A 56,138-nucleotide genomic window follows, 5' to 3' on the forward strand; every position below is an offset into this window, starting at 1 on the left:
GTTTCATGTCGCAGGTTTCCTCACCACCGCGGTAGTGATAGGACATCGGGCCCGGGTCCATGGTCTGGAAAGGGCCAAACAGGGGCTCGTAGCGGGCCATGGCCGCGGACAGGTCGCTGACCACGAAACCGACCTGGTCGCAGGGCGGTAACTTCAGCTGTGTTCTCAGGTCCTCTGGCATCGGCTCTGGGTCTCTGCTGGTTATCGTTCCCGCATGCTAACAGGCCGGCGCGCAGTTTCACTGGCTGGTCAGGCCATATTTGCTGGCGCAACTGGCACGCCTGGCCTAGTCGCTGCAGCTGCGTTCCGCCGCCGGTGTATTCAGCAGTTGTTCCAGCAGTATTGGCCGGTCTGTCATGATCGCGTCGACGCCGAGCTCCATCATGCGCAGCATTTCCTCGCAGGTATTGATAGTCCATACCTGCACGGCCAGGTTGGCGTTGTGCGCGTCGGTGACGAAGTCCTCGGTGACTACTTCGAGGAAAAAGCCCGGCGGCAGCTGCGCCGGGTTGATCTGGCTGGTGTCCGGGGGAACCTGGAAAGCCACGTGTTCTGGCACCGGCGGGATGACGCCGTCACCCAGGGCGCCCAGTACCAGCAGCGAACCCTGGTCCAGTGGTATGGATGTGTGCACACAGGGCGCCACGGCCTTGAAGTTGTTGGCCGCCTCATCGACAAAGGAGGCGGCGATGATGTCATCGCGACGACCATAGCGTTGCAGCAGCGCCGCCATCTGCTGTTCATAGTCACCCCTGCCATCCAGGTCCGGTTTCAGCTCCACATTGATCAGTTCGTGGGGAAACCGCTGCAGTGCTTCCTCAAGGGTGGGAATCTGGAAGTCACTGGCGCTGTAGCCGGGCGGTGGCGGTCTGTCGCCGGTGGCAATGCCGCGATAGACGTAGTCTGCCTCGGGCCTGTCGTGCGGCGTGCCTGCACCGGGCACGAACCAGTACGCCGCGTCCAGCGCTTTCAGCTCGGCCAGGGTAAGGTCGACCACGTTGCCGGTGCCATTGGTGGTGCGATCTACATCCAGGTCGTGGAGGATCACCAGCTCGTTGTCGCGGGTCTGGTAGACGTCCATCTCCAGTACATCGGCGCCGGCCAGGGCGACCTCGGCATAGGCGAACAGGGTGTTCTCCGGGAAGTCGATTACGCCGCCGCGGTGGGCGTAGTTCAGTGGGTCGGCGCCGTTGACCCGCCAGGGATTGGCGTCCACTTCAAACGCTGCATCGCAGGCGCTGTCGTCGTTGGCGATGGTGCCGGTGACGGTGTCCGCGGTGGCCGTGACATTACCCGTGGCGGAAAAAGCGAGTGCCAGGGTCTCCGCCGGTTCCTCCTCGGCGTCGCCCAGCACGTCGACCTCGATGAAGGTCTCCAGCGAGCCCGCGGCGATGGTCACGTCGCCGACGGTATCCAGGTAGTCCTCGCCCGCGGTGGCGGTCACTGCCGATGTCTCGAAACTGATGCTGACATCGCGGGGTTGCGGCACGTCGAGTATGGCGCGAAAACGCAGCGTGGGCATTTCCCCCGGTGCCCCCTCGGGTACGGCCAGCGGAATCACACTGAGAGTGGATGGCGGTACCGGCGGCCGGTCGCTGCTGTCGGAGCAGCCTGCGAGCAGGGTCGAGGTGGCGATCAGGGCAACAATGGTTGAGCGTGTGGACAAGGGCGTGGTTCCCATCGGGCAGGTAACAGGAGCCACAGCCTAGCACTGCAGGCGCGGTGGGGCGAGTGTGCGTTGGGCGCGCCGGTCAGTCGCTGAAGTCAGCGGCGCTTTTCTTCGCCATCTCTTCCAGGAACCACCCCGGGAACTGGCTGACGAATTTGTTCATGTCCCAGTAGTCGTGCCAGCGATACACCAGGCCGTCCTTCATTTCGTGCATGGTGGCAAAGGTGTGTTCACAGGTCTCACCCGTGTTGAAGGTCCACTTCTCCGTGTGGTCCAGGAACACCACGTCACCTTCCGCAGCCATGTGATGGGTGGTCTGCTCCTGTTTTTCCAGGTGGTCCCATGCGATCGACAGCCGCTTGACGACATTCTCGGGTCCGTGCGCCCCGGGGTCGTCGCTGGGCATGTCGCGGTAGTGAATCTCCGGGTGCAGGCAGGCTTTCAGTGTCTCCCAGTCCCCTTCCGACAGCGCCTGCCAGAGTTTTGCCACGGTTACTTTATGGTTGCTCACAGCCTGTTCCTTGTAAATGCGATGCGGTAGCAGTGTCGCAGAATTGCAGTCGCTTTCACAACTACTCGCCGCGTCAGCGCGAGCTGCCAAATACCTGGGTCCAGTAGGTCCCGTAGGTGCTGCCGCTGTCAACGAAGCGGGCGGCGCCGAGATTGCTGAAGTTGGCATTCATCATGTTGGCGCAGTGCCCGTCGCTGTCAATCCAGCCCTGCATGACCGTACTCACGGAAGGATAGCCTGCGGCGATATTTTCGCCCCAGGTCCACCAGCTGTACCCGGCGCGGGTGGCGCGGTCGCCCGCCGACGAGCCATCTGAACCGGTATGGCTGAAGAAATTGTTGTTGGCCATATCGCGGGAATGGTTGAAGGCGGCAGTCTCCAGTTGGCAGTTCCAGGACAGGGCCCCGACTGCCGGGAAGGTGCCGCGCGCGCCGCAGGTGCGGGATTGCGAGCGGAAAGCGTTGACTGCGTCCAGCATGGCCTGGGCATCCGGCGAGGACATGCAGGCGGGAGGTGGGCTGGGGGTGTTGTCGACCGGGTCACAGGCGTCGCCCAGACCGTCGTTGTCGCCGTCTTCCTGGCCCTGGTTGGCGGCGCTGGGGCAGTTATCCGAGCTGTCCTCGATACCGTCTTCATCGCTGTCAGTAAATCCGTCGCAGGCGTCACCCAGGCCATCGCCGTCGGCATCGGACTGGGTCGGGTTATAGCCGCTGGGGCAGTTGTCGCCACTGCGTGTGGCATAGCCCTGGGGCTGGACGACGTCGAATACGCTGTCACTGGCATCCCCGTAGCCGTCATTGTCCGTATCACGGAAGTACTCCCGCTCGGTAAAGCCCTCGTCAACACTGCCATCGCAGTCGTTGTCCACACTGTCGAAGGTTTCCTCAGCGTCGGGATTGATGGCCGCGTTATTGTCGTCACAGTCACCATCGGTAGCGGCATAACCGTCCGGCGCCTGCAATGAGCGTGTGCTATCGGTGGTTAAGCCGAAGCCATCGCCATCCACGTCGCGATACCAGGTCGAACCGCCTTCGTCGACGTCACCGTCACAGTCGTTGTCGCGACCATCGGCGAGTTCATTGGCGTCGGGAAAGTCCCTGGCGCTGCCGTCGTTGCAATCGAGCTGGTTGGTCACGTAGCCCTTGGGTTTGCGTTTCTCCAGCCTGCTGGAGTCAGGGTCGCCAAAGCCGTCGCCATCGCGGTCGGCGAAGAAGCGTATATCGACGAAACCCTCGTCGATCATGCCGTTGCAATTGTTGTCCTTGCCGTCTTCACGCTCTTTCGCAAAGGGGCGAATATCCGCGTCGTAGTCGTCGCAGTCCTGTTTGTTGATCACGAAGCCTCGCGGCTGGTCGGCAGAAGTGCGCCTCTGGTTGGCCGCGCCGTAGTTGTCGCCGTCGCGATCCCGGTACCAGGTGCGCACCGTGGATACAGGTTCGAAAACGGCGGACAGGCCGATGTCGCCATCGTGGTGGCTGAGCTGCTCAGGCAGGGGGAACATGCGCGCCTCGCAGACTGCGGTGGGCGCAAGCATGCACAGGCCTTCCCAGCGAACGAAGCGAAAGCTGTCAGCGGGCACGGCGGTAAAGGTCTCGCTGACTTCCTCATCAATGGAATACGCGCAGCTTGCTTGTGCGCAGTCATACTGGCCGGAGGCGGATTCGATATGGCCGGTGCTGTCGGTGGTAACCACCAACCGGCAGCTGGCCAGCAAGGTAAACGACAGGCAGCCTAAAGCTGCCCGCGTAAAGGTCCATCGGTGGGAAGAAGATTTGTTCCAGCTCATAACGCGCTCTCGTGCTTTTTACTGCTCGTATCAGCTGTATTGAAGGGCAGGCCCGGGACTGCCTCCATAAAAAACTGGTGAATTCTCCAGAAAATCCAGGAGCAGGGCGGCGGCCTGCAGGAAAAGTCTAAAAAGCCCGGAAAAAACTTGCGGCCCGGGTCCCGATAGACCTAGTTTTGAAAAAAAGCGTGGTTTCTCGCGGTGTGGTTCGCATAGCCCTGCATGGCTGCCTATAAGTTTTTGATCTATAAAATAATTGATATAGCTGCAATTGTTCTAATAGTGATGGCAGCCGCAGCCTAGGCTTTAACTGGAGCCGATTCCAGGATCGGCCTCCAACAACCAGATAAGGAATAGACTCGACCAATATGTCCGATCGGCAGCAACAAGGTGGCCCTGAACCCGTGGCCAGCGAACAGCAGGTTGATATGGCTGCAGCCACTTGTGACCGGGGCCAGGCCAGGGAGAACCTGGAGGCCTTTATCAATGGTTATCGAGAGGCGTTCCTGCTAACCGGTCCCGCGGGGGTCGGTAAAACCAGTCTGCTGGCTGAGATGCTGGCCGGGTTGGGTTCCGATGTCCCCCTGGTAATGCTTGACGGCGAGACGCTCCCAGAAGATGGCCTGGTTAGCGAGGTGTGCCGTCAACTGGGTGTCGAAAGTGAATCCGACGACTGGGATATCATCCTTGGTGCATTGAGCAATCGCCTGCAGGGGCATGATCATGCTTTCCTGGTAATCGACAATGCGCATGCACTGCCCGCAAGCGCGCTGGAAGAGCTGCACCTGCTGTCCTACCTGCGTTGTGGTCGCGGCCCGGAGCTACAGTTTGTGCTTGCTGGTCGACACAGCCTGCTGCAGGCGGTAGCCGATAGCCCTCTGCAGCGCTTACGGTTACTGAACTTCCAGCGCTGCGCGCTAATCGATGCAGAGCGCAAACTCTACGTGGTAGAGAACCAGGAAGGCGCAAGCCCGCCAGCGGACTCACCCCAGGCCGGTGAGGTATCGCTGGCAGAAAAGGTCCGCGCGCTGAAGCAGAGCCAGCCACAGCCTGAAGGCGACTCCAGCACACAGTCGGCGTCGAACGGCAAGTCTGACAAGAAGCAGGAATCGACTCTCTCGAGTGCGGGCGACGAGGCAGCAGTTGCTGTTGGCGCAGTTACCGTGGCGAGCCTTGATAGTGAAGGAACGTCTTCCGGCCCCACGCGCCGCGTGGCCTGGCTTGCATTGCCGGTAGTACTGCTGCTGGCCTGGTGGCTGGCAAGGGAACCGGTTGGTGAGCCAGCTGAAGCCGATTTGTCTGGGGAGGCCGATATCGAAGTCATGGCCGGGAACACTCCCGGTGCTGTACAGGAGACCCTGGCAAACGCAGTGCCGAAGACTGTAACTGCGGACGACCCGGTCGCTGTGGAGGCCCCTGAATCCATCGATACCGCGCAGGAAACCGGCTCCGCAGCCGATGAGTTGGCCGATACCGGTTCCGGAGATGTGGCGACCACAGCCCCCGTAGCTGTTGTAAGCGCAGTCGAAGACCCTGCAACCGCGGCGATCTTGCAACAGCCGGTTGATGCAACTGGCGTCGAGGTAGGTGAACCGGCCCTGGTGTTACCAGTGCAGCAAAACGAAATGCCAGTGAACCCGGTGGAGGCCCAACTCAACGCAGCGGCCGAGGCACTGCGCAAGGACTTCCTGTCGACGCCCCGGGAGCAGAGTGCATGGCAATACTACAACGCAGTATTGAGCCTGGACCCGGGCAATGCAGAGGCACTTGACGGGATACAGCAGATTGCCAATCGCTATGTCGCCCTCACTCACCTGGCCATTGATCGTGGCAGGTATTCGTCGGCGCAGACCTATATCGATCGTGGTTTGACAGTTGTACCCGGGCATCCGGGCTTATCCATGCTGCAGGGGGAGCTCGACACGGCGGTGCAGCGCCGCGCACAGGCCGAGCGAGCCCGGGAGCTTCAGCAGGCGTCTGCCCCTGCGGCTCTGGTCGAGGAGCCTGTGCCGGCCGAAGAGTCCGCCGAAGAGCCCGCTGGTGTGATCGGGTTTCTGCGCAAGGTGTTTTCGGGCGACAACGCAGGCAGCGAGGAAGAGCCTTGATCGAAAGGCTTTGAGCTGCGAGGCCTGCGGGGGTGCTGTGCTGGCGAGCCACCGGATAATCACTATACTGCAGCTTGGCAGCGCCGCGGAATCCAACGCCGCGCGATGGTGCTGTTCCATGCCGGTGTGGCTGAATTTTTGCTGCATCGCTCAATAAGGAGACAACAAGCAGTATGAGAAATCTATGCTATCGAATGGCCGGGATCACTGTCCTGGCGGCAGTCACCGCCAGCGCGCCGGCATTGGCTGATACCACCAGTGCGACCTGCGAGTTCTATCACAAGGGTGACAAGAAAAGTGAGGCCAGTGGCCCTTGCCAGTTTTCCCAGCGCCAGGGCTATGTCGATATCAGGCTGCGCAACGGCAGCCAATACAATCTCTCTCCGCACGGGGAGGCAAACCATTTCCGCGACCAGAAAGGCCACAAGGTCAAGCGCCGCAACGATGGCGACACCCAGGTGTATAAATGGGAAGAACGGGCGATTCACGTGCATTTCCACGGCGGTTCACATTCGGGACATGATTACCACTCGGGCCATCACAGCAACGGCAATACCCCGCAGGACCTGAAGGACCTGGTAGGTGCCAGGGGTGGCATGGCAGAAGACCAGCTTCGCAATCGCGGCTATGTGCTGGCGAACAGTTCGAAGTCCGGCAAGGACGTTTACAGCAACTGGCGCCACAGGCATGGCGGCCAGTGCGTGAGCATTCATACCGTTGACGGACACTACCGTTCCATTGTGTATGCACCGCAGTTTGACTGCGAGTAAGTCCGGTTGATGAGACCGGGGCCCGGTGCCGAATCACCGGGCCATGCCATCAGCCGTAGAGCCTGTCATGGTGACGCGCGAGTTCGGTGAGCACCGCGTCACGATCCTGCGATGACACGTTGATATGCCCGCGCTTGCGCCTGGGCGCGGGGCTTTTGTTGTAGTCGTGCAGGTGTGCGTCAGCGGATAACGCGGTCAGCAGTTCAGGGTGATCGTAATCCCCCAACAGGTTGATCATACCGTAGTGCTGATTGCCGCTGGTTGCGCCAAGGGGCAGGCCCAGGATAGCGCGCAGGTGGTTCTCAAACTGGCTGGTCACATCGCCATTCATGGTCCAGTGCCCGCTGTTGTGCACCCGGGGCGCCAGCTCATTTACCAGCAGGCTGTCAGCGGTGACGAAACATTCCATCGCCATCACGCCCACATAGTTCATGGTTTCCAGCAGCGTGCGAATATTTTGCGCGCCCGTCTGCGCGATACGCTCTTCGAGCCCGTCAGCTGGCGCCACCGAGGTAATCAGAATGCCCTCGTGGTGACGGTTTTCTGTGGGCGGATAGACCTTCACATCGCCGTTGGGCGAGCGCGCGGCGATAAGGGAAATTTCACGTTCGAAGGCAATTCGCGACTCGACCAGCCAGGCCCCGGGGGGATTCTGTTCGGTGAACGCCTGCAGTTGTTGTTCGTCCAAGATATGCCACTGCTGCTTGCCATCGTAGCCCTCGGTGGGGTTCTTCACCACCACGGGCAGGCCCAATTGGGTTGCGGCAGCGGGCACATCCTGTGCAGATTGAGCAATGCGGTAGGGTGCGGAGGCGATGCCGGCACTATCGAGCAGCCTTTTTTCACCGAAGCGGTCACCGCAGGCGGCCACGGCGTCCGGATTGGGATATACCGCGCAGAATTCGGTGAGCCCGCGCAGTAGCTCCAGGTCGACGCGCTCGCGTTCGACGGTGACCACATCGGGCTCGCCCAGCGCGTGGAACACCTCCCCGGGTGTCTGCCCTGCGCAGTGCGATACCACCGGGCCCAGGCCTTCGACACAGGCTGTGCCTTCACCGGCGCTGGCCAGGAAAGCAAAGTCCACCCGCATGGCCCAGCCGGACAATGCCATCATGCGGGCCAGTTGTCCGCAGCCGATAATGCCGACTCGCATCAGCAAACCTCCCGCGGTACACCATCGGTGACGGACTCGCGCCAGTGCGCCAGTCGCTGTCTCAGTTCCGGGTCGCCCAGGGCGAGGATCTGCGCGGCCAGCAGGCCGGCGTTGTAGGCGCCGCTGCTGCCGATGGCCTGGGTTGCCACAGCCACACCGGCGGGCATCTGGGCAATGGAGAGCAGGCTGTCCATGCCATTAAGCGCCTTGCTTTGCACCGGCACGGCGACAACCGGCAGCAAGGTCATGGCCGCTGCCATCCCAGGCAGGTGAGCGGCGCCACCAGCCCCGGCGATAATAACCTGCAGGCCGCGTTCACTTGCGGAACTGGCATATTCGTAAAGTCGCGAGGGGGTTCGATGCGCTGACACGACCTGAGTCTCGTAATCAATGCCGAGTTCCACCAGCAGTTCGGTGGCCCGCTCCATGGTCGGCCAGTCGGACTGGGAACCCATGATAATGCCCACGAGGGCTTTGCTTGCGGTGTCGGTGTTGCTCACGTCAATGTCTCCTGTCAGGGGGCGAGCCCACGGTTATCGGCCAGATTACCCAGCGTGTCCTGGCGTTCGACGTAATGCGCACAAGACTGAACTGTCGGGTTTCGGGGTAAGTGATGGCTAACAGCGTACCGGGCCAAATCGCGATTCTACCTGATTGCGATGCGGATGATAATCCGCTTTCCGCGCCGGTCCGGGGATCAGTTGTGCGGCTTTTAACGTGGTAATATTCCGGCCCCTATCATCCGTCAGCAGTGCCTGCGCGTACCTGTATCCAATCTCATGCTGACAAACACGGTGACCCCGAAATGCGCATTCGCATGGCTTCGCTAGTTCCAATTCTTACCATCCTGTCGCTGGGCATGGCCCAGGCCGGTGCCGAAGAGCTCGACTTTGATATCGAACTCGAAATCGGTTCCACCTGGCAGGAAAAAAACAAAGTCCAGATCCCCAATGACCGGGACGGAGATCGCTTTCTGCTGACTGACATTGCCGGCTCAGGCCCCTGGGCCAGTGCGCGAATCAATGCCAACTGGAATATTGCCGGCCCCCACGGCGTGCGCCTGGTACTGGCACCGTTTTCCTATGAGGAGCGGGGTAGTCTCGACAGCGATGTGCGCTTCGACGGCAAGACCTTCGAGGGTGGCGAAAACCTCAAGGCGAGCTACCGTTTCAACTCCTGGCGACTGGGTTACCGCTACCAGTACTACGATACCAATGGCTGGAAACTCTGGGTGGGGGCGACGGCAAAGGTGCGCGACGCGGAGATAGAGCTGCGCCAGAATGGCGTCCGTGCCAGCGACGACAATATTGGTGTGGTGCCCTTGCTGTACCTCGCCGGCGAGTACCGCTTCGCCGAGCGCTGGCTGTTCCAGTTTGACTTCGACGGCCTGGCGGGCGGACCGGGACGCGCTATTGATCTCGCGCTCAAGCTCGGCTACGAGGTCAATGACCGCTGGCAAATCAGCGCCGGCTACCGCGGGCTGGAAGGCGGCGCCGACACTGATGACGTCTACAATTTTGCCTGGTTCAATACCGCCCTGGTGTCAGCCCGCTACCGTTTCTGAGGCTGCGGGTTTGAGCCCGCACTACTGCGCCTGCGCCTGCCATGGCGGTGAACTGAAGGCGTTGCGCTCATCCTCACCGCCGGGTGGCATAACGTCGTGCCGATTTTCATCTGCGAAGTAGCTCCAGAATGGTGCTACCAGGCCTTCGTCCAGTAATTGCAAAGCACCTTTGTTCTCCTGCTCGCGCAATAGCGCGACATAGGCGTCAACAGGCTCCGGGCCAAACTGCTGGTAAATCAGTCGACCACCGTATTTTGCGTGTAGTGCCGCGTTTATTTTCCAGTTGCGAATCAGGGCGTTGGCCATACCGTAGCGCATGGCGGCAAGCTCGCCGCGCTCGCGGGGGCTCAGCTCGCTGCCGTCGGTGTAGTCATCACCCAGCGCCGCGCGCTGTTCCCGCTCCATGATTTCCAGCAGCGCTTCGACCTCAGCGTCGCTGGCATCTATGCCCTGTTCGCGGGCAAATATATTCATTGCCTGCGCAAGTACGGTCGCGCGCACCGTATCTACGTTGTCACTGGCGATACTCAAGCCTGCGATACGTGCGCTAACGCCTTCCCCCGTGAGCGGCCTGAATTCCAATATGGAGGCATCCGCCGCGGTGGCCAGGTAAAGGTGGCCATCGCGGGTGACATAGCTGCGCACCCAGGACAGCTGTTGCAGGAAGCGCTCGCTCACCGAAGGCGGTGGGCACTTTGCGCGCGTGCCCGCGATCTCGGTGAAGCGCAGGCGCGGTGGCAGCAGGGGCTGCAGTGATGTCGTGGCCCGGTTGCACCCGGCCTCCACGGCCACGCTGCCATCGTCGTTGAACACCATTTTGTAGCGGCCCTTGTCATTGGCCGCGGGGGCGAACCGGCTGTCGTCCATCGACTGCACAGCCACCAGCTCCCAACCGGTGGCGGCCAGGTCCAGTGCCGGCTCGGCCGCGTGCGCCAGCAGTGGCGATATCGCCAGCGCGAGCAGTGAGGCAAGTCGAGAGAGGTGCTGCGTCAAGTGAAAACAGGGTGTTTGCATGGTGGCGCCTGTTGAAAACAAGAGTATTACGCGATGTCCGCATGCTAACCGATTTTCCCCGGGCCGGCATCAGCATCAGGGCCGCACATTGCAAGCAAGCCGACAGTTATTGCGGCGATGGCCTGCTATTGTTGTTGAGCGCTTCGACAAAGCATTGTGGCGTCTACTACTATTAAGGCAATAATCATAACTAACAGGATTCTGTGCGATGGAATATGCCGGTCTAATTGGTGCGGTGGCACTGCTCATCTGGCTGGCTTTGCGCGGCATCGACATCATTTTCGCGGCCCTGCTGTGCTCCCTGCTGGTCATTGTCACCAATGGCTTGCCACTGGCAGAGGGGCTGACCGACTATTTTTCCTTTGGTCCCCTCGGGGCATTCACTTTTGCCGGCAAGTTTTTCCTGCTGTTCGCCGCCGGTGCCATGTTCGGGCGGGTGATGGGCGAGAGCCACGCCGCCGCCAGCATCGCCCTGGGGCTGGTGCGCAAACTGGGCGCCCATCGCGCGCTGTGGATTACCACGCTGGCCTGCGGCCTGCTGACTTATGGCGGCGTGGTCGTGTTCGTGGTGATTTTCGCCATGTATCCGCTGGGACTGAAACTGCTGCAGGAAGCCAATATTCCCAAGCGCCTGTTCTGCGCTGCGCTGGCCCTGGGTTCGGGTACGTTCACGCTGACAGCGCTTCCCGGTACGCCGTCCATACACAACGTCATCGCATCGGTGGCCCTGGGTACCGATCTGTTTGCCGGGTTCTGGATAGGCATTGGCGGCGGCCTGCTGATGTTCTTTGGTGGTATCTGGTACCTGGAGCGCCAGCGTGTGCTGGCGGCGGAACGCGGGGAAGGTTTTGTGCCGGGCCCGCGCGACCAGATCGTGGACGTGGACGAGGCCGACTACCCGCACTGGATCATTGCCTGCCTGCCGCTGGCCGTGGTGCTGCTGACCATCATCCTGCCGCGCGTATTGCTACAGTGGGTGTCGCCCGAACAACTGGCAAATGGTACACCGCCCATGCAACTGCTGGCCTTCGCCACCTCACAACCGGTGGTGTGGCCTAGCGTTGCCCTGCTCAGCGGCACTTTCCTGTCCACATTGCTGTTCCCTGCTATCCGTCACAACGCCCTGCAGGTCGTGGGCTCGGGGGCGCAGGACTCGATCATGCCCCTGATCAATACCGCAGCCGTCATCGGCTTTGGTGGCGTGGTCACCCAGACAGCGGTGTTTGCGCAGTCCACGCAGTGGGTCCTGGAGTCGTCACTGCCGCCGCTGGTATCCATGTTTTTCTCCGTGAGCCTGGTGTCGGCGATTACCGGATCGGCCTCGGGTGGCCTGCAGATATTCATGCAGACCATGGCGCCGGCCTATCTTGAGCTGGGTATTGAACCGCAGGTGCTGCATCGCATTGCTACCATGGCCAGCGGCGGTTTCGACTCACTGCCACACTGCGGGGCGATTGTGGCAATGCTGACGATTACCCAGTTGACACACAAGCAGGCGTACCGTGATGTGGGCATGATCACCGTGGTGATCCCTGTCGTCTCCACGCTGTTGTTAATGGCTGCGGTATCATTGTTATCGTGAGCTGCGGCACGGCTTTTACAGCTTGTATATTCTTCCATAAACCAGGGGGTGACCATGATCCCGGAAAAGATTGAAGTCAACGTTGCCGGAGGGCTGGACGTGGCACTGCCACGTATGGTGCGCGTGCGCCAGAAGTTTGCCTGCCAGGAAATAGACAGTGTTAGCGCCGCAGTGGCGGAACAGTTTGCCGATCCCGCCATCACCGACCAGATTAAACCGGGTATGCGCATCGCCGTGGGCTGTGGCTCACGCGGCATTGCCAATGTTGCCGAGTGCGCGCGCGCGGTTGTAGACAAGCTCAAGGAATTGGGTGCGGAACCGTTTATTTTTCCCGCCATGGGCAGTCACGGCTCGGCGTCCGCCGAGGGCCAGGTGAAGGTGCTCGATAGTCTGGGTATCAACGAGCAGACCATGGGATGTGCGATTCACTCGAGTATGGATGTAGTGGAGTTGGGGCAGCTCGATAACGGGATGCCGGTCTACTTTGACCGGCATGCCGCCGAAGCCGACGCGGTGATGCTGGTGTGCCGGGTCAAGGCGCATACCAATTTCCGCGCACCGATTGAGTCCGGCATCGTGAAGATGCTGGTGATCGGCATGGGCAAGATACGCGGTGCCTCAGCCACGCACTGGTATGGATTCGAGTCGTTCGGGGAGCTGCTGCCGCAGGCGGCCGAATTTATCATGCAGAAGATCAACTTCCTGGCCGGGGTGGCCATGGTGGAAAACGCGGAGGACCGCACTGCATTGGTAGAGGTGGTGCCCGGTACAAGGGTGATGCAGCGCGAACCCGAGCTGTTGCGTATGGCCCGGGATTGGATGCCGCGCCTGCAATTCGACGATATCGACGTGCTGGTTGTCGACCGTATCGGTAAAAACATTACCGGCGCGGGCATGGACCCGAACATCACCGGGCGCAACGCGCGGGACACGGATTGGGATGCGGGCATCCAGATCAGGAAGATCGCGGTGCTGGGCCTGACGCCGGAGACGGATGGCAATGCCACCGGTGTCGGAGCGGCAGATGTTATCACCATGCGTCTCTATCGGGATTTTGATCCCGCCAAGACCTACGCCAATGTGATTGCTGCCACCCTGCTCGACGGCGCCTGCATCCCGATGATTATGAATACGGACCAGGAAGCGGTGCAACTGGCGCTCAAGACCCTGCCGCGAACGCTGCCGGAAGAAGCGACCCTGGTGCATATCGCCAACACACTGGAAATATCGGAAATCGATGTGTCCGAGAACCTGTTGCCCTACGTGCGTGCCAACCCTGAAAAATTCGAGGTAGTGGGCGATGCGGCACCGCTGGCGTTTGATGCCGAGGGCAATCTCACCCCCATGCCCAGCCATGGCGCGCGTGGAGATGAATAAGCCGGCCGCCAGCGGTACGCCCGTGATCACGTCTACCGCGGAACCCGCGCAGCGCCTCAGGCAGTTATTGGCGAAAATGCCGACTCGCGTGATCGCTTGCAGTGGCGGCATCGACAGCATGCTGCTGGCCACCCTTGCCGGCCGCCTGGAGCAGGGCCAGACCCTGGTGGTACACGCGCTTAGCCCGGCGGTGCCCGCGGAGGCCACCGCGCGGCTGCGACACTGGGCGGCCAGGGAGGGGTGGCGCCTGCGCACGTTGGAGTCAGGCGAATTTGACAGCGAGGACTACCTCAGTAATCCGGTCAACCGCTGCTACTACTGTAAGCACAATCTGTATGACAGCCTTACCCGTGTAGCCCGGGCGGCGGATACCGGGGCCAGTGTGTGCAGCGGCGCCAATACTGACGACCTCGGCGAGTACCGCCCCGGCCTGCAGGCTGCGGAGCTGTTCCATGTGCGACACCCCTACATTGAGGCCGGCGTCGACAAGGCCACGATTCGCGCACTGGCCCGGGAACTGGCATTGCCGTTCGCCGAAATCCCGGCCTCCCCCTGCCTCGCCAGCCGCCTGTACACCGGCACGCGAGTTACCGCAGAGCGCCTGCGCGCCGTTGAAGCGGCAGAGGCGCTGATTCGCAGCACCGCGGGTATCGAGGTGGTGCGCTGTCGCGTGCGCGAGCAGGCGATGATCGTCGAGGTCAGCGCCTGCGACCGGGACAAGATTACCGTAGACGTGCTGGACGCGCTGCAACAGCTCATGCGCCGGAACAATTTCCCGCTGCTGACAGTAGAGCTGGATGCGGAGCCTTATCGCCCGGGCCGGGCTTTCGTGGGTGCTGCTTGATGGTGAAATACGATTATGCGCGACGGCAGCGCCTGGGTATGCCCGAGGCCGTGCTCTGCAGCGGCAAGGATATTGGGTCACTACAGCATATTTTCGCTGAACTGGCTGCCAGGCCCGACCATCCCGTGTTGTTTACCCGGCTGCAGCCGGAGCAGTTGGCGGCGCTGGACGAGGCGCACAGGGAAGGACTGGATTACGACCCGCTGTCCGCCACCGCAATACTGCACGGTCCCCTGCCGGCGAGGCCGGGCAGCGTGGCCGTGGTTACTGCGGGTACGGCTGACCTGGCTGTCGCCCATGAGGTGTCGAGAACGCTCTACTTCAGCGGCCTCGACCACACCCTGGTTGTGGATGTGGGTGTCGCCGGGCTGTGGCGGCTCACTGAGCGCATCGACGAGATCGCGCGGCACGATGTGATCATCGTGGTGGCCGGGATGGATGCCGCGCTGGCTTCGGTAATGGGCGGGCTGGTGGGCAAATGCGTGGTCGCTGTGCCCACATCCGTGGGCTACGGCGTCGCCGCAGGCGGCGAGACCGCACTCAATGCCATGCTGGCAAGTTGTGGCCAGGGCATTGTCGTGACCAATATCGATAATGGCTTCGGCGCTGCCTGTGCCGCGGTGCGTATTCTCAACAGCCTTGGAGCCACCGGGGAGCATGCGGACGGTGACTGATCGTGCACTGGTGATACGCACGCCATCGGGGCTCAGTGGCGACATGCTGGTGACGGGCCTGGCGCGATTGGCCGCGGTGAGTGCGGACGAACTGGAACAGCTGGTTGTTAGCATCGGTTTACCGGCTTTGCACCGCGTGTTGAAGATAGAGCGTTGCAGTGTGCACGGTATTTCCGGTTGGCGGGCGCAGATTGCGCTTCCACCCGAACACCACCACCGCTCCCTCGCGGATATTGGCGAGATCATTGGCGCCAGTGCGATGACGTCGGCGGCGAAAGCGCTGGCCCTGGAGGCGTTCACGGTGCTGGGTCGGGCTGAATCAGCGATACACGACATACCGCTGGAAGCCGTGCATTTCCATGAGGTCGGTGCTCTCGACAGCATCCTCGACACCTGCCTTGCCGCCGCCCTGTTGACCCGGCTGGCGCCGAGAGCGCTTTACTGCAGCCCGCTGCCGCTGTGTGATGGTGTGATCAGGTGCGATCACGGTGTGCTTGCCAGTCCGGCGCCGGCGGTACAGGAGATGTTGCGCGACATTCCGGTTTACGGCATCGATTCCAGTGGCGAAACCGTTACCCCGACGGCGATAGCGTTTTTGCGCGCTGCCGGTACGGTGTTTGGCGGCTGGCCACAGGCCACGATAGTGGACGTGGCACGCGCCTATGGCGGCAGGATTCTCCCCGGTGTGCCCAATGGCGCCATGTTTTTCCTGGTGGCGGACGCGAGCTGAACACGGCGGGCCTCAGGTGGCGGGGAGATCCCCGAACAGGCCGTAGTGCACACAACCCTCGATGACACCGCTGGTGTAATTCCCGTTGAGCCCGTGAAAATCGCCCCTGGCGAAATAGGCCCTCAGTCCGGGATTGTGTTCCAGCTCGCGGCGCACACCCTCGCGCAACTGGGCATCGGCATTGCGTACCAGCACGCCCGAGAAGTGCGCTGTGAGCGCATCGAGGTCATTCCCGCTGTCGCCACAAAACACCACATCCTCAAGCGCTATACCTGCTTGCCCGGCGAGGTATTCGAGAGCCGTGCGCTTGGTTGCGCTGCGGGGCAGGATATCCAGCAGGCCCAGCCCGCTGGCCGAATCAAAACTGTATATCACGGTCTCGTCGAAACAAGCTGCGAGCCGTTGCCTGATGGCGTTGAGCAGTGCCTCCCGCCCGTCGTGGGCCAGGTGATAACTCTGCTTGAACGCGGACTGGTGTTGCGCCGCCTGGCGTTCAAGGCCGGGTACAACTGACAGGGCGCCCGCCACGCCCGCCGCATCCCAGCGGGGGCTCTTGCTTTGCAGTGCCTGCTCCCAGCCGTGGTCCCGGCGCCAGCTGTCGCCAACACGATGCCGTATGGTCGTGCCCACGTCACTGCACAGCACATCGGGGTAGCGGATACCGTACTCCGAGATCGCCTGTTCGGTCAGTTCCAGGTTGCGTCCAGTCACGTACACTAGGCAGACATCTGTCTCTTCCACCAGGCGGTTGAAAAGGGGGATCGCCTGTGGATCCGCCTGCCAGCTTCCGTTAGGCAGCAAGGTGCGATCGAGATCGGTGGCCAGAATGCGCATCGCTGCTATCTGCTTCAGACGCTGGCTACCAGCCAGTAAAAACTGTGCGGTGGTATTACCAGCTGTTGGTTGAACAGTGCGGGTGACTCGCCGCTGGCGGCGTCTTTCAGGGGTGCCATGGAGAAGCGCTCCCGGTTGCCGAGCATCGCGAGATCGAACTGCTGGGGGTGGTCGTCGAAGTTTGCCACGACCAGCACGGATTCTTCCGGCGACTCGAAGCTGGTGCGGATAAATACGAACAGATGTTCATTGCCCACATCCAGCAGTTCCCGGTTGTTGAAATCGGAAAAAGCCGGCAGCGTCTTGCGTACCGCTATCAGGTGACGGATGCCGTCGAAGATGCGTTGTTCAACCGAACCGCGCTGGCGACGCTTCCCGGTTTTGTCCCAGTCGTAAACAGGCCGGTGTATCCAGCGGCTGTCGCGGCTGCGCGCGACATCGCCGACGTAGTCGTAATTGTTCAACGTGCCCAGTTCATCGCCGTAGTACAGCAGCGGAATTCCGCCGAAAGACATGATCAGGCTATGTAACAGCAGTATCTGGTTGATGCTGCCCTGGATCACCGCTTCGTCATCTGCGGCCAGGGCTGATTCCAGCCCTACCAGAGATGCCAGGGTGCCGGAAATCCGTACATCGCCGGTTTTGTTATTGCGGCCGAAAGGTTGCCCGCGGGCCGGCGAGTCATCGTACTCCCCGGTGTAGTAATCGACCAGGAAGCGGCGGTGGGCCCGGGGATCGTAGCCCACGGCGGCGATGTCAACGTCATCGAAGCCGAGGCCGATATCGTCGTGGCAGCGGATATAGTTGAGCCAGGTGGCCCGGTCGAGTTTCTCCGGCAGGCTGCGGATGCCCTGGTTCAGCAGGCGTGTATTCTTGGTAGCGATAGCGTCCCAGAGCAAGGCCATAAAAGTGGCGTTGTAGGCGATTTCACATTCCTTGGCTATCACCGCGTCCTCGCCAAAGTACTTGGTGATCTCCACCGGCGCCACAATCGCCTCGGCGATAAACAGTACGCCCGGTGCGGTCACCTGGCAGCAGTCCTTGAGCAGTTGCAACAGCAGGTGTGCTTCCTGCTCGTTCTGGCAGGTGGTGCCGATCTTCTTCCACAGGAAGGCGACGGCGTCCAGGCGCAACACGTCAGCGCCCTGGTTGGCCCAGAACAGTATGATATCCAGCATCTCTATGAATACGGCGGGATTGCTGTAATTCAGGTCCCACTGGTAGTCATTGAATACGGTCATCACCCACTTGCCCATCGTCTCGTCGTAGGTGAAATTGCCCGGGGCGTTCTCCGGGAAAATCTCCGGCATGGTCTCCTCGAACATATCGGGGACTTCGCGATTGTCGAAGACGTAATAGTAATCCTGGTAAGCGGTGTCCCCGGCGCGCGCCTTTTGCGCCCAGGCGTGTTCGTTGGAGGTGTGATTGAGCACCACATCCAGGGTCAGCAGCAGTTCGCGCTTGCGCATGTGCCCGGCCAATGCCCGCAAGTCCGCCAGGGTGCCCGCGCGATCATCGATATCGCGAAAGTTGTTCACTGCGTAGCCGCCATCACTGGCACCGCGCGGGCACTCCATGATGGGCAAAATGTGCACGAGGTTGACGCCCAGCTCCTGCAGGTAGGTCATTTTTTCGCGCAGGCCCTGCAGGTCCCCGGCGAAACCGTCCAGGTACAGTGCCATGCCCACCCATTGCTGGCTCAGGAACCAGTTGTGGTCCGCCTCGCGAGCCTGGTCGATTTGCTTCAGTTCCTGGTCGCGCGCGATGTACTGCCGGGCCATGGTGTTGACCAGTTCAACCAGTTGCTCTTCCACATCTTCGCGGTCGCCATAGAGGCGATTGAACAAGTTATAGATGGCATAGAAGTTGGCGCCAAGGCGAGTGTAGAAGTGCCGCAGGTCATGTTGCTGCAGCGACGCTTCCATCTGGTCAAGCGTGCGGTTAAGCAGTGAATGTGATTGCTGTTCGTACATCTCAGTTGGCCTCGCCCCATTCGCGCAGCAATTGCAGGTAGGTGTCGCAGTTGGCCAGGGTGGCGCCGCGATTGGCCACGATTTTGCCGGCGAACTGCTGTGCCCGTGCCAGCGTGGCCTGCATGTCCCAGCCGGCCACCAGGCCCGCCAGCATGACTGCAGCAAAGGCGTCCCCGGCACCCACTGTATCCACTACCTCGATCCCGGGGCTGCAGGGGGCGTGCAGATGGCTGCCGTCGGCGCTCAACAGTTCGGCCCCGTCGGCGCCGCGGGTGACAATAAGTCCATGTAGATTGAAGCGTTGCAGGCATAACCGCGCAGCGTTCGCAGTTGATTCGCCCTGGAGTGCAGACAGTTCATCCGTATTGAGTTTGACCCAGTGAGCACCCTGCAACAGTGACTCCAGTTGCTCCGGCTGCCACCAGGGCGGGCGCAGGTTGACGTCGACGAATACCAGCGCGGGCCGGCTGGCCCTCAGCGCTGCCAATGCGTGTGCTGACTGCGGCGAGCGCGCTGCCAGGCTACCGTGGTAGAGCACATCGCAGGGAGCCCCCGGCGCCGGTTCGAGTGCGTCCCAGGCACAGTTCTCATCAATCTGGTAGTGGGGCTCTCCGGCGACGATATCTACCGTGACGCGTCCGGTGGGGCGTTGCGGATCGTGTTGCACCGCAGTGGTGTCCATACCCCAGCGGGACATGGTGTGCAGCACCTTCTCTCCCTCGGGATCGGCGCCAATGCGACTGACCAGAAGCGGTGCAAAGCCCAGGCCCTGCAGGTGCCAGGCGACATTGAACGGAGCCCCGCCCATTACCGTTTCCCCGCCGGGGAAATGGTCAAACAGCACTTCGCCAAAGACGCAGACGCTTTTCTCCCGGGGCGTGTTCATGGCGTTATCGGGCATCCTCTGTGGTGATCAATCATCTGCGGGCACTGCGCAGGCGCCAAAAAAATCATAGTAGTCCAGGGCTTCCAGTATGCCGGCGCCATGGGTACGGCCGGCAAAGTAAATATTGTCCTCTTCCGGCAGCAGCGACAGTTCCTCCTGGTGCCGGTTTGCCACCACCACGGCCAGGGTATTGCCGCGCATCATGTCTTCGTCTGCGCCCGAGCCACCTGCCACCAGTATATTGCCGAGAGGAATATCCAGGCGCTGGGACACATAGCGCAACGCCAGGCCCTTGGAGGCCCGGAATGGCAGGATGTCAAAAAACTGGCCGAATGAGAGTGTTGTGCTGGCGGTGATGTCAGCCTGGCGCAACAGGGTGTTGATGTCCTCTACCGGCGGCGCCTGCGCCGGGTCGTAATAGTAGGAAACCTTGAAGGCGGTCTGCTCGCGTTTATCCTGCAGGCGCAGCCCGGGCACGGTGGCCAGCGTTTGCCGGATGCGACGCGGCGACCACTGGTAATCGATGTGGTCAGCCCAGAAATCATCCTCCAGCAGGCTTTGGCCGTAGTGTATGCGTGTACCAAGGCTGCTTATAAGTACGTCGGGATACGGAATGCCGTGTTTGCGCATCAACGCCAGCGCGGTATCGAGACGGCGTCCGGTAGCGATGGCGAAAGATACGCTTTTGCGGTGCTCGCGCAGTGTATCGATGAACTGTTGCAGGGATTGCTCATCGCCGATCAGGTTCTGGTCCAGGTCGCTGACGATCATCCGGTCACGGTAGCGCAGTGAGCGCGGCAGCGACTGCTCGCGTGGCAGCGGCGTGTATTTGCCGGACAGTTGCGCCACCCGGTCTAGGTAGGCGGTCGCGTGCGCATCCCATGAATAGTGTTCGCGTACACCGCTCATGCCGTTTCTCGAAGCCTGCTCCCAGGCCGCGTTATCGGTCAGCAGGCCGAGCAGGGCCCCGGTTATCTGCTCTTTGTCCAGCGGGTCCACCAGTTCGCCACAGCGGCAGTTGCGGATGATGTCGACCGGGCCGCCGTTCTCTGTTGCCACCACTGGCAGGCCACTGGCTGCGGCCTCCAGCAGGGTCAGGCCGAACGGTTCCGTCAGGGCGGGGTTGATAAAGACCCCCCTGCCGCTGGCAACCATGCGGTAGATATCGGGCACTTCGTCGGCTCGGTGCTGCTTCGGCACCGCCACTCTCCCGTACAGGTCATAGGTGTCGATAAACAGCAGGATGTTGGTGAGCACGTTTTGTGCACCATCGTCCATATCGCGGATATCCTCGCGATTGCCGGCCACGATCAGCAGGTTTGCCGCCGCCTGTAACTGGTCGGACTCGCCGTAGGCCTCAATTAACGTGAGGATGTTCTTGCGCTCGTCCGGACGGGACAGTGCCAGGATCAGCGGCTTGTCGGGGTAGCTGAGGAACTTTTCAATCTGCTGCCGGAACGGGACCTGCTCGCCGTCCTGATAGGGACGGAACTGGTCGAGGTCGGTGCCCGGGGGAATAACCGCCATGCGCCCCGGATCATAGTAGTTGTACAGGGCATATTGCTGTTCGATCTCATTGTGGGTGCTGGTCACGACCAGATCCGCATTGGCCAGTACATCTTCCTCGGCATCGATGCGCCGCTCGATGTTGTAGGTGCTTTCGATCTCTTCACGCGAGAAGCCACGGGCCAGCAGGCGCTTGCGTTTGTCTCGGCCAAGGGAGTGGCCGGTGTGAATCAGGGGTATGCCCAGCAGGCTGGACAGGCGCACGCCGACGTAGCCGGCGTCGGCATAGTGACTGTGGATCAGGCTTGGCTGACGGGTCTGGTCGGCGATAAAGGCGGCGAGGTTGTCGGTGAAGCTATCCAGGTGCTCCCACAGTTGTTCCTTGGCAATGTATTCTTCGGGGCCGCAATCGACGCGCACGATGCGTGCGCCGTTGCCCAGCGTTTCTTCACGTTCGGCGTAGTCGCTACTGACTGTGGGGTCCACGATTCGACGCGTTACCAGGTCCACGCGCTCGACGCTGTCCTGTGCGGCCAGCGCGCGCGCCAGATCAACCACGTACTTGGTCTGGCCGCCGGTGTCGGCATCCCGCCCGAGTTCGAGGTCACCGCCGCGGATCAGTCCGTGTACGCTGATCAGGCAGATATAGAGCCTGTTTGAGTGTTGCTTGCCCTTTGAAATACGCCTCTTCCCCAATCACTGACGATTGGTGCAAGAGTTTACCAAATTACTTGCTGCTTCTCAGGCGATGGGTGGCTTTGCTGCTACAAGGCTCAGGTCTTGGCGCTGCCGCGCGTGTCGTATTGCTTGCGCGCGCCCAGCACGGGCTGGCCGCTGATGCCGGACTCGACCACGTCGATCTTGTTCCCGGATTTGAGAAACATTTTGGTCTGTTCGGCGATGGATTCCGATGTTTCCACTGCAGCGGGTTGTTTGCGCGTCGCTGCTGCGCGCATTGGTTTCTTGGCCATGATGGTTCCCGATAAAGATAATTATGGTTTAAGCGAGGGCGTGAAGCCCTCGCGGATAGTGCTGGCGGCTATCAGTGCACGTGGCCGTGGGCGATTTCTTCTTCGCTGGCGGCGCGCACATCAACTACCTGGACAGCAAAGTTCAACTGCTCTCCGGCGAGGGGGTGATTGGCATCAATGGTGATTTCGTCACCGGCCACGCTCTTGACCACGATACGGCGCGACTGGCCCTGTGGGTCCTGGGCTTCGAAGGCCATCCCGGGTTCTATCTCATCAACGCCCTGGAAGGCAGCGCGGGGTACGACCTGTACCAGTTCCGGCTGCACTTCACCGTACGCGTCTTCGGGGGCAATGCTGACGTTCAGTTCTGCGCCGGCAGTTTTGCCCACCAGGGCGCTTTCCAGCCCGGGGATGATGTTGTTGGCACCGTGAAGATAGGCCAGCGGCTCGGCGCCATCAGAGCTGTCGAGGACATCGCCGGCGTCGTTGGTGAGGGTGTAGTGGATGGAGGCAACAACGTTGTCGCCGATCAATAAGCTCATGTTTTTTCCTGTTACTGGCGGCGACATGGGGTGTTTACCGTGCGCCGGACTGAATTTATGAGTCCCTCTTGCGAGGAACGCTTATTGGAAACAGTTATTTATGCACTACAGGAAGAGGGTCAGGAAAGACTGAACGTCAAGCGGAACACAAACAGGGTATCTACCAAGACCCTCCAGTATAAAGCACGCAGGCATCAAGTCAATCGACGGCACTTTGCGGACGCAGCGGAGCTTCAGCCCGCGCGACGGCGCTGGCACTCCCATTCGGCGTGGGCAACTGACCAGCGGGAGCAGCGCCACCGGTGCACCTGGCGCCTGTCGCGGTAACACATTGGCCCTTTATGGCGTGATTTTCTGCCGCAATACGCCATTGCGGTGACCGCCTCCAGTGGTGACAATCGTATCCTGGCCATAACAGCTTGCGAGGCGCTGACGATGGGCGTGAACAACGTGGTACATGTGATCGATCCTGACCAGGCCATGAGCCGGCCGCTGGCAGCCTTGCTGGGTGCATACGGTATCAGTGTCAAGCGACATGCGGATGAGGCCGGGTTTCGGGTCGCGGCCAGCGAGCCAGGCTTCGGCGGCGGCTGCCTGATGCTGGAACTGGATGTCACCAGCGACGACCACCTGCACCGCCTGCGTACCCTGAGACAGGATTTCCCCGAACTGCCGATTATCGTGATGGGGGAGAGTACGCGCGACGGTCTGGGCGCGCGGGCACGGGGCGCGGGCGCCACCGACCTGATCGAGCGTCCACTGGCGGCCGCCTACCTGTTCAGCCGCCTGGCGCAATTGTTACCGGGTTCCGGCAATCTGCCAGCGGTAGAGCCGTCGGTGATGGAGGTCGATGGCGCGGCGCCGGTCACGCTGCGCATGGCGCACCCCGAAGATGCGGACATGGAGCAGGCCTTCATGACCTCGCTATCAGAGAAGTCGCGTTATATGCGGTTTTTTTCCGGCCTGAGCAAACTCCCGGAGCACGTACTCAAGGAATTCACCACGCCGCGCTATCCGATCAGCTACGCCGTGATCGCCACGGTGCCCGATGTTGATGGCGACAAGCAAATCGGGGTCGCCCGCTGGGCACCCACGGGTACCGAGGGGGTGGCCGAGTTTGCGGTGGTGGTGGCGGACGAATACCAGGGCCGGGGCATCGCCAGCCGCTTGATGCGTATCCTGATTACGGCCGCCGCGGTAGGCGGCCTGGAACGCCTGGAAGGGCTCATCCTCACCGAGAACGCGCCCATGCTGGCGATGGTGAAAAAAATGGGCTTCACGCGCTGCCCCAACCACGATGCCGGCCCCGGCGTCGCCCTTTACGTCAAGCACCTGCGCAATACCGGGGATCTCTCCGCCTGAGGTTCGATGCGGCCTGATCTCCGGGTGGCTGCCGGCAGGGTTCAGGGCGCCGAATTCTGGGTCTTGTAAAGCCGCCGGGCCGCTGCCCAGATGTCGTCCACCATGTCCCAACCGGCGGCATTGGTCTCTTCGTAGTGGCCTTCTGGTTCGCCCAGCTCGCGCCCCAGGCCCTGTCCGTAGCGGCAGATGGTAGCCACCGCCTCGGCGTCGTCACCCAGGGCAGTCAGTGCGGCCGGGTCATCGGTGATGGCCTGGCAGGTGGCCCCGGAGATGTATTCCGGTGATTCGATCACCCCGCGGGCGGCCAGGTCGGCGCAGCTGGCACCCCCGGTCAGTACCAGGTCAAGGCAGCGCAGGCGGTAATCCGCCACCGGCACGTAGTAGCCTATCTGGTCCGTGCCCAGACCCACGGTGAGAGTCAGCGATTCATCGGCCAGGGACAACAGGTGGCCCGGCAGTACGTAGTCCGCACCCACGGCATGGAGGTGGGGCTCTCGGTAGTATTTCTCCGCCGGTGCGCTGGCGAAGTCGTCGGGCAGGCCGTGTACCAGTTCCGGCGGCAACTCGCCCGGCATCCACAGAATGCCGACATCACCGAAATCGAGGTGGGCCAGCTGGCTGCGAATGACATCCCCGGCGGAGATCTGGCTGCCCAGCACCGGCGTGATGAAGGGGTCGTCCTCCAGTGCGCCACCGCTATCGCTACAGTTATCTGCCGAGAGTGGCTGGTCAGTGCAATTGTAGAGGGGTATGTCCTGCCAGCCGATATCCCCGTCCGCGATCAACAGCCTGAAGCCGATATTGGTGAGCCGGGTGAAGAAAGGTTCAATATGCACCCGCAGCTGCGACACCTCTACCGCTTGTGCCGCGTCCAGTAGCCCGCTTACCGCGTTGGCGAGCTCGGTACCGATCGATTCAGTCTTGGCGAAACTGCGACACAGGTAGGTGGGCCGGTCGTCGCATTCGGTGAGCGGCGCCGCGCCCTCGGGCACGCTGCGGCCATCGCCAACCGGGTGTTCGTCAGTGACCACCCAGGTGGGAGAGGCGCCCGGGCCGACCTGGTTGCCCAGGGGGCCATTGAAGAACAGGGTTTCACCGCCGCGCTGCGCCGCGATGCGCTCGCGCAGTACGCCCGGGAAGTCAGCGGTCAGGTAGCGGCCCTCCGCGGTACAGTCACCGCCCTCCCAGCCCTTCGCGGCGCAGGCCTGCTCCAGGCCCGCGGCATCCGCCGGCGGATGCCAGCCCAGGGTGGATTCCGGGTGACTGGTCCATTGCACCAGGGTGGCAATGGCCTCGCCGCTCTCGAGAGCGTCCACCGCGATCACGTTGAGGCGGGGGTCGCGGATAATCGGGTCGCGGACGTCATCGACGCCGTAGCCGTGCTCACCGCTTGCGGTGCGCAGTTGCGCCGCCTGCATACTCGCTACCGCATCCTCGGCGGCGAAAGCGATCTGGTCAGCGAGCAGGGAGAACCAGTCATCGTTGATGCTGAACGCGGTATCGGGGCCGTGGTGGTTGTGCGTGGCGGAAACCAGCACCGGCGCCTCCTGCCACTCAGGCGGTATCCTGCTGCGCACCCGGTTGACGATCTCGCTGATGTCCGGCGAGAAAAAGGAGTAGGTATCCGCCATGATCATGATGACGCGTTCGCCGTCACGGGACAGGGCCAGCGCCGTGGCGCGGATATCGTCATGCACCCAGGCGGAATCGGAGCGCCCGTTGCCCACATCGACCCGGCCCTGGTCCCAGGCCTCGATGAAAACGCCGGGGTTGTCGGGGTCCAGGGCCTCGCGGGCGGGCCAGCCGGGGGCGTCGGAGAGATAGGCGCGGCCCCCGGCGACGGTGGGTAGCAGGCTGTAACTGGCCGCTCCGGCCAGCAGGCTGGGTGCCGGCTCAGGCGGGGGCAGCGGCTGGCGGTCGGAACTGTCGCTGCAGCCAGCCAGGGCCAGTGCGAAAATTGCCAGGGCAAACGGTTTCCAGGGGCGAACGATCCTCATGGTGCACAACTCCTTGTGTTTATTATTGTCAGCGCCGCCGCCAGCGGCCCGTGGCGCCTGATCAGTGTAGTGAGGGCAGGTAAAAGCGTCAAAGCTCATCTCCCGCGGCACAGTGACCGTATACTGAGGGTATGAATACCGGGCACGATAATCTGCACGCATTGCGATCCTTCCTCGATGACTGCGAACGCATCGTGGTGCTTACCGGTGCCGGTATCAGTCTGGCGGGCGGGATACCGACCTATCGCGACCAGGACGGGGTCTGGCGCCACAGCGAGCCGATCAAGCACCAGGAGTTCCTGCGCGAGCCGCGTCGCCGCCAGCGTTACTGGGCCCGGTCGATGCGTGGCTGGCCCGCGGTGCGCGACGCGACACCAACCGCGGCGCACAGTGCCCTGGCGCAACTTGAGCGCTCGGGCCGCGTGGATCTACTGATCACCCAGAACGTGGATCGCCTGCACCAGCGTGCCGGCAGTGAGCGGGTGGTGGACCTGCACGGACGCCTTGACCGGGTGCAGTGCCTTGACTGCGGTGCCATGACCAGCCGCGATGCGGTGCAGGAGCAGTTGCTGCATCACAACGGGCAACTGCCCGTTGCGGCGTCGGCACGGCCCGATGGCGACGCCGACCTGCCGGAGCACCTGGAGCGTGACTTCGTGGTGCCGCTTTGCCCGCAGTGTGCGGGAACGGTGATGCCCGATGTCGTGTTCTTTGGCGGCACGGTGCCCAGGCCGCGAGTGGAATACTGCATGCAGGCGCTGGAGCGGGCAGACGGCTTGCTGGTGGTAGGCAGCTCATTGCAGGTGTTCTCCGGGTTTCGCTTTTGTCGACGCGCCAGCGAGTCAGGCGTGCCTATCGCCATCCTCAATCCCGGCAAGACACGAGCCGATGCCCTGGCCGGGCTGAAACTGGATGCAGATTGCCAGTCGCTGTTGCAGGCGGTGGTGTAGGGCCGCTGGCGTCTGAGGGTGATTCCCGGGCCGGGCAGGGTGCCTGCCCGGGTGTTGCGCGGGTGCGATCAGTTTTGCCGGTGCCGGCAAACCTCGGTGTAGCCGCTGCGATAGTCGGGGTAGCGCAGCGCGTAGCCGGTGCTCCGCAACAGCGCATTGCGGCAGCGTTTATGTCCGCTCACGCGAACGTCACCGGCCTGTTGTGCGGGGTTTACAACGCAGCCCAATGTTGCCGCGATCCAGCTTTCCACTTCGTGCGCCGGGGCCGGGTCATCATCGATGCCGTTGTAGGCCGCCGCCAGCTCCGTGCCTGCCAGTGATAGCTGCAGCAGGTGAACGAGGAAGCCGGCGCAATCGTCCCGGTGAATGCGGTTGGTGTAGCGTACCGGCTGTGCCGGGGCGATCTGGCCGCGTGCGATCTTGCTCATCAGCCTGCCATGCGGGTCGCCATAGATGCCGCCAAAGCGGATTACCGATGTCGGCACCGGAGAGGACAGGAAGGCCTGTTCTGCAGCGATGATCGCCTGCGCGCGCGCATCGGAGGTCGACAGGGGAGACGATTCGTCAACCCAGCCGCCTTCTGATTCCGCGTAGACGCGGGTGCTGGATACCATCAGCAGGTGTTTCGGGCGGTGCTCGCCCAGACCCCGCAGCACGTTGTCGGCGGCGTCGGCAAAGCCGCGCTGGTAACCCTCGAGATCCATGCTGGTTGGTGTGAAACTGGTGACGACAAAGTCCGGGCGCAGCTGCCCGGCGAAATCGAGGCTGCCAGCCTGGCTGTAGTCAGCGGCCACCCAGTTGATGTTCTCATGACCGGCGGGGGGATGGCGGCGTACGCCGGTAATGTCCCACTCGGTGCGGTCAAGGAGAGCACTTACGCGTTGGCCCAGGTCACCACAACCGACTATCAGCAGTGAATGGTGGCTCATGGGCTCTCCGGGTCAGGGTAGTGTGCGCGGTGGCAGGTCGGGCTTGGCATAGGCCATGCGCTTGAACGGGTCGGCCTGATGATAACTGTCGAGGCCGGTCAGTGCTACCGTGCCGGCCGCGGCGAGATCCAGTGAGCCATCCTCGTTCTGGCAATGCTCGGGAATTTCTGCCTGCATGACCTCACCGATAATCAGGTGGGTGCCGTTGATGGCCAGCTGCTGGTGCTCGCGCAGGGCCATCGCCAGCTTGATGTGCGCCTCGGCTACCAGTGGGGCACTGCACCCGTCCCACCAGCAGGGCGTAAGCCCGGTAGCGGAAAACTCACTGATTTCTTTCGGGTAGCGCGCCGCCGTCTGGTGCGCGGCCTCCACCATGTCGGCGTGCACGTGATTGATACTGTACTCCCCGCTGCGCAGCAGGTTGTGCAGGGTATGGCGCTCTTCCCCGCCCGGACGGATTATCAGGGCCAGCAGCGGCGGGTTCGAACCCAGGTGGACCACGGAACTCATGATTGCCAGGTTGCAGTGACCATCGTCATCGGCGGTGCCAACCAGGTTCGCGGACTTGAAGCCGGACAATGAATTCACCAGCGCAGCCCGTTCGCGAGTGGGCATGTCGGCCAGGTTGGCGTTAGTCAGGTGCATCACATGAATCCTTGTCGTTGCTGCAGGGTGACGGGTACAGGCGCCGGTAGCGCCAGCGTGCCCACGCAGTGTAAACCATACTGGCCAGCGGGCCGATCAGCGGCCAGCGCAGCCACCGCCACCAGGCGCCGTAGCGGGTGTACTGCCAGGCGGCAACGTTGGCATCAAGCCCGGTCAGCAGGCTGCCGTCGGGCAGTTGCAGGTGCAGGGTGCGCAGCAGCGTGTCCCGATCCGGCAGGTCGGCACCGGCAGGTAGCGCGTGAATATCCTGCAGCCGTAGCCGCGTGTCCTTGATTTCCTCAAGGCGCTGCATTTCCTTCAGGCATAACGGACAGCGGCCGTCATAGAAGAGAGTTGCGTGGGAAGCGGGCTGCATGGCTGAATAATTCACGGTGTAGGTACGCCGCTGGCCTGCTGTTGGATTCCCCGCGTGTGTTGGCGAGAAAGCGCTGGTATTCCCGGGTTACTTGGTTAAGCTCCTGCTGTTGACGTTTGTCCGGGCGGCGTGCGGAGCAGTTTCGAGCCCTCGCGACCCGGAACAGGAGAGAGTGATACCGTGCCCGAGACCAGGAAAATTGCCTTACTCATTGATTGTGACAACGTGCGCCACACCGCGATCGAAGGCGTGCTGGAGGAACTGGCCAAGCATGGCACGGTGAATGTGCGCCATGCACACGGCGACTGGAACAACCCGTCGCTTTCCGGCTGGGCTGAAAAACTGCATCCCCATGCGATCAGGCCCATGCAGCAATTCGCCTACACCAAAGGCAAGAATGCGACCGATTCCGCCATGATCATTGATGCCATGGACCTGCTCTACAGCGGTAATGTCGACGCGTTTGCGCTGATGACCAGCGACAGTGATTTCACACCACTGGTGTTACGAATTCTGGAGAGCGGTTTTCCTGTCTATGGCTTCGGCGAGAAGAAAACCCCGCGTCCCTTCGTGGACTCCTGTTCACCCTTCATCTATATAGAGAACCTGGTCGTCGAGGACACGGCAGATAGCGGCGCAAGCTCGGTGCCGGCGCGAAAGACCAAGTCCAGGCTCAGGCAGGACAGTGCCCTGGTGAAGCTGCTCAGAACCGCTGTCAGCCAGGCGGCAGACGACGACGGCTGGGCCAACATGGGCCAGGTGGCCAGTTACATTGCCAACAACAACAGTTCTTTTTCGTCCGTGAACTACGGTTATCGCCGAATCAGTGACCTGATCAAGGCCACCGAGCTGTTTGATATCGAGTTGCGCAATGGCACGGCCATGTATGTCAGTGATCCCCGGGGTTGAGGTCGGGTCAGTTGGCTGAGCGGCTGTGGCCATCCAGCAGTCGGCGAAATTGATCGGGGACGGGTACAACCCGTTTGTTGCCGTAGTCGAAGAACAGCAGCGTGGTCGCCACCCGCGCCATCTCGCTGTCGCTGCTCAGGTTGGTGATCCGGTAAAGCAGTTCAAGGCTCTTGGTTTCGATATTGTCCACCGCCAGCTCGACCCTGAGCCTGTCACCGTATTCCGCTTCGGCCAGGTACTGCACTTCAGCATGGGCCATGATCAGGCCGGCGTCTTCAAAGGCGGTGGCTTCGGCGTAACCCAGCTGCTTGATGAAACGCAGTTGTGCTTCCATGGCGATAGGCAGCACGCGATCGGCGCCCAGGTGGTTGGCCGAGTTCACGTCCGTGTACAGCACATCGTATTCTGTTGCGAACAGGAAGCTATCCGGCAGGGTGATCGACTTGCGCGTCATCTGGCTTGCTCGCGCTGTCAGCTTGCGGACGGGGCGCTGAAGCGGGACTCCAGGTAGGCGATGATGTCTCCTGATTCGTACATCCACTCGACCTCACCGCCGTCATTCTGGATACGCAGGCAGGGTACTTTGAGGTTGCCGCCACCGGCCAGCAACTGCTCTTTCGCTGAGGGCTCGCGCTTCACGTCCCGGGTATCAATGGTCAGCGACAAGCGTTTCATTGCCCGCCTCACCTTGACGCAGAAAGGGCAGGCCTCGTAGTGGTACAGCGTCAGCGAGCTGCTCAGTGCGTCGACGCTCGCCTGCTGCTCCGGCGAGCGCACCATGCCCTTTGGTGTGAACAGCCAGTTAAAGAACAAGATGATCTTACCGAGTATGAAGCGGATAATTGCCATAAACTGTCTCTGAAGTGGTCGTTTGCCGTCGCCAGCACTGCGTGCAGGCGCAGCGGGTGCGCCAAGGTGGTGTCGCGGGGTGCACAGGATAGCCCCATCGGCATAAATAACAAGGTCCGCCGTTGGCGCATTGCCGGCACGCCCCGGCGGCCTGATCCGATATGCTGGGCCTGCCGTAGCTTTTCCGTACCCCTACATATTATCTGGAGGATATATGTTTCGTTCTGTTGCTGTTGCCGGCGTGCTCTGCCTGGCAGCCCCCGCTTTCGCCGATTGCCCGGATTACCTGGACCACGACATGCGCAAGTTGCATTCCAGGGAACAGGTGAACTTCTGCCAACTGCAGGATGGTAAACCCATGTTGATCGTCAACACCGCCAGCCACTGTGGTTACACGTCACAGTTCAAGGGCCTCGAGGCACTGAACCAGGCCTATCGCGATCGCGGCCTGGTGGTGGTGGGTTTTGCCAGTAACGACTTCCGCCAGGAAGCGAAGGACGAAGAGAAGGCCGCCGAGGTCTGCTACGTCAATTATGGTGTTACTTTCACCATGATCGCCCCGAGCGCGGTGCGCGGCGACGATGCCAATCCAGTATTTGCCGAACTGGCGAAGCAGGCAGGCAAGCCCAGCTGGAACTTCAACAAGTACCTGGTCGATGGCGATGGCAGGGTGGTGGAGCAATTCGGCAGCAACACCAGTCCGGATGACAAGGCCCTGGTGGCGGCAATAGAAAGCGTTCTGTGACGGTTATATCCATCCGGGCAGATAAAAAAAACGGGAGGTGGCTGTAGCCACCTCCCGCCAGTACAGCTGGTTACAGCTAGATGCTGTGACGCAGGTCGAAACGATCCAGTTGCATTACCTTAACCCAGGCGGCAACGAAGTCATTCACGAAGCGCTCCTGCGCATTGTCATACGCGTAAGCCTCGGCGATGGCACGCAACTCCGAGTTGGAACCAAAGATCAGGTCTACCGGTGTCGCTGTGTACTTGACGGCACCTGACCGGGCATCCACACCCTGGTAAACACCTTCTGCATCGGCTTTCTGCCAGCGCGTGGACATGTCCAGCAGGTTCACGAAGAAGTCATTGTTCAGGGTTCCCGGCTTATCGGTGAAAACACCGTGCTGGCTGCCGCCACTGTTTGCATCCAGCGACCGCAGGCCACCGATGAGAACCGTCATTTCCGGTACGGTCAGTGCCAGCTGGTCCGCTTTGTCCACCAGCATCTCGGTGGGTGAGCGGTAGCTTCCGGATACATCGAAGTAGTTGCGGAAGGCATCAGCCCTGGGCTCCAGCAGTGTGAACGATGCCACATCCGTTTGCGCCTGGGTGGCGTCGCCACGGCCAGGTGTAAACGGTACATCGACCTTGACGCCGGCGTCCGCGGCCGCTTTCTCAATCGCCGCGGCACCACCGAGGACAATCATGTCAGCCAGGGAGATCTTGCTGCGGCTGGCTCCCGAGTTGAAATCGCGCTGCACTTCACGCAGCGTTTTCAGCACGCGGGCCAGTTCCTGCGGATTGTTTGCCGTCCAGTCCTTCTGCGGAACCAGGGCCACGCGGGCGCCATTCGCGCCACCACGCATGTCGCTGGCGCGGAAGCTGGACGCGGATGCCCATGCTGTACGCACCAGTTCCGGCACGGTCAGGTCCGTCTTGAGGATGGCCTTCTTCAGCTTCTTCACGTCGCCCTTGTCGACCAGCTTGTGGTCCCAGGCCGGGATCGGGTCCTGCCAGATCAGCGCTTCTTCCGGTGCGGTATCACCGATGTAGCGAGCTCTCGGCCCCATGTCGCGGTGGGTCAGCTTGTACCAGGCCTTGGCGAAGGCCAGGCGGTACTCTTCCGGGTTCGCCAGGAAGCGCTCGGCGATCGCACGGTAGGACGGGTCGGCCTTCAGTGCCAGGTCGGCAGTGGTCATAACCGGCGGGTTGAACTTGCCTTCCACGTGGGCATCGGGCACAGAGTTATGCAGTGACTCATCCTCCGGAATCCAGATGATGGCGCCAGCCGGGCTGCGGGTCTGCTTCCACTCGTTGTTCAGCAGGTTGGACAGGTACAGGGTGGTCCACTGGGTCGGCGCCTGGGTCCAGGCCCCTTCCAGCCCGCTGGTCACGGTGTCTTCGGAGTGACCCTTGCCGCACTTGTTCTTCCAGCCCAGGCCCTGCTCTTCGATGGGGGCCGCACCGGGCTCGGGGCCGACACAGTCGGCGGGCTTGTGCGCGCCGTGCATCTTGCCGAAGGTATGGCCGCCGGCAATCAGGGCCACGGTTTCTTCGTCATTCATGGCCATGCGGCCGAAGGCGACGCGGATGTTGCGGGCCGAGCCCACGGGGTCAGGTTTGCCCATGGGCCCTTCCGGGTTCACGTAGATCAGCCCCATGTGGGTGGCGCCGAGCGGGCGCTGCAGCTTGCCGTCCTTCTCCTGGCGATCGCTGGCCAGCATCTCCACCTCAGGACCCCAGTACACCATGTCCGGCTCCCAGTCATCGGCGCGGCCGAAGGCGAAACCGTAGGTCTCGAAGCCCATGTTTTCCATGCCGATGGTGCCAGCCAGCAGCATCAGGTCAGCCCAGGACAGGTTCTCGCCATACTTCTGCTTGACCGGCCACAGCAGGCGCCGGGCCTTGTCCAGGTTGCCGTTGTCCGGCCAGCTGTTGAGGGGGTCGAAGCGCATCTGGCCACCGTCACCGCCACCGCGACCGTCCAGGGTGCGGTAGGTGCCGGCGCTGTGCCAGGACAGGCGGATAAACAGCGGGCCATAGTTGCCCCAGTCCGCCGGCCACCAGTCCTGGGAGTCGGTGAGCACGGCTTCGACGTCGGCTTTCACCTGCTTCAGGTCCAGCTTGCTGACCGCCTCGGCATAGTCGAAGTCGTCACCGAGTGGGCTGGAGCGTCGGTCGTGGTCGCGCAATGGCGAGAGGTCGAGTTGCTCGGGCCACCAGAACTGGTTGCTCTTGGCCTGATTCGGGGCCACGGTACCCATGCCCATCGCTCCGGCGGGTTTGCTCATGGTTTTCGCTGCTTCGGCCAGTGTGGCGCCGGGGGCCAGTGCCAGTGCCAGCGCGCCGGTTACCGCAGCGGCCATCATTGTCTTGCGTGCTTTCATGTGTTTCTCCCTGGTTCGCTGCTGCTCCGGCAGCCAGCGAGTTTATTAGATACGGGCCGACCACAAACCGGCCGGAATATTGACTATAGAAGCGGCCAGACGATAGCTGAAGTCATTTAAAACAATAGGGGCAATAGTTTTTCTCAAACATTGGCGCTGGCTACCGCAACTGCAGAGCTGTCAGGCGTCTTCAGAGCGGGCCTGGACCACCAGGTCTTCGCCGGATAGTTGCACCGTGATGATCATGGGCCGGCAGCAGACCTCACAGTCTTCGATGTATTCCTGCGCCCCCGGCGAGATATCGACCAGCACGGTGACCGGTTCGCCGCAACAGGGGCAGTAGAGCGCAGACTCATCGAGGACGTCGCTCATCATTGCGTCGCCTCACCGGCTTCGCCCAGGGCCTGGCGCAAGCGCTGGTGTTCCGCCTCGTCGATGGGGAAATTGTGCATCATGGCGACTGCAGCCAGCTTGAACAGCACGCTGGGTGCGCCATAGAGAATGGCCAGGGCGCGCACGTCCTCCGGCGTATTGGCCGTGGTCGCATCGAAACCGATGCTATCCAGTAGCGGGAAAATAAGCCCCACCGCCAGGGCAAAGGCCAGTTTCGAGGCGGTACCCCAAAGGGCGAAGAACAGCCCGGGGCGCCGCTGCCCGTTTTCGTGGGCATCCCACTCGATCAGGTCACCGTTGATGGCGCTGGGTAACGCCAGGTCGGCACCGATCATCAGCCCGGTGCCGACGACAATGGCGATATACCAGCCAATGTCGCCCGCGCCGAGAAACGGCGCTCCGGCGAAGAACAGGCAGGCCAGGATCACCGCCGCACACCAGGTGCGGTGTTTGCCAAAGCGCCGCGCCAGGCGCACCCAGACGGGAACAGATATGGCGCTGCACACGAAATACAGGAACAGCACGGGCCCCGCCATCGCGGGCGCCTCCAGCACGTGCGTCACGAACAGCAGGAACAGCGTGGCCGGGATCGCGTTGGCGACGCCGTTGAGGAGGAAGGCCAGCAACAGGCGCCGGAACGGGGAGGGCTGCGACAGCAGGCGCAGGGCGCCGCGCAAATTGTTGCCCTCCGGGGTCACGGTTGCGCGGTCCGGTACCCAGCGCATGGCGATAGGTACGGTGACCAGCAGGCCGATGATGACGAGGATAGCGATGGCCGTGAGCGAGGACTGCAGGGCCGCGTTATCGCTGTTGTCGATCAACAGCAGTGCCGCCATGGTGCCGGCCAGTCCGAACACCACCCTTGAACCGGCCACGCGACTGCGCTGGTGGTAGTTGCTGGACAGTTCGGCGCCCCAGGCATTCATCGGCACCAGTGCCATGGTGCCGGCGATGTAGATGCCCATCGCACCCAGCAGCAGGTAGGCGTTGCTGACGTTGTCACCCGGATTGAATAACAGCCACACCGAGGCGGCGACCAGTGGTGCGCTGCCCGCCACCCATATCTTGCGGCGTCCCCAGCTTGCCGGCGTGTGATCGGATAGATAGCCGACGAGGGGGTCGGTAACCATGTCCCAGAGTCGCGCCAGCAGCAATATGCCACCCACCGCTGTGAGGCTCAGTCCCAGTGCCTGCGCGTAGTAGGTCGGCACGATAACCTGCAGGGCGATGAATCCCGCCGCCATGGGAAAGGCCAGGCTGCCGTAGGCGGCGAGCATCCTGTTGGGGACGGGCTGGTCTGTTGTCGGCGTCTTGCTGGCGGCCATATTCGCATCATGGGGCTGGGAATGTAGGCAAGTATACGCAGTTGTGCGGAGCACAGGTCACACAGCGCGGCCGGCGCCGGTCATGGCGCTGCCGTGGAGGGGTGAGCGGCCGCCCGCGCTGGCGGTGCGCGCCGCTGCAGATTGGTGTCAGGCAGTGCCGGTGAGTGGCGCTGCCAGGGTGCCCGCGTGAGCGTCCTGTGGCTGCAGTTCCTGCAGTGCCTGCGCTCGAATCTGGGCGGCCAGTTTGCCCGGCAGTTGCAGCGTTGTGGACAGTTCCTCGAGGTAGGCGCGCTCGCGGGGGTCGTCCTCGTCGATGGCCAGGCAGGAGGCCATAAACACTTCCGCCTTGTGTTCCAGTCCCTCTACGCCCGCGCACACATCGGCTGCGGAAAGGGGGCGACGCAGCAGGTCGAACACCAGGGCCTTGATTTCAGCTGATGCGTTCATCCGGTCCATGGCACTGAAGATACGCTCCTGCTCGGCGCTGTCGATATGGCCATCGGCCTTGGCCGCGGCAATCATCGCGGTGATGATTTTCACTTCCAGGGTCGCGTTGCTCGCGTCCGGTGTGGTCACCGGGGGCGGTGCCGGCTGTGCTGCCGGCGCTGCAGCCACGCTTGCAGGGCTCGCTGCCGTGGCGGACGCCGGCGCCTGCTTCCAGTTCTGCAAGGCGCGGTAGGCGAGACCGCCCGCCACCGCCGCACCACCGTAGCCGGCAGCCTTGCCGGCAAACTTGCGCGCCTTTTTGTTGCCCAGCAGCAGGGCCACGATACCGCCCGCGGCTGCGCCGCCAACCAGTCCGCCGGGAATCTTGTCCGCCAGCGAGGAGGGTGCGCCCGCAGCCGGCTGCTGTGCTGCTGCGCCCTGATCGCCAGTGCCCAGGAACTGTCCGAGCAGGTTCTGAATATTGTTCATCTCACTGACTCCTTGCGGCAGTGCCGCGCTATTCCTGGCTACCGAACGCACCGAGCAGGTGCAGCAGGCTGGTAAACAGGTTGAAAATGGATACGTACAGCGTCACCGTGGCCATGATGTAGTTGGTTTCGCCACCGTGAATAATGTTGCTGGTCTCATACAGGATGAGCCCGGACATCAGCAGCACGAACATGGCAGATACGCTGAGTGACAGAGCCGGTATCTGGAAGAAGATTGCGCCCAGTCCCGCCAGGAATGCGACCAGGATGCCCACCATCAGGAAGCCACCCATGAAGCTGAAATCCTTGCGGCTGGCCAGCGCATAGCCGGACAGTGCAAGGAAAATAATGCCGGTACCAGCCAGCGCAGTCATTACTGTCTGCCCGCCATTGGGCAGGCTCAGGTAGGCGCTGATAATCGGCCCCAGGGTGAGCCCCATGAAGCCGGTGAGGGCGAACACGCAGACCAGGCCCCAGCCGGAGTTCCGCAGTTTGGTGACGGCGAACAGCAGGCCGAAATAACCGACCAGCGTCAGCAGCAACCCGGGGTGTGGCAGGTTGAATGCCATGGAGATGCCGGCGGTGACACCGCTGAACAACAGGGTCATCGACAGCAGCGCATAGGTGTTGCGCAACACCTTGTTGGTTGCCAGCGCGCGCTGCTCTGTGGCGGTATGGTTTAGCATTTCTGTGTTCATCATCTACTCCTTATGCTTGCAGCATATTTTGCTCAATGGCTTCCGGCTCCACCGTGGTTTCCGGAGCCGTTTCGGCAGCAGGCGAGCGCGGCGGTCGCTGCGCCCTCACGCGTTGCCGGGAAAGTTTGCGTGCTACCGCGCGGCCAGCTCGCTCAATGGCGCGGTTGATCGCCACGTACATGTCCAGCTCGGTGTCTTCGACGATCACATCCTGTATACGTGGCAGTACCACATGCAGGTGGCAGCATTTGTCGGCACCGCCACGGGGACCGTTCACGTCACTGATCCTGACCTGTATCTGCTGGATCTGCTCATAGCGGGGGCTGAGGGCAAAATCCAGGCGCCGACGGATGTGTGACCGCAACGAATCCGTCAATGGGAAATCACGTGCCTGTATGTCGATATTCATGCAGCCTCCTCGCGTAAGTCGAGTGGTTAAAATAGGCTGAGTTGTGTTTATATAATAGTCGTATATATAAACCGGATACTTCGGTATTCCCGAAGTTTGAGCGTCATGATCAATTACAAGCACCTGCATTACTTCTGGGTCGTTGCCAAGCGCGGTGGCGTGGCGCGAGCCAGCGAGACACTGCACATTACCCCGCAGACCATCAGCGGGCAGATCGGCCTGCTGGAGGAGAGTCTCGGCGAGGCACTGTTCCAGAAAAAGGGGCGCAACCTCGAATTGACCGAGGTAGGCAGGATGGTGATGAGCTATGCCGATGAGATTTTCTCGCTGGGAGGGGAACTGGAAGACGCAGTCCGCAACATGCCCGCCACCCGCCCGGTCACCTTCAAGGTCGGGGTGGCGGACGTGGTACCCAAGTCGATCGCTTACCGGCTGTTGTCACCGGCACTGGAACTCGAAGAGCCGGTGCGCATGGTGTGCAGGGAGAGTAGCCTGGACGCGCTGCTGGCGGACCTGGCACTGCACAAGATCGACATGGTGATTGCCGACGGGCCGATTCCGGCCGGGGTGAATGTGCGCGGCTTCAATCATGCCCTGGGCGAATGCGGGGTGAGCTTCCTGGCCGTTCGCAAGCTGGCGAAATCGTTGCAGCCGGACTTTCCGCGCAGCCTCGACGGCGCGCCACTGCTCATGCCCAGCGACATAAACATGGTGCAGCCGCGCCTGCTGAACTGGTTCGACACCCAGCATGTGTACCCCAATATTGTCGGCGAGTTCGATGACAGCGCGCTGATGAAGGTGTTTGGCCAGGCTGGCAAGGGCGTGTTCGTCGCCCCTTCGGCGATAGCCGAGGAGATATGCCAGCAGTACGCTGTGGAGAAAGTGGGCAGCATCGACGAGGTGACCGAGCAGTTTTACGCCATTTCGCTGGAGCGTCGTATTACCCATCCCGCGGTGGCGGCCATAACCGAAACGGCGCGGGCCTGGCTCAGCTGAGTGCAGCGGCCGGTGCAACCGCGCCAACGTGCCGGCACATCCGCGGCGCATCAGCCGGCGTATATCGAATATGAGAAAACTATACTGGTTCCAGAACGACCTGCGAGTGCAGGACAACCCCGGCCTGCTCGCGCAACAGGATGCCGAGCGCCTGCTGCTGGTATACCTGTTTCCCGTCAACCGTCCCTGGTGCAACGTCACCGGGATGGGCGCGCAGCGCGAACGCTTTCTGCGCGAGAGCCTGCAGTCGCTGCAGCGGGAGCTGGGAGCGCTGGGCCAGAACCTGCTGGTGTTGCACGGCTCAGCGGAACTGGTGATCCCCGAACTGGTGCGCGACTACGGCATTGACGAGGTGGCGACCACGCTGACGCCCGGGTACTACGAGCGCAGGACCCGGGCGGCGCTGCGTTCCCGGCTCCCGGTACCGCTGCGCGTACATGAGGGCAACAACCTGTTCAGGGAAGACGCCCTGCCCTTCGCCCTCGCTGACCTACCCGGCCAGTTCACACCCTTCAGGAAAGCGGTGGAAGCGCTGCCCGTCGCGGCCCCTCAGCCGGCGCCAACGCGGCTGCCGCGGCCGCCGGCTGCCGGATTCGAGATCGTTCCTGGCGCAGACGAAAAGCCGCACACCGCGTTGCCGATCCGCGGTGGCACGCCGAGCGGCCAGCGCCGCCTGCGCCAGTTCATTTTTGACGAGCGTTCGATCGAGCGCTACAAACACACACGCAATTGCCTGAACCCGCTGGAAGGGTCCAGCACCCTGTCGCCCTGGTTGGCCACGGGCGCGCTGTCGCCAAGGGAGGTAGTGGCGGCAGTAAGGCGTTTCGAGGATGAGCAGGTCGCCAACGAATCCACCTACTGGCTGGTGTTCGAGCTGCTCTGGCGCGAGTTTTTTCACTGGCGGGCATACCAGGATGACGTCGCCCTGTTCCGGTTGCGGCCAGCGGGGGGGCGCAAGCGTCTGCACAACTGCACCTTTGAACCGCGCAGTTTTGCGCGCTGGTGCAGTGGCAGCACGGACTTTCCGCTGGTCAATGCGCTGATGCGCCAGCTCGTTGCCACCGGCTGGATGAGTAATCGCGGGCGCCAGATTGCCGCCAGCTGCCTGGTTAACGAGCTGGATATCGACTGGCGCTACGGTGCCGCCTTCTTCGAAAAGCACTTGCTGGACTTTGATGTCGCCAGCAATTACGGCAACTGGCAGTACCTCGCTGGCGTTGGCGCAGATCCCCGCGGGGGCCGTCACTTCAACCTGGCCAAGCAAGCCAGCGAATACGATCCGGAGGGGCATTTCGTGGAAAAGTGGCAGGGCCGCCAGCCGCAGCAACCCAAATATGTGACCGACGCGGCGGACTGGCCCATTGTCGGAACGGAGTAGCGTCACCCCAACCCGGTGCCCTGTCTTGCCCGCGTCGTTGCAGGCTCTTACGGCAGCGCAGGCACAACGCGCTGTGACATAATAACCGCAAATCACTGGAGGACTCCCCATGAGCGACCTGCTCTCGCAACCGCTGACGCTGCCCTGTGGCGTGCAGATTCCCAACAGGCTGGCCAAGGCCGCGATGACGGAGGGCCTGGCAACCGCTGCCGGGGTGCCGACGCCGGAGCTGAATCGCCTGTACGGGCTGTGGTCCGACGGCGGCGCAGGAGTACTGCTGACCGGCAATGTGCAGATTGATGGCGACCACCTGGAGCGCCCCGGCAACGTGATCATAGACCGGGAGCCGGACGCGACCATGCGCGCTGCCCTGGCGGCCTGGGCAGAGGCCGCCACGCGCAACGGCAACCACGTCTGGGCGCAGATAAGCCACGCCGGCAGGCAGACACAGAAAACCGTGAATCCACATCCCAAGGCACCCTCGGCGGTGAAACTGGGGCTGCCTGGTGGCCAGTTCGGTGAGCCGGTGGCGCTGACCGAGGCGGAGATCGAGGAAATCGTACGTCGTTTTGCCGTCGCGGCAGCGGCATTGAAGGAAGCGGGGTTCAGCGGGGTGCAGATTCACGGCGCCCATGGCTACCTGGTGTCACAGTTCCTGAGCCCGCGCAGCAATCGACGCGATGATCGCTACGGTGGTGCACTGGAAAACCGTGCCCGCCTGCTGCTGGACCTGTTGCGCGCGGTGCGTGCGGCAGTGGGGCCGGCCTTTCCGGTATCAGTCAAGCTGAACAGCGCGGATTTCCAGAAGGGCGGCTTCGCTTTTGAGGAAAGCCTGCAGGTCGCACAGTGGCTGGAGCAGGGCGGGGTGGACCTTATCGAGATTTCCGGCGGTACCTACGAGCAGCCCAAACTGCTCGGCGTCGAGGGTGTCGAGGAAGAGGAAAAGCAGAACATCGCCGAGTCCACGCGCAAGCGCGAAGCCTATTTCGTGGATTTCGCCAGGGCCATGAGCGAGAAGGTATCGGTGCCGCTGATGGTCACCGGGGGTTTTCGTCTGCGCAGTGCCATGGAGCACGCCCTCGCCGGGGGTGGTGCAGACCTGATCGGCCTGGGTCGCCCGATGTGTGTCGACACCGACGCCCCGGCGCAGTTGCTGGCCGGCACCAGCGAACTGCGGCGTTACGAGGATGAGCTGGCGCTGCTGCCACCGTGGCTGTCATTTCTGCAGGGCTTGAAGACGGTGAAGACCATGGCGACCTTCGCGGTGCAGTACTGGTTTTATGCGCAGCTGGACGAGATAGGGCGGCGCGGCACGCCACAGCCGCAAATGTCGGTGTTCAGCGCAACACGACGCATCATGGCGCTGCAGAAGCAGCAGCTGAAGGAACGCGACCGGTTGTGACCGGCGCGCCGTTTGCGGCGTCCGTTGACGCGCCGCAATGCAGCGCCGCAATGCAGCGCCGCAATTCAGCGCGGCAATTCAGCGAGGCGGTGCCGGCTCCTGGTCTGCCGGTTCCGGCTTTTTCTTCAGGTTTGCCAGTAGCAGGGTGACCAGGCCCATGATCAGTTCATCGGCAAACGGAATCACGTCCGGGATGAACAGGTTCATCACGAACAGCACCGAGACCAACAGCAGCAGGTAGGGAAAGCGCAGCCGGGACGCCCAGGTGACAACCACGCCGGCGATACCGCCGCGCATCAGTTTGCTCACAGTCGCTGTCGCCTACAATGCCGGAATGCGCAGTTGCTGGCCCGGATAGATCTTGTCCGGGTCGCTGAGCATTGGTTGGTTGGCCTCGAATATGGCCATGTACTTGCTGGCGGCACCATAGTGTTCCTGGGCAATCTTGCCCAGCGTATCGCCGGATTTCACCGTGTAGAACGTGGAGCTTGCCGCAGCAGGTGCGGTGGTGGCCGGAGCGGCTGCTGGTTCGGCTGCCGGAGTTTCCTGTGCCGGAACTTCCAGCTGACAGTCAACTTTGTCGATACCGTACTGGTTGCCGGCGCACAGCACCATTTTCTCCATGGCTTCCTGACTGGGTGCAGAGCCCTTGAGCACGGCCACGCTGTCGTTGACGCTGACGTCTACCTGCTCCCCATCGATATCCAGCTGTGCGATGGCCTTTTCGATCTGCTCGCTGCGCAACTGGTTGAGGCGTTCCGGGGACACCTCGGTACTGGCGGTGAGGTCCTCGTTGGTGGTGCTGCCCATGGCCTTTTCAGCCAGTGCTTCGCCGGCGTCTTTGATGAAGTCAAACATTCCCATGATGGATTCCTTTGCTGGTTTTTGCGCCCGGGCGGGCGCCGTGGTTCGGTCGCAGTGAAGAGGTATAGACTATAACCGGTGTCGGTGTCGAGCCCGCTCATCGCCGCAGGGCTCACAGCTGTGTGGTCAGGGCTTTTTCAGCGCCTCCCAGTGCAGCTCGATCAGTTCCCTGCCGGCCAGCTCGCGGTACAGCGCCGACTGCTGGCTGGCAGCGGTGTTCGCATCCAGCCCCTGGCGCACCAGGCCCAGCACCAGTTGGGTAATCGGGGCCAGCGGCAGGGTGTCGACCTCGTCCAATGGCACCCAGCGCAGGTCGGTGAGCTCGCCGTTGCCGCGCAGTGAACCGTGCAGGTCCCGTTCATGGCACAGGAAAAAGCGTGCGTCGAAGCGCCTGACCATGCCGGGCGGGGTGATTGCGCGGGCAAAATAGCGCAGCCGGTCCAGTGCCGGGACATGGCCGGTGTCGAAAAAGGGCTGCCAGTGTGGTGAGCGCGTCTGCGGCGGGCTGCTGCAGCGCTTGCCCAGAATGAAGCCGGTTTCTTCAAAGGTCTCGCGCACGGCGGCCATGGCCAGTGCCTGCGCCCGCGGCGCTGTAACCGAGCGTTGTAGCTGCCCCTGCGTTGCGCGGGACAGGGTGACGGGGCAGGCCACGCGCGCATCGCCGGCATCGACGCGCCCGCCGGGAAACACATAGCGGTGCGGCATGAATACGTGCTGGGCGTTGCGCCTGCCCAGCAGTACCTCCCTGCGTCGGCGCAGGATGATGAGGGTGGCCGCATCGCGTGGGCGCATGGTATCTCCGTCAAAAGTGTGGGGGGGAATCGTCCCGCGTTCCGGCGCGCGCGGGACCGATCCGTGTTTATACTGTAACCAGCATACGATAGGGACAAGGGGCTGGTTTGCAAGCTGAACAGATTTCGGTGAATGAGGCCGTGGCCGGGTCGCCCGCGCACGTTGACACATTACTGGCCATGGCCGCGCACCATCGGCTGCAGCACCGGGCGGCAGACCAGTGTGAGACCCTGCGCAGCTGGCAGCCCGATGCCGGTACCTGGTGTTATGCGACGCATATTGCGGTGAGCGGCCAAGCGGCGGGGCGCCTGGCCTGGCTGGCGGATGTTTTTTACCACGCCGCTGCGCTGCCACAGCACCCCTGGTATCCCGAGTTCCTAGGCGGTTGTGCCGAGGCCCTGTCGCAATCACCGCCAGCGGGCATTGCGCGTCATCAGCTGTGCTGGGGCCGCTTTGACCTGGGGCTGCCAGCGCCGCGCTACTACCGGCAACTGGTGTCGCTGGCCACGCCCGAGGCGCATACGGCGGTTATTGCCGCGCGTTCCGTAGATCAGGGCCCGGCATTGCCAGACGGGGCCAGGCTTGCCTATACCCTGCCTCCCAACGGCGAGGTGCTGCACTTCGACGCAGGCCTGCTGCACTGGCATCACATCTGCTGCACCACGGGTGCGGCAGTGCTGCCGGGTGCTGCGGACCGCTGGCTGATCAATCTCATGCGCAGGCTGGGACTGGATGGCGCCGAACGTGACACCTACCGACGCGAGGCCGAGGCCCTGCGCGACTGGTTACAGCGCCCCGATACCGTGCCCGGGAATGACGTCAAGTCGGTGGAACCCTAACAGCATCTGCGGAGAGTGCTATGCTTTGCAGCCTGTGCGATAAGGAGTTTTAGTGATGTCAGGTTCGTTGCAGGACCAGTTGCTCAAGGCCGGCCTGGCCGATGCCGATAAGGCCAAGAAGATGGCCAGGGAAAAGCGCAAGCAGGCCAAGGTGGCGCGAAAGAGCGGCACCGAGGTGGTCGATGAGAATAAGGAAGCGGCGAGGCACGCGCGTGCCGAGAAGGCCCAGCGCGACCGGGAGCTAAACCAGGCGCTCAACAGCAAGGCCGAGCGCAAGGCGATCAATGCCCAGATCAAGCAGCTGATCGAGAGCAATCGCGTGCCGAAAGGGCAGGGCGATATCGCCTACAACTTCACCGATGGCAAGAAGGTCAAGTCGTTCTACGTCAACGCCATGCAGCACAAGCAGCTGAGTGCGGGGGTGCTAGCCATCGTCAAGCAGGGCGACCAGTACGAAGTGGTGCCCAGACAGGTGGCGGACAAGATTGCCGAGCGAGACCCGGCGCGCGTCATTGCCCAGCGCGAGGATGCGGACGTGGTGCTGACCCCGGAAGAAGAGGACTGGTACAAGGATCACGAGATTCCCGATGACCTGATGTGGTAGCCGCAGGTTTTATCCTGTGGCGCCCTGATTTTTCGGCGCCCACACCAGAGCCAGCAGCTTGCCGCCCTCAGCGGTCTCCGCGGGCGTGTCTTCATTGATCACACGCAGCTTGTCCTCGGGAGAGATGGAAAACAGCGGGATAAGGTTGCTGCCAGTGGTGTCCTTGTAACTGTCGATGGTGAATGACTCGTTGATGTTGATGGCCTTGACCTCAGCACCCTGTGCCAGCAGGCTGGCCAGCATCTGGTAGGTCACATCCTTCCCAAACAGGCGCGGGGCACGGAACTCGTCGGCGGGCCGCTCGCGCTCAGAGCGCTCACGCTCCTCGGTATTGCGCAGGCTGTAGACCCGTTTGGAACCGAACTCGTTGCCAAATTTCAGGCACGCCAGCGTGTTCCAGCGCGCGCGCCGGGACATGGCGAACAGCCGCCCGATGCCGGCGAGGTCCAGGGAGTGGTCAGCATGGGATGAAATCGGGTCACCGAAGTAGGTTTCCAGGCCGGCCATGCGCGCGCTGCGAATCTCCTCGTAGGAGGTGCTGGCCAGTTTCACCCTGAACCCCTGCCCGCGCAGGGCCTGGCCTATTGCCTGCGCCACCGGGTTGGCGCCCAGGATCAGCATTCCGGTGGGCTCTTCTTCCGCCAGCCCCAGGGCCCGGGTGACGGGCCTTGCGGTCAGGCTCTGCAGCACCACCGTGGCGATGATGACCAGGAAGGTATAGGCCACCAGGTCATCAGCTCCCGGGTAGCCGAGGTCCTGCAGCCGCAGCGCAAACAGTGACGACACTGCCGCGGCGACAATACCGCGGGGCGCTACCCAGCTCAGCAGCGCCTTCTGTTGCCAGCTGTAGCCACTGCCGATGCAGCACGCCCAGACCACCACCGGGCGCGCCAGCAGCACCACCAGCAGCACCGCCACGCCGTTCCAGCCGGTAGCGAGGATATTCATGGGGTCAACGCGCGCACCGAGCACGATAAACAGCACCGAGATGATCAGTACCGACAGGCTCTCCTTGAAGCTGAGAATTTCGCTGACGGCGACATTTTTCATGTTGCCGAGCCAGATACCCATCACCGTCACCGCGAGCAGGCCGGATTCATGGGCCAGGAAATCGCTGGTGGCGAAAATCATGATCACCCAGCCCAGGGTGACGACATTTATGAGGTATTCCGGCACCCACTGCCTGCGCAGTACTGTGCCCAGGGTGAATGCCCCCACCAGCCCGGCGATCAGTCCCACGGCGATGCTCTGCGCGAACACTGCCCAGGATTCCGACCCTGACAACAGGTACTGGAATACCAGCACCGCCAGCAGCGCCCCCACCGGATCGATCAGGATGCCCTCCCAGCGCAGCACCTGGCTGACTTCGAAACGGGCTCTCATGGTACGCAGCAGCGGATTGATGACCGTGGGCCCGGTAACCACGACCAGCGCCGCGAACAGCAGCGCGATAGAAGGGGAAAACCCGGCCAGCAACCAGCACCCGGCCGCCATCAGCAGCCAGTTGAGCAGGGCGCCCCAGCTGACCAGGTTGGTAACAACCCCGCCGTGGCCCTTGATATCACTGAAGCGTAGTGTCAGGCCGCCTTCGAACAGGACCAGGGCAACGCCCAGCGACACCATGGGAAACAGCAGGTCGCCAAACTGCTCATCGGGTTGCAGCAGACCGGTAATCGGGCCGGCGATAATGCCCAGTAGCAACAGCGCCAGGATGGCAGGCTGCTTGACCCGCCATGACAGCCACTGTGCGCCAATCCCCAGTACGACGACGGCGGCGATGGTGTACAACAAACTCTGGTCCATGGCGTTACATCCAAACGGGAGTGTGAAGCGGGAACTGGCGCAGCCTGAACTTCAGCTGGCGGAACTCAGCAGGTGCCCGCCCAGGAACAGGCCTGCCATCACTGCGTCGACCACAATGCCCGGTAACGAGTGCTGCAAACTGGTCTTGTCGGCGATCATGGAATAAAAACGCGCCAGCAAACCCATACTCCAGGCGGCGCCGAGGGTGAGATACACGGCGGGATCATGCAGTAGCAGCGCCATCGCGCCGGCACCGAGATGCAGGCCCCCGAATACCACCCGGGCCTCTGAGGCCGCCATCGGGCTGCCCAGTTCGATCTGCTGTGAGGCGGTGATGAGCTGCGGCCTGAAGAAGCCAACCAGGCCGAGCAGGATCGTGAACACTGCGCCTATACGAGGTAACCATTCTGCCAGCACTGCCATGGATGATCCTGTGATTCTGAACGTGTGCACTAGACTAGCAAGTGTGCGCGCAAAAAGCATGGTTCGATGTCTGGCCCCACGCGCCTGTCCGGGCAGGCTATGTGGTCTGGCGCCGCGGCCAATGCGTATGCCCATCAACAACGAGGGCGCATCAGCGCCAACAATACCCTGCGCAGCAGCCACGGCGGTGCGCACACAACCGGGAGGTGATACATGCAGATTCTATTTGTGCTCACGTCGCACGATAAGCTGGGTTCTACTGGCGAGAAAACCGGGTTCTGGCTGGAGGAGTTCGCAGCACCCTACTACCGCCTGCTGGACGCCGGCGCCGTCATTACCCTGGCATCCCCGCTGGGCGGGCAGCCACCGCTGGACCCGAAAAGCGAACATGCCGATGCCCAGACCGAGGCCACGCAACGTTTCAACGCAGATGCAGATGCGCAGGCGGCCCTGGCCGCCACCACACCACTGGCACAGGTGCGGGTAGACGACTACGACGCCATCTTTTACCCCGGCGGGCATGGCCCGCTGTGGGACCTGCACGCGGATACTGATTCCATCGCCCTGCTGGAGGGTTTTGCGGCCGCCGGCAAGCCGGTTGCCGCAGTCTGTCACGCGCCGGCGGTGCTGCTGAATGCGAAGACGCCGGCGGGTGAGCCGCTGGTGGCGAACAAACGCGTCACCGGGTTCAGTAATTCGGAAGAAGCGGCGGTGGGGCTGACTGACGTGGTGCCCTACCTGCTGGAAGATGCCCTGAAAGCTGCCGGTGCAGCTTACGAGAAGGCTGACGACTGGCAGCCCCACGTGGTGGTCGATGGCCTGTTGATCAGCGGCCAGAACCCGGCTTCATCCGAGGCTGTCGCCGACGCACTGCTGGGCGCCCTGCGCTAACGCTGGAAAACCCGGGGTAATCTGCCGTTGTCGGCTGACCTGCCAGGTACAGCCGGCAACGGGCAATGTTGTGTGCGCCTGACCCGCTACTCCGGGTAGTCGCACACACCCTCCGGGAAGATTGCCTCAAGGGTTGCTACCTGCTCCTCCGTGGGCATCCAGTCGCCGTAAAGCCCGCGCTCAATCGCCTGCGCCACTGGCTGCAGCTCACACTTGAACACGTCACCGGTAATGGGTGCGCCGGCGACAATGCGGGAGGTGCTGTAAACGGGGAACTGCTCGGTGCAGGTGCCCGGTGCTTCCTCATCGAGAATGCCATTCCACACGTCCTCACCGGAAGCGATCAGCTCGCCCTCGCTGTCGAAGCAACTGTCCACCGCTGCGGCTGGCCTGTTCTCGCCCACCGTGGCCTCGGGGTTGTCGCGGATATTCGTCATCCACTCATCGATCACCTCGAAGGCATAGATCGTGTTGTTGTAGTTCTCCTCTTCGCCTGGGGCGATGAACCAGATGACCTGGTTGCTGGCGTCGCCGTCGTGGTTCAGCAGGCGCTGGCGCGCCGCGAAGGACTGGTGGGTGTTGTGCATGTCCAGCTGTTCCTCGAGGTAGTGGCGTACATCGATGAGGGGGATTTCTACATCGCCGCGGTTGACCATACCGGATTCGATGGCCGCGTCGATGGCGCCCGGGTCTGCAGTGCGCCGCGGGGCAGGGTTGCTACCGTCTGACAGCGCCATGTTGCGCCAGCTCCAGGGGTCGATCTGGTCGGGATAGAGCGGCTGGTCGAAGTCCAGTGCGAAGCACAGGTCGGTGAAGAAGGGGCAGCCCTCCTGAACCATCTCCGCCTCGGGTTTCCAGGATCCGATGTTGAAGTTCAGGTCGAGAAATTCCTCAGCTGTAATATTGCCGTCGCGCAGCGCCTGCAGCCCGTATTGCACACCCACGTTGTCCCAGGGATTGCGCGCAAAACCGTCGTCTGCGCGACCATAGATATTGATGAGGTCGGCAAAGTGGGTCCATTCGACCTCATCGCGCTCTTCCGGGGTGATGCCGGGGGCGTCGCCAAAGTGGGGGTTGAGCGCCAGCGGTGACAGTCCCCGCCAGGACTTGGTGCATTCACTGGAGCCCTGTGGCACCCAGGGAGTGAGACCGAATTCGGTGACATCGTTGGGTACGTCGTTGCTGGCGTTGAGACCCAGCAGCCAGCTGCGGTTGTTCCAGTCCGCCCACTTGGAATTCGGGTCTTCCTGCAACTGCAGGTCGATCCAGCGTTCGATGAGTTCGCAGTCGCCGATGTGAATGGTCTGGGTGACCATATCCGGGTAGGAGTACTGCGGCACACCCGCGTCGATCAGGCCGGGATGGTTCTGTGCGTAGACATATTGCTGTATGCCGCCGCCGGAACCGCCTACACCAACGGTATAGTCCGGCGCTCCGTAAGCGCTGATGAAACGGTCCTTGACCATGATGGCGGTTTCGCCGCCCACCTGCAGGTTGTAGTGGGTGCCGGTCTTGGTGCCCGTGGAATAGGCCACGGCGTAACCTGCTGCCAGTGCGTCGGAGTACAGCGCGCGGCTCTGGCTGGGGCTGCCCTGGTAGTGCCCGATGGCCACGCCACCCTGGAAGTAGTACACCAGCCGGCGGTTCCAGGCGGACAGGTCTGGGCTTTCCGAGCCGTCATCATTGGGCGCCAGCACCGCGAGGGAGTAGAGGAAGCGGTTGATGGTGCCGCGCTCCCAGCGCACGATGAAGTCCACTTCCTCACCGTTGCTGGTTGTGGTGGTGGCCATATCGCCGGGGCGCTCCTGCCCCGGTGCATAATCCGCCCAGCCACCCTCGGTGGTGCGGTATTTGTGGCTGACCACGGTGTCCACGCTGCAGTTTTCGTCGATTACCGGGCCCAGTTCCAGGCCAGCGCGGTGACTGTCTGTGGAACACAGGAACGGCTGCTGCTGGGGCCCGGAAAAAATGGGTCCGGTGGCGGGATGGTTGGTCAGCATCAGCTCAGCCTCGGGGGCTTCACCGCCGGTGCTGTTGACCGCGAGGCGGTTGTCACCCTCGGCGAGATCGGTGACCACGCCCTGCAGGCGGCTGCCGTCGTCGTTGGGGCTGAAGCGCGGTGTAACGTCAGCGCCATCCACGCTGATCTCCACGTTCTCCGGGGCCAGGCCCTCGGGCAGGCCGATGTCGATGCGGGCGCTGCCGCCGCTGACCTGGTCGGGCGAACTCGAAAGCACCGCCAGCACGAACTCGCCGAGGGCTACCTCTTCGTCATCGCCGGGCTTGCGGTCACTGCTGTCGCTACAGGCGGTGATCAAGGCCAGGGCAAACAGGAGGATAAACGGGCGCAGGGTGTTACTGAATACACTGCCACGGTTCTTATGCATAGCTTCTTACTCTTATTGGACGTGTAGTGTCCTAAGCGTAGTCGGCCGGCGGGCGTGCGTCCAGAGTACCCGCGACAGTGGCCACACCGGGTGCGCGTGTGCGTGTGCTCAGGCGGGCAGGTGGCCGACCTTCACCCAGATCAGGGTCGGTTCCTCTGCGTAGGGGCAGTGGCGGCTGGCATGGGGACTGCGCAGCCAGGTGCCAGCGGGGTAGCGCCCATGCTCATCGATGAGTTCACCGCTGATCACGTAGATTTCCTCGCCGCCATAGTGTGTATGCGGCTGGAAGTGCTCGCCGGCGGGCCAGCGCACCAGGGCGACCTGCTCGCTGCCGTGCTGGTGCAGCGGCAGAACCGTGAGCCCGCCCGCGCCGGGCCGGAAGGGTTCGGTGTTGGTGTCAATGACCACGTGTGCGTCGTCGCCGGGCTGGAACTGGTGCAGCTTGACCAGTATCACGCAGCCCTGCGCACTGAAGGGCGCATGGCGAAACCCTTCCGGGTTGCGGAAGTAGGTGCCGGCGGGGTAGTCGCCGCTTTCATCGGAGAAAACGCCTTCCAGCACCAGGATTTCCTCCCCCAGGGGATGGTCGTGCGGACTGAAGCGCGCGCCAGCGTCGTAGCGCACGATACTGGTGGCATGGCCGCGTTCCGCTTCCTCGCGCGCCAGTGGCTTGCGCCATACCCCCGGCATGGGGCTGGCGACCCAGTCCCTGTCGGCCGTCTCGATGACCACGCGTTCATTGAAATCCATGTTGAGCATGCTTTGTCAGTCTCTCTTCTGTGTCTTTTGCGGGTCGCTTACGGGTAGCTGCGCCCGGCTTGAATGCCTGCATGGCCTACCAGAACAGGCGCAGCAATACCGGCACCAGTACCGCGGTGGCGAGCGCGTTGAGGCCCATGGCCAGGCCCGAGAAGGCGCCGGCCACCTCATTCATCTGCAGCGCCCGCGCCGTGCCGATTCCGTGTGAGGCAACGCCCATGGCCAGCCCGCGGGCGCGTGAATCGCGAATCTGCACCAGCGTCAACAGGCTGCTGCCGGCCATGGCGCCGACAATTCCGGTGAGGATGACGGCCGCGGCGGTGAGGCTAGGCAGGCCGCCCAGTTGCTCTGCAATGCCCATTGCCACCGGTGTGGTGGCGGACTTCGGCGCCATGGACAGAATGGTCTGTTCGCTGGCACCGAGCGCCCACGCAATAGCAACCGCGGTTGTTACGGCGGTGAGCGATCCACAGATTACCGCGACGATGATGGCGATGGCCGAGTCTTTCACACGGTGCACCTGGCGGTACAGGGGAATGGCCAGGGCCACCGTCGCCGGGCCAAGCAGGAAGTGAACGAATTGTGCGCCCTGGAAATAGCTGGCGTAGTCCGTGTCTGTGACCGTGAGTAGGGCCACCAGGGCCAGCACGGCAAGCAACACTGGATTGACCAGCGGGTTCTGTCCCGACTTTTCGTGCAGCCACTGGCCGGCGATATAGGCCAGCAGTGTCAGGGTGAGGGACAGCAGCGGGCTGGCTGCCAGATAGACCCAGATCGTTTGCAGCTCTCCGGTCATTGCCCGGCCCTCGTGGAAAGCCGTTGCATCACCCACCCCGTGACCACCAGCGTGACCAGCGTGCTGACGACCAGTGAAACCGCGATCGGCAGCAGTTCAGTGCCCACCAGCTCTGCGTGCAGCATCACGCCCACGCCGGCCGGCACGAACAACAGCGAAAGCTGTGACAGTAAGCCCGCGCCCAGTTTCTGCAGGCCATCCGGGACACCGCCTTTCAGCAACAGCCCGAGAAAAAGGATGACCATGCCGATAACAGGTCCTGGTAGCGGCACTTTTGTGGCCACCACGAAGACTTCACCCGCCAGTTGGCATGCCAGTATCAGCGCGAAAAAATTCAACATATAAAGACCTCTCCTGTCGATGAGCAACTGCAGCAAGCTGCGCGTAAGTTGAGATTAGTGCCGCCCGCGTAAGGTCGCAACGGCCTCGCCGGCGTCATTGCCCGCAAGCCCGGCAAGCAGTTTACCTGCAGGTGTGAGGTTTCTCGTCTATCTTTGGCGGTGAACCTCGAGGGAGCGATTACGCCATGGACATGACGCTGCGCTATACCAAAATTCTGTTGCTGCTGATGGTGGGGTTGTTCGGCCTGGTGGCCGCCATCCAGAATTTCGTGCAGATGGACTCCGACCTGGCGCTGGTTGGCCAGGTGGTCTCCGGCGGTGGTGCCATGGGGGTGGCGCCGTGGCAGCAAATAGAAGCCCCCTGGCTGGTGACGCTGTGCTGGTTGCTGATTCCCCTGGCCAAGCTCGCCTCCGCTGCGCTGTGCCTGGTTGGCGTGGCAACTATGTGGCGGGAGCGGCGCGGCAGCGGCCAGGCATTCCAGGTTTCCAAGCGGGCCGGTTTAGCCGGATGCGGGATTATGCTGGCAATGCTGTTTGGCATTTTCATACTGGTTGCGGAAACCTGGTTCCAGCAGTGGCAGACAGAATTGGGCGCCGCGATCCTGGGTGCGGCCGAGCGCTATATTGTTGCTATTACCGCGGTTGCCCTTTTCGTCTACCTGCCCGACGGGGAATTCACGGGGCGTAGCACCAACCCGGGCTGAAAGGGCTGTGCCCACGCTGCCAATGGGTGTACTCCCGGCACCGTTGGCGAGAGCAACTAACGCGTCAGCACAAAGCCGGCATAGCCGCTTGCCGCTACCTGGTCGCAGATTTCGCGGTAGTCGCCGACGCCGAGGTAGGAAAGCAGGCGCCGTGGCTTGCCGTCGATATTGTCGCCGGTGTACCAGGAACGGGTCTTGACCAGCAGGGTCTGGTTGGAGTGTTCGTCGTGGTGGGCGACCCATTGGTCCTGTGTTTCCCGGCTGGGTTCGATACAGCGGTAACCGTGCTCGCGCAGGTGCAGTATGCAATCGGTAATCCAGTCCACCTGCTGTTGCAGGCAGGTGGTCATGTTGCAGAATGCCGTGGCTGGCGCCAGCGGGCCGGCCACGGTGAACAGGTTGGGGAAGCCGTGTACCTGCAGTCCGTAGGTAGAGCGAATATCGCGGCCCCATTCCTCGCTCAGGGAGAGGCCGTCGCGACCGTGGATATTCATCTGCGTCAGTGCGCCGGTGCCGGCATCGAAGCCGGTGGCCAGGATGACCACGTCCAACTCGTAGTTGTGGTCGGCGGTTTGCAGGCCAGTTGCGGTGAAGCTTTCGATGGCAGCTTCGCGCACATCCACCAGCTCCACGTTGTCGCGGTTGAAAACATCGTAGTAACCACTCTCCAGCGGCACCCGGTAAGTGCCAAAGCCGTACGTTGTCGGTAGCAGCTTTTCCGCCAGTTCGGGGTCGTCGATGCGCGCGCGGATGCGCTCACGGGCGAAGTCGCTCATCACCTGGTTGACCTCCGCGTCCGTGAATACTTCCGGGAAACTGCCTACCCATGCTGCCAGTGAACCGCTGTCCCAGGCGCTTTCCATCACCGCGCGGCGCTCATCTTCGTCGTGGTCGTACCAGGAACCGTTGTCGAAGTCGAAATCGAACCCGGCTGTGGTGTGCTGTACGCGCTCCGCCAGTTCCCCCGCCCTGGCGCGCCAGTGATCGCGAATAGCATCGTCAAAGCTTTCGTTCTTCATGGGCACACCATAGGAGGGAGTGCGCTGGAAGACCTTGAGTTCGGCGACCTCGCTGGCGATGGTCTGTATCACCTGTATGCCGGTGGCGCCGCAGCCGACCACGCCGACCCGCTTGCCGGCCAGGTCCAGACCCTCGCGTGGATAGCGCGCGGTGTGGGCGACGGTGCCGCGAAATTGTTCCGCGCCCGGGAAAGGTGGCAGCTTCGGTGCGGACAGCATGCCGGTGCAACTGATGAGGAAGCGCGCTTCCAGTCGCTCACCCTGCTCGGTGCTGATCTGCCACTGGGCGCTGTCGGCGTCCCAGTTGGCGCCGTTCACGCGGGAATTGAAGCGGATATCCTCGCGCAGGGCTAACTTGTCGGCGACAAAATTCAGGTAGCGTTCGGTTTCCGGTTGGGCCGGAAAACGCTCGCTCCAGTCCCACTCATCGATCAGCTCTCGGGAGAACCAGTACTGGTAGATATACGATTGCGAATCCACCCGGGCGCCGGGGTAGCAGTTCCAGTACCAGGTGCCGCCGACTTCCGGCGCTGCCTCGAGGCAGAGTACGCGGAAACCCGCTTCGCGCAGGCGGTACAGCTGGTAGAGTCCGGCGATGCCGGCGCCGACTACCACGGCATCATAAACCCCGGGTTCCGGTTGCGATGTGTTCATGTTGTGGGCCCTGTGTGCGCTGTTATTGTGGTGCCTTCGGTTTTGAGTGTAGCCCACCTGCGCACCGGTGCGCTGTTTTCAACCGAGTGCCAGCGCACCCTGCTGCGAGCGTTCCAGCAGGGTTTGCAATGCCGCCAGTTCGAAATGGCGTTTGGCGGTGATGGCGTAAAAACGTTCCACCACGTTGTCCAGTACGCAGTAGCGCTGCAACTTGCCGCCTTGCAATTCGTCCTGCACTACCACCTCCGGCACCACCGCGATACCGCCGGAGTCGCGCGCCAGCAGTCGCAGCGTGGCCATGTCATCCACCTCCGCGTAGGGGTCGAACTCGATGCCGTGCTTGCTGCACAGCAGGTCAAACTGGCTGCGGATTTCGCTGCCCGGCCCGGGCAGCAGCAGCGGCAGTTCGCCCAGGTCTCTGGGAAAGCGAAATGCCCGAGCCGCCTTGCCGGGCGGGCCGACCACGCAGACGCTCTGTTCGGCAATCTGCTGGCAGCGCCACGGTGTTGAGGTGTCGGTGGGCACGGCGCGGTTGGACAGGATCAGGTCAAGCTTGTGCACACGCAGCAGCTCCAGCAGTTCCTCCAGGCTGGCGGAGCGGATGACCAGCTTTACCCCGGGTTCACCGATCACCGGTTGCAGGAAGTTCTCCTGGAAGTTTCGCGACAGGGTGGCTACCGAGCCGATACGCAGGCGCTGCAGCCGCTGCAGTTCCCCGCTTTCGGTCAGCGCCAGCAGTTCGCTGCCGAGATTGAAAATGCTCTCCGCGTATTCCAGTACCAGGTAGCCCGTCTCGGTCAGGCGCAGCGAGCGACCCTCGCGAGTGAATAACTCATGGCCCAGTTGCTCCTGCAGTTGCCGTATCTGCGAAGACAGTGCCGACTGGGACACGTGCAGCTTCTCCGCGGCACGGGTCAGGTGGCCCTCCTTGGCCACCATCCAGAAGTAGTACAGGTGATGAAAATTGAGATCGCGCACCGCACAATAAACCGTTCTAAAAAAAAGAACGATAACATCTAAACAAGATAATTTACAAATGTATTGCCCGCGGCGAGTATAGCCCCCGTTGGTGATTACGCGTGCGTCTGGGCGCTGAAAGGAGAGCACATGTCACAGTTTTTGGGTATCTGGTTGTTACCGCTGATTTACGCGGTGGGCTGCGCGGCCGTGTTTATAACAACGCGGCAGCACTGGCATATCGCGCGCCTGACCGCCTCGGCAGCGCTGGTAGCGACCGCAGGCGCGGCATTGCTGGCACTGGTCTGGGCGCAGTTGGCGCCTCTTGCCGTGGATGTCCTCGGGCTGACGGTGGCCCTGTTGATTGCCGTGCTGGGCTGGGTCATCGTCAATTACTCCTCGCGCTATTTAAACGGTGAGCCTGAGCAACCGCGGTTTGTGCGCGCCATGCTGTTTACACTGGCTGCGGTAGCGCTGCTGGTGGTCAGCAAAAACCTGCTGGTTATCGTGCTGGCCTGGGCCGCAACCAGTATCGGCCTGCATCACTTGCTGACGTTTTACCGCGAACGCAAGGCCGCCCAGGTGGTTGCGCACAAGAAATTTCTGGTCAGCCGCCTGGCCGAGGTCTGCCTCGCCGTCGCGCTGGTGCTCATCTTCACGGCAACGGGAACGCTGTCGCTGAGCGGCATCGAGACCCACCTCGCCAGCCTCGATGTGCTGCCGGTCTCGCTGCACGTGGCAGCCCTGCTGTTTGCCCTGGCGGCTATTCTGAAAGCCGCCCAGCTGCCACTGCACGGGTGGCTGATCCAGGTGATGGAAGCGCCCACGCCGGTGTCGGCCCTGTTACACGCCGGGATCGTCAACATGGGAGGTTTTGTGCTCATTCGCCTGGCTGACCTGGTGACCATGGCGCCCGCGGCGCAGGCCGCGCTGGTGATCGTGGGCAGCCTGACCGCCGTGCTGGCCGCGCTGGTCATGCTCACGCGGATCAGTATCAAGGTGCGGCTGGCCTGGTCCACCTGTGCGCAGATGGGTTTCATGCTGATGGAAATCGGCCTCGGTCTTTACGAACTGGCGCTGCTGCACCTGGTGGCGCATTCGCTGTACAAGGCCTTTGCTTTCCTCAGCGCCGGCGAGACCGTGCGCCAGGCGCGCAGCGTGGATTTTCTGGA

General features: G+C 62.3%; 56 protein-coding genes (2 of these 56 only partly in view). 20 read left to right on the forward strand and 36 right to left on the reverse strand.

Annotated features, from left to right (window positions below; translation table 11 throughout):
- The 4 genes from F0M18_RS09750 to F0M18_RS09765 all read right to left on the reverse strand — a co-directional run.
- Positions 1-181: the 5' portion of a VOC family protein gene (locus tag F0M18_RS09750; protein ID WP_149611245.1), read on the reverse strand. Its footprint begins 272 nt before the window's first position; only the first 181 of its 453 coding nucleotides appear in the window; its start codon is at positions 179-181; its stop codon lies beyond the left edge, outside the window.
- 105 nt (positions 182-286) lie between these two features.
- Positions 287-1,666, reverse strand: a complete 1,380-nt coding sequence (locus tag F0M18_RS09755) for a glycerophosphodiester phosphodiesterase family protein (RefSeq protein ID WP_188109666.1) — start codon at positions 1,664-1,666, stop codon at positions 287-289.
- 85 nt (positions 1,667-1,751) lie between these two features.
- On the reverse strand, positions 1,752-2,180 hold the full coding sequence (locus F0M18_RS09760; protein ID WP_188109667.1) for a nuclear transport factor 2 family protein: 429 nt from the start codon (positions 2,178-2,180) through the stop codon (positions 1,752-1,754).
- Between the two features lie 73 nt (positions 2,181-2,253).
- Entirely contained in the window at positions 2,254-3,966 is a 1,713-nt protein-coding gene (locus F0M18_RS09765) for a MopE-related protein (RefSeq protein WP_149611248.1), read from the reverse strand.
- 428 nt (positions 3,967-4,394) lie between these two features.
- Between F0M18_RS09765 and F0M18_RS09770 the strand changes: the two genes are divergently transcribed.
- Positions 4,395-6,071 (forward strand): ATP-binding protein, encoded by a 1,677-nt coding sequence (locus F0M18_RS09770; RefSeq protein WP_188109668.1) that lies wholly within the window; start codon positions 4,395-4,397, stop codon positions 6,069-6,071.
- A 173-nt stretch (positions 6,072-6,244) separates the two neighbouring features.
- Positions 6,245-6,841, forward strand: a complete 597-nt coding sequence (locus F0M18_RS09775; protein WP_149611250.1) for a hypothetical protein — start codon at positions 6,245-6,247, stop codon at positions 6,839-6,841.
- A 49-nt stretch (positions 6,842-6,890) separates the two neighbouring features.
- On the opposite strand, the gene F0M18_RS09780 is transcribed toward F0M18_RS09775, so the two are convergent.
- Positions 6,891-7,994, reverse strand: coding sequence for a 5-(carboxyamino)imidazole ribonucleotide synthase (locus tag F0M18_RS09780; RefSeq protein ID WP_149611251.1), 1,104 nt, complete (start codon positions 7,992-7,994; stop codon positions 6,891-6,893).
- Positions 7,994-8,449, reverse strand: coding sequence for a 5-(carboxyamino)imidazole ribonucleotide mutase (gene purE / locus F0M18_RS09785; RefSeq protein ID WP_149611511.1), 456 nt, complete (start codon positions 8,447-8,449; stop codon positions 7,994-7,996). The genes F0M18_RS09780 and purE overlap by 1 nt, the downstream gene beginning before the upstream one ends.
- A 362-nt stretch (positions 8,450-8,811) precedes the next feature.
- On the opposite strand from purE, the gene F0M18_RS09790 reads away from it, so the two are divergent.
- Positions 8,812-9,558, forward strand: a complete 747-nt coding sequence (locus tag F0M18_RS09790; RefSeq protein WP_149611252.1) for a porin family protein — start codon at positions 8,812-8,814, stop codon at positions 9,556-9,558.
- Positions 9,559-9,579: 21 nt separating this feature from the next.
- Here F0M18_RS09790 and F0M18_RS09795 read toward each other — a convergent pair whose 3' ends face one another.
- Positions 9,580-10,572 carry an META domain-containing protein gene (locus tag F0M18_RS09795; protein ID WP_149611253.1) on the reverse strand — a complete coding sequence of 331 codons (993 nt, stop codon included), beginning with the start codon at positions 10,570-10,572 and terminating at the stop codon, positions 9,580-9,582.
- A gap of 208 nt (positions 10,573-10,780) precedes the next feature.
- Here F0M18_RS09795 and F0M18_RS09800 point away from each other — a divergent pair, with 208 nt between their 5' ends.
- The 5 genes from F0M18_RS09800 to larC are packed head-to-tail and all read left to right on the forward strand — an operon-like array spanning position 10,781 to position 15,779.
- On the forward strand, positions 10,781-12,154 hold the full coding sequence (locus tag F0M18_RS09800) for a GntP family permease (RefSeq protein WP_149611254.1): 1,374 nt from the start codon (positions 10,781-10,783) through the stop codon (positions 12,152-12,154).
- 54 nt (positions 12,155-12,208) lie between these two features.
- Complete coding sequence (locus F0M18_RS09805) at positions 12,209-13,531, forward strand: lactate racemase domain-containing protein (protein WP_149611255.1); 1,323 nt, start codon at positions 12,209-12,211, stop codon at positions 13,529-13,531.
- Positions 13,524-14,375 (forward strand): ATP-dependent sacrificial sulfur transferase LarE, encoded by an 852-nt coding sequence (locus F0M18_RS09810; protein ID WP_149611256.1) that lies wholly within the window; start codon positions 13,524-13,526, stop codon positions 14,373-14,375. Before F0M18_RS09805 ends, F0M18_RS09810 begins: the two co-directional genes overlap by 8 nt.
- A complete protein-coding gene (larB, locus tag F0M18_RS09815; RefSeq protein WP_149611257.1) occupies positions 14,375-15,049 on the forward strand; it encodes a nickel pincer cofactor biosynthesis protein LarB in 675 nt (224 codons plus the stop codon). Before F0M18_RS09810 ends, larB begins: the two co-directional genes overlap by 1 nt.
- Positions 15,042-15,779, forward strand: coding sequence for a nickel insertion protein (gene larC, locus F0M18_RS09820; protein ID WP_188109669.1), 738 nt, complete (start codon positions 15,042-15,044; stop codon positions 15,777-15,779). The genes larB and larC overlap by 8 nt, the downstream gene beginning before the upstream one ends.
- A 12-nt stretch (positions 15,780-15,791) precedes the next feature.
- Here larC and F0M18_RS09825 read toward each other — a convergent pair whose 3' ends face one another.
- The 6 genes from F0M18_RS09825 to F0M18_RS09850 all read right to left on the reverse strand — a co-directional run bounded on the left by F0M18_RS09825 (position 15,792) and on the right by F0M18_RS09850 (position 22,491).
- Positions 15,792-16,613 (reverse strand): HAD-IIB family hydrolase, encoded by an 822-nt coding sequence (locus tag F0M18_RS09825; protein ID WP_149611259.1) that lies wholly within the window; start codon positions 16,611-16,613, stop codon positions 15,792-15,794.
- A 14-nt stretch (positions 16,614-16,627) separates the two neighbouring features.
- Positions 16,628-18,586, reverse strand: coding sequence for an alpha-amylase family glycosyl hydrolase (locus F0M18_RS09830; RefSeq protein ID WP_149611260.1), 1,959 nt, complete (start codon positions 18,584-18,586; stop codon positions 16,628-16,630).
- A gap of 1 nt (position 18,587) precedes the next feature.
- Entirely contained in the window at positions 18,588-19,472 is an 885-nt protein-coding gene (locus F0M18_RS09835; RefSeq protein ID WP_149611261.1) for a carbohydrate kinase family protein, read from the reverse strand.
- Between the two features lie 27 nt (positions 19,473-19,499).
- Complete coding sequence (locus F0M18_RS09840) at positions 19,500-21,674, reverse strand: HAD-IIB family hydrolase (protein WP_223177948.1); 2,175 nt, start codon at positions 21,672-21,674, stop codon at positions 19,500-19,502.
- Positions 21,675-21,751: 77 nt separating this feature from the next.
- Entirely contained in the window at positions 21,752-21,949 is a 198-nt protein-coding gene (locus F0M18_RS09845; protein ID WP_149611262.1) for a hypothetical protein, read from the reverse strand.
- A gap of 71 nt (positions 21,950-22,020) precedes the next feature.
- The gene (locus tag F0M18_RS09850) at positions 22,021-22,491 is read right to left on the reverse strand and encodes an FKBP-type peptidyl-prolyl cis-trans isomerase (protein WP_149611263.1); all 471 of its coding nucleotides are present in this window, start codon (positions 22,489-22,491) and stop codon (positions 22,021-22,023) included.
- 375 nt (positions 22,492-22,866) lie between these two features.
- Here F0M18_RS09850 and F0M18_RS09855 point away from each other — a divergent pair, with 375 nt between their 5' ends.
- Positions 22,867-23,853 carry a GNAT family N-acetyltransferase gene (locus F0M18_RS09855; RefSeq protein ID WP_149611264.1) on the forward strand — a complete coding sequence of 329 codons (987 nt, stop codon included), beginning with the start codon at positions 22,867-22,869 and terminating at the stop codon, positions 23,851-23,853.
- Positions 23,854-23,894: 41 nt separating this feature from the next.
- Here F0M18_RS09855 and F0M18_RS09860 read toward each other — a convergent pair whose 3' ends face one another.
- On the reverse strand, positions 23,895-25,850 hold the full coding sequence (locus tag F0M18_RS09860; RefSeq protein WP_149611265.1) for a hypothetical protein: 1,956 nt from the start codon (positions 25,848-25,850) through the stop codon (positions 23,895-23,897).
- Between the two features lie 131 nt (positions 25,851-25,981).
- Between F0M18_RS09860 and F0M18_RS09865 the strand changes: the two genes are divergently transcribed.
- The gene (locus F0M18_RS09865; protein WP_149611266.1) at positions 25,982-26,800 is read left to right on the forward strand and encodes an NAD-dependent protein deacetylase; all 819 of its coding nucleotides are present in this window, start codon (positions 25,982-25,984) and stop codon (positions 26,798-26,800) included.
- Between the two features lie 68 nt (positions 26,801-26,868).
- Here F0M18_RS09865 and F0M18_RS09870 read toward each other — a convergent pair whose 3' ends face one another.
- From F0M18_RS09870 to F0M18_RS09880, 3 genes are read right to left on the reverse strand one after another with little or no spacing between them, the layout of a single operon-like run.
- Complete coding sequence (locus tag F0M18_RS09870) at positions 26,869-27,729, reverse strand: NAD(P)H-binding protein (protein WP_149611267.1); 861 nt, start codon at positions 27,727-27,729, stop codon at positions 26,869-26,871.
- A gap of 12 nt (positions 27,730-27,741) precedes the next feature.
- Positions 27,742-28,374 carry a flavin reductase family protein gene (locus F0M18_RS09875; RefSeq protein ID WP_149611268.1) on the reverse strand — a complete coding sequence of 211 codons (633 nt, stop codon included), beginning with the start codon at positions 28,372-28,374 and terminating at the stop codon, positions 27,742-27,744.
- The gene (locus F0M18_RS09880; protein WP_262500902.1) at positions 28,361-28,765 is read right to left on the reverse strand and encodes a thiol-disulfide oxidoreductase DCC family protein; all 405 of its coding nucleotides are present in this window, start codon (positions 28,763-28,765) and stop codon (positions 28,361-28,363) included. The genes F0M18_RS09875 and F0M18_RS09880 overlap by 14 nt, the downstream gene beginning before the upstream one ends.
- Positions 28,766-28,930: 165 nt before the next feature.
- On the opposite strand from F0M18_RS09880, the gene F0M18_RS09885 reads away from it, so the two are divergent.
- A complete protein-coding gene (locus F0M18_RS09885) occupies positions 28,931-29,659 on the forward strand; it encodes an NYN domain-containing protein (RefSeq protein ID WP_149611269.1) in 729 nt (242 codons plus the stop codon).
- Between the two features lie 7 nt (positions 29,660-29,666).
- Here F0M18_RS09885 and F0M18_RS09890 read toward each other — a convergent pair whose 3' ends face one another.
- Positions 29,667-30,113, reverse strand: coding sequence for an acyl-CoA thioesterase (locus F0M18_RS09890; protein WP_149611270.1), 447 nt, complete (start codon positions 30,111-30,113; stop codon positions 29,667-29,669).
- A gap of 17 nt (positions 30,114-30,130) precedes the next feature.
- Entirely contained in the window at positions 30,131-30,508 is a 378-nt protein-coding gene (locus F0M18_RS09895; RefSeq protein ID WP_149611271.1) for a glutaredoxin family protein, read from the reverse strand.
- Between the two features lie 214 nt (positions 30,509-30,722).
- On the opposite strand from F0M18_RS09895, the gene F0M18_RS09900 reads away from it, so the two are divergent.
- Complete coding sequence (locus F0M18_RS09900; RefSeq protein WP_149611272.1) at positions 30,723-31,253, forward strand: glutathione peroxidase; 531 nt, start codon at positions 30,723-30,725, stop codon at positions 31,251-31,253.
- Positions 31,254-31,329: 76 nt separating this feature from the next.
- Here F0M18_RS09900 and katG read toward each other — a convergent pair whose 3' ends face one another.
- The 6 genes from katG to F0M18_RS09930 all read right to left on the reverse strand — a co-directional run bounded on the left by katG (position 31,330) and on the right by F0M18_RS09930 (position 37,357).
- On the reverse strand, positions 31,330-33,618 hold the full coding sequence (gene katG / locus F0M18_RS09905; RefSeq protein WP_149611273.1) for a catalase/peroxidase HPI: 2,289 nt from the start codon (positions 33,616-33,618) through the stop codon (positions 31,330-31,332).
- A 180-nt stretch (positions 33,619-33,798) separates the two neighbouring features.
- Positions 33,799-33,993 (reverse strand): CPXCG motif-containing cysteine-rich protein, encoded by a 195-nt coding sequence (locus tag F0M18_RS09910; RefSeq protein WP_262500903.1) that lies wholly within the window; start codon positions 33,991-33,993, stop codon positions 33,799-33,801.
- Entirely contained in the window at positions 33,990-35,336 is a 1,347-nt protein-coding gene (locus F0M18_RS09915) for an MFS transporter (RefSeq protein WP_149611274.1), read from the reverse strand. Before F0M18_RS09915 ends, F0M18_RS09910 begins: the two co-directional genes overlap by 4 nt.
- A gap of 147 nt (positions 35,337-35,483) precedes the next feature.
- Positions 35,484-36,251 carry a tellurite resistance TerB family protein gene (locus F0M18_RS09920; RefSeq protein ID WP_149611275.1) on the reverse strand — a complete coding sequence of 256 codons (768 nt, stop codon included), beginning with the start codon at positions 36,249-36,251 and terminating at the stop codon, positions 35,484-35,486.
- 28 nt (positions 36,252-36,279) lie between these two features.
- On the reverse strand, positions 36,280-36,951 hold the full coding sequence (locus F0M18_RS09925; protein WP_223177949.1) for a Bax inhibitor-1/YccA family protein: 672 nt from the start codon (positions 36,949-36,951) through the stop codon (positions 36,280-36,282).
- A 7-nt stretch (positions 36,952-36,958) separates the two neighbouring features.
- Positions 36,959-37,357: an HPF/RaiA family ribosome-associated protein gene (locus F0M18_RS09930; RefSeq protein WP_149611277.1), complete on the reverse strand. Its 399-nt coding sequence runs from the start codon at positions 37,355-37,357 to the stop codon at positions 36,959-36,961.
- A 105-nt stretch (positions 37,358-37,462) separates the two neighbouring features.
- Here F0M18_RS09930 and nhaR point away from each other — a divergent pair, with 105 nt between their 5' ends.
- The 3 genes from nhaR to F0M18_RS09945 all read left to right on the forward strand — a co-directional run bounded on the left by nhaR (position 37,463) and on the right by F0M18_RS09945 (position 41,133).
- On the forward strand, positions 37,463-38,353 hold the full coding sequence (nhaR, locus tag F0M18_RS09935; protein WP_149611278.1) for a transcriptional activator NhaR: 891 nt from the start codon (positions 37,463-37,465) through the stop codon (positions 38,351-38,353).
- 70 nt (positions 38,354-38,423) lie between these two features.
- A complete protein-coding gene (locus F0M18_RS09940) occupies positions 38,424-39,731 on the forward strand; it encodes a DASH family cryptochrome (protein WP_149611279.1) in 1,308 nt (435 codons plus the stop codon).
- Positions 39,732-39,840: 109 nt separating this feature from the next.
- Complete coding sequence (locus tag F0M18_RS09945; RefSeq protein WP_149611280.1) at positions 39,841-41,133, forward strand: NADH:flavin oxidoreductase/NADH oxidase family protein; 1,293 nt, start codon at positions 39,841-39,843, stop codon at positions 41,131-41,133.
- Positions 41,134-41,211: 78 nt separating this feature from the next.
- Here F0M18_RS09945 and F0M18_RS09950 read toward each other — a convergent pair whose 3' ends face one another.
- From F0M18_RS09950 to F0M18_RS09960, 3 genes are all read right to left on the reverse strand, one after another.
- Positions 41,212-41,442: a DUF6116 family protein gene (locus tag F0M18_RS09950; protein WP_262500904.1), complete on the reverse strand. Its 231-nt coding sequence runs from the start codon at positions 41,440-41,442 to the stop codon at positions 41,212-41,214.
- Between the two features lie 12 nt (positions 41,443-41,454).
- Complete coding sequence (gene lysM / locus F0M18_RS09955; RefSeq protein WP_149611281.1) at positions 41,455-41,997, reverse strand: peptidoglycan-binding protein LysM; 543 nt, start codon at positions 41,995-41,997, stop codon at positions 41,455-41,457.
- 126 nt (positions 41,998-42,123) lie between these two features.
- Positions 42,124-42,789 carry an NUDIX hydrolase gene (locus F0M18_RS09960; protein WP_188109670.1) on the reverse strand — a complete coding sequence of 222 codons (666 nt, stop codon included), beginning with the start codon at positions 42,787-42,789 and terminating at the stop codon, positions 42,124-42,126.
- A 107-nt stretch (positions 42,790-42,896) separates the two neighbouring features.
- On the opposite strand from F0M18_RS09960, the gene F0M18_RS09965 reads away from it, so the two are divergent.
- Entirely contained in the window at positions 42,897-43,628 is a 732-nt protein-coding gene (locus tag F0M18_RS09965) for a hypothetical protein (RefSeq protein ID WP_188109671.1), read from the forward strand.
- Positions 43,629-43,683: 55 nt separating this feature from the next.
- Positions 43,684-44,232 (forward strand): DUF2058 domain-containing protein, encoded by a 549-nt coding sequence (locus F0M18_RS09970; protein ID WP_149611284.1) that lies wholly within the window; start codon positions 43,684-43,686, stop codon positions 44,230-44,232.
- Positions 44,233-44,241: 9 nt separating this feature from the next.
- Here the strand turns inward: F0M18_RS09970 and F0M18_RS09975 are convergent, their stop codons facing one another.
- Positions 44,242-46,035, reverse strand: coding sequence for a cation:proton antiporter (locus tag F0M18_RS09975; RefSeq protein WP_149611285.1), 1,794 nt, complete (start codon positions 46,033-46,035; stop codon positions 44,242-44,244).
- Positions 46,036-46,086: 51 nt separating this feature from the next.
- Positions 46,087-46,458 (reverse strand): DUF4345 family protein, encoded by a 372-nt coding sequence (locus F0M18_RS09980; RefSeq protein ID WP_188109672.1) that lies wholly within the window; start codon positions 46,456-46,458, stop codon positions 46,087-46,089.
- Positions 46,459-46,671: 213 nt separating this feature from the next.
- Between F0M18_RS09980 and F0M18_RS09985 the strand changes: the two genes are divergently transcribed.
- Positions 46,672-47,349 (forward strand): type 1 glutamine amidotransferase domain-containing protein, encoded by a 678-nt coding sequence (locus F0M18_RS09985; protein WP_149611287.1) that lies wholly within the window; start codon positions 46,672-46,674, stop codon positions 47,347-47,349.
- Between the two features lie 86 nt (positions 47,350-47,435).
- Here the strand turns inward: F0M18_RS09985 and F0M18_RS09990 are convergent, their stop codons facing one another.
- The 4 genes from F0M18_RS09990 to F0M18_RS10005 form a co-directional block, all read right to left on the reverse strand.
- Positions 47,436-49,736 (reverse strand): DUF6351 family protein, encoded by a 2,301-nt coding sequence (locus tag F0M18_RS09990; RefSeq protein WP_149611288.1) that lies wholly within the window; start codon positions 49,734-49,736, stop codon positions 47,436-47,438.
- 108 nt (positions 49,737-49,844) lie between these two features.
- Entirely contained in the window at positions 49,845-50,486 is a 642-nt protein-coding gene (locus F0M18_RS09995) for a cupin domain-containing protein (RefSeq protein WP_223177950.1), read from the reverse strand.
- An 85-nt stretch (positions 50,487-50,571) separates the two neighbouring features.
- Positions 50,572-51,327, reverse strand: a complete 756-nt coding sequence (locus F0M18_RS10000; RefSeq protein WP_262500905.1) for an LrgB family protein — start codon at positions 51,325-51,327, stop codon at positions 50,572-50,574.
- A complete protein-coding gene (locus F0M18_RS10005; RefSeq protein ID WP_149611291.1) occupies positions 51,288-51,632 on the reverse strand; it encodes a CidA/LrgA family protein in 345 nt (114 codons plus the stop codon). Before F0M18_RS10005 ends, F0M18_RS10000 begins: the two co-directional genes overlap by 40 nt.
- A 185-nt stretch (positions 51,633-51,817) precedes the next feature.
- Here F0M18_RS10005 and F0M18_RS10010 point away from each other — a divergent pair, with 185 nt between their 5' ends.
- A complete protein-coding gene (locus F0M18_RS10010; protein ID WP_149611292.1) occupies positions 51,818-52,336 on the forward strand; it encodes a DUF2165 family protein in 519 nt (172 codons plus the stop codon).
- 56 nt (positions 52,337-52,392) lie between these two features.
- Here the strand turns inward: F0M18_RS10010 and F0M18_RS10015 are convergent, their stop codons facing one another.
- A complete protein-coding gene (locus F0M18_RS10015) occupies positions 52,393-54,009 on the reverse strand; it encodes a flavin-containing monooxygenase (RefSeq protein ID WP_149611293.1) in 1,617 nt (538 codons plus the stop codon).
- 78 nt (positions 54,010-54,087) lie between these two features.
- Positions 54,088-54,987 carry a LysR family transcriptional regulator gene (locus F0M18_RS10020; protein ID WP_149611294.1) on the reverse strand — a complete coding sequence of 300 codons (900 nt, stop codon included), beginning with the start codon at positions 54,985-54,987 and terminating at the stop codon, positions 54,088-54,090.
- A 129-nt stretch (positions 54,988-55,116) separates the two neighbouring features.
- Here F0M18_RS10020 and F0M18_RS10025 point away from each other — a divergent pair, with 129 nt between their 5' ends.
- Positions 55,117-56,138: the 5' portion of an NADH-quinone oxidoreductase subunit L gene (locus tag F0M18_RS10025; protein WP_149611295.1), read on the forward strand. 532 nt of this gene lie beyond the right edge of the window; the window shows 1,022 of its 1,554 coding nt (coding positions 1-1,022); its start codon is at positions 55,117-55,119; the stop codon falls past the right edge of the window.

This window comes from Pseudohalioglobus sediminis (assembly GCF_008370495.1).
In the GTDB taxonomy this organism is placed as follows: Bacteria; Pseudomonadota; Gammaproteobacteria; order Pseudomonadales; family Halieaceae; genus Halioglobus.

Bases quoted from the DNA above. Each gene is read 5' to 3' on its own strand.
- F0M18_RS09970 (WP_149611284.1), top strand. From the start codon at position 43,684: ATGTCAGGTTCGTTGCAGGACCAGTTGCTCAAGGCCGGCCTGGCCGAT.
- F0M18_RS09930 (WP_149611277.1), bottom strand. From the start codon at position 37,357: ATGAATATCGACATACAGGCACGTGATTTCCCATTGACGGATTCGTTG.
- F0M18_RS09770 (WP_188109668.1), top strand. From the start codon at position 4,395: ATGGCTGCAGCCACTTGTGACCGGGGCCAGGCCAGGGAGAACCTGGAG.
- F0M18_RS09790 (WP_149611252.1), top strand. From the start codon at position 8,812: ATGGCTTCGCTAGTTCCAATTCTTACCATCCTGTCGCTGGGCATGGCC.
- F0M18_RS09845 (WP_149611262.1), bottom strand. From the start codon at position 21,949: ATGGCCAAGAAACCAATGCGCGCAGCAGCGACGCGCAAACAACCCGCT.
- F0M18_RS09795 (WP_149611253.1), bottom strand. From the start codon at position 10,572: ATGCAAACACCCTGTTTTCACTTGACGCAGCACCTCTCTCGACTTGCC.
- F0M18_RS09850 (WP_149611263.1), bottom strand. From the start codon at position 22,491: ATGAGCTTATTGATCGGCGACAACGTTGTTGCCTCCATCCACTACACC.
- F0M18_RS09980 (WP_188109672.1), bottom strand. From the start codon at position 46,458: ATGGCAGTGCTGGCAGAATGGTTACCTCGTATAGGCGCAGTGTTCACG.
- purE (WP_149611511.1), bottom strand. From the start codon at position 8,449: ATGGGTTCCCAGTCCGACTGGCCGACCATGGAGCGGGCCACCGAACTG.
- F0M18_RS09945 (WP_149611280.1), top strand. From the start codon at position 39,841: ATGAGCGACCTGCTCTCGCAACCGCTGACGCTGCCCTGTGGCGTGCAG.
- F0M18_RS09915 (WP_149611274.1), bottom strand. From the start codon at position 35,336: ATGGCCGCCAGCAAGACGCCGACAACAGACCAGCCCGTCCCCAACAGG.
- F0M18_RS09800 (WP_149611254.1), top strand. From the start codon at position 10,781: ATGGAATATGCCGGTCTAATTGGTGCGGTGGCACTGCTCATCTGGCTG.
- F0M18_RS09830 (WP_149611260.1), bottom strand. From the start codon at position 18,586: ATGTACGAACAGCAATCACATTCACTGCTTAACCGCACGCTTGACCAG.
- F0M18_RS09995 (WP_223177950.1), bottom strand. From the start codon at position 50,486: ATGGATTTCAATGAACGCGTGGTCATCGAGACGGCCGACAGGGACTGG.
- F0M18_RS09860 (WP_149611265.1), bottom strand. From the start codon at position 25,850: ATGAGGATCGTTCGCCCCTGGAAACCGTTTGCCCTGGCAATTTTCGCA.
- nhaR (WP_149611278.1), top strand. From the start codon at position 37,463: ATGATCAATTACAAGCACCTGCATTACTTCTGGGTCGTTGCCAAGCGC.
- F0M18_RS09920 (WP_149611275.1), bottom strand. From the start codon at position 36,251: ATGAACAATATTCAGAACCTGCTCGGACAGTTCCTGGGCACTGGCGAT.
- F0M18_RS09975 (WP_149611285.1), bottom strand. From the start codon at position 46,035: ATGGACCAGAGTTTGTTGTACACCATCGCCGCCGTCGTCGTACTGGGG.
- F0M18_RS09775 (WP_149611250.1), top strand. From the start codon at position 6,245: ATGAGAAATCTATGCTATCGAATGGCCGGGATCACTGTCCTGGCGGCA.
- F0M18_RS09870 (WP_149611267.1), bottom strand. From the start codon at position 27,729: ATGAGCCACCATTCACTGCTGATAGTCGGTTGTGGTGACCTGGGCCAA.
- lysM (WP_149611281.1), bottom strand. From the start codon at position 41,997: ATGGGAATGTTTGACTTCATCAAAGACGCCGGCGAAGCACTGGCTGAA.
- F0M18_RS09925 (WP_223177949.1), bottom strand. From the start codon at position 36,951: ATGATGAACACAGAAATGCTAAACCATACCGCCACAGAGCAGCGCGCG.
- F0M18_RS10010 (WP_149611292.1), top strand. From the start codon at position 51,818: ATGGACATGACGCTGCGCTATACCAAAATTCTGTTGCTGCTGATGGTG.
- F0M18_RS09890 (WP_149611270.1), bottom strand. From the start codon at position 30,113: ATGACGCGCAAGTCGATCACCCTGCCGGATAGCTTCCTGTTCGCAACA.
- F0M18_RS09810 (WP_149611256.1), top strand. From the start codon at position 13,524: ATGAATAAGCCGGCCGCCAGCGGTACGCCCGTGATCACGTCTACCGCG.
- F0M18_RS09990 (WP_149611288.1), bottom strand. From the start codon at position 49,736: ATGCATAAGAACCGTGGCAGTGTATTCAGTAACACCCTGCGCCCGTTT.
- F0M18_RS09960 (WP_188109670.1), bottom strand. From the start codon at position 42,789: ATGCGCCCACGCGATGCGGCCACCCTCATCATCCTGCGCCGACGCAGG.
- F0M18_RS09875 (WP_149611268.1), bottom strand. From the start codon at position 28,374: ATGCACCTGACTAACGCCAACCTGGCCGACATGCCCACTCGCGAACGG.
- F0M18_RS09835 (WP_149611261.1), bottom strand. From the start codon at position 19,472: ATGAACACGCCCCGGGAGAAAAGCGTCTGCGTCTTTGGCGAAGTGCTG.
- katG (WP_149611273.1), bottom strand. From the start codon at position 33,618: ATGAAAGCACGCAAGACAATGATGGCCGCTGCGGTAACCGGCGCGCTG.
- F0M18_RS10015 (WP_149611293.1), bottom strand. From the start codon at position 54,009: ATGAACACATCGCAACCGGAACCCGGGGTTTATGATGCCGTGGTAGTC.
- F0M18_RS09780 (WP_149611251.1), bottom strand. From the start codon at position 7,994: ATGCGAGTCGGCATTATCGGCTGCGGACAACTGGCCCGCATGATGGCA.
- larB (WP_149611257.1), top strand. From the start codon at position 14,375: ATGGTGAAATACGATTATGCGCGACGGCAGCGCCTGGGTATGCCCGAG.
- F0M18_RS09895 (WP_149611271.1), bottom strand. From the start codon at position 30,508: ATGGCAATTATCCGCTTCATACTCGGTAAGATCATCTTGTTCTTTAAC.
- F0M18_RS09900 (WP_149611272.1), top strand. From the start codon at position 30,723: ATGTTTCGTTCTGTTGCTGTTGCCGGCGTGCTCTGCCTGGCAGCCCCC.
- F0M18_RS09940 (WP_149611279.1), top strand. From the start codon at position 38,424: ATGAGAAAACTATACTGGTTCCAGAACGACCTGCGAGTGCAGGACAAC.
- F0M18_RS09765 (WP_149611248.1), bottom strand. From the start codon at position 3,966: ATGAGCTGGAACAAATCTTCTTCCCACCGATGGACCTTTACGCGGGCA.
- F0M18_RS09865 (WP_149611266.1), top strand. From the start codon at position 25,982: ATGAATACCGGGCACGATAATCTGCACGCATTGCGATCCTTCCTCGAT.
- F0M18_RS09910 (WP_262500903.1), bottom strand. From the start codon at position 33,993: ATGATGAGCGACGTCCTCGATGAGTCTGCGCTCTACTGCCCCTGTTGC.
- F0M18_RS09805 (WP_149611255.1), top strand. From the start codon at position 12,209: ATGATCCCGGAAAAGATTGAAGTCAACGTTGCCGGAGGGCTGGACGTG.
- F0M18_RS09985 (WP_149611287.1), top strand. From the start codon at position 46,672: ATGCAGATTCTATTTGTGCTCACGTCGCACGATAAGCTGGGTTCTACT.
- F0M18_RS09825 (WP_149611259.1), bottom strand. From the start codon at position 16,613: ATGCGCATTCTGGCCACCGATCTCGATCGCACCTTGCTGCCTAACGGA.
- F0M18_RS10005 (WP_149611291.1), bottom strand. From the start codon at position 51,632: ATGTTGAATTTTTTCGCGCTGATACTGGCATGCCAACTGGCGGGTGAA.